General features: G+C 48.0%; 51 protein-coding genes and 1 tRNA gene (1 of these 52 running past the window's edge). 28 read left to right on the forward strand and 24 right to left on the reverse strand.

The genetic code is table 11. From position 1 onward, the window contains the following. Nucleotides 1-265: 265 nt before the first annotated feature. The 4 genes from F1593_RS08015 (at nucleotide 266) to F1593_RS08030 (ending at nucleotide 2,748) form a co-directional block, all read left to right on the forward strand. Nucleotides 266-364, forward strand: a tRNA-Sec gene (locus F1593_RS08015). A 139-nt stretch (nucleotides 365-503) separates the two neighbouring features. Continuing rightward, nucleotides 504-1,037, forward strand: coding sequence for a hypothetical protein (locus F1593_RS08020; RefSeq protein ID WP_149401036.1), 534 nt, complete (start codon nucleotides 504-506; stop codon nucleotides 1,035-1,037). A 208-nt stretch (nucleotides 1,038-1,245) separates the two neighbouring features. Continuing rightward, entirely contained in the window at nucleotides 1,246-2,106 is an 861-nt protein-coding gene (purU, locus tag F1593_RS08025; protein ID WP_149401037.1) for a formyltetrahydrofolate deformylase, read from the forward strand. 327 nt (nucleotides 2,107-2,433) lie between these two features. Further along, nucleotides 2,434-2,748, forward strand: a complete 315-nt coding sequence (locus F1593_RS08030; protein WP_149401038.1) for a DUF3307 domain-containing protein — start codon at nucleotides 2,434-2,436, stop codon at nucleotides 2,746-2,748. Between the two features lie 96 nt (nucleotides 2,749-2,844). On the opposite strand, the gene F1593_RS08035 is transcribed toward F1593_RS08030, so the two are convergent. From F1593_RS08035 to F1593_RS08050, 5 genes are all read right to left on the reverse strand, one after another. After that, the gene (locus F1593_RS08035) at nucleotides 2,845-3,630 is read right to left on the reverse strand and encodes a PadR family transcriptional regulator (RefSeq protein WP_172631954.1); all 786 of its coding nucleotides are present in this window, start codon (nucleotides 3,628-3,630) and stop codon (nucleotides 2,845-2,847) included. 670 nt (nucleotides 3,631-4,300) lie between these two features. Beyond that, nucleotides 4,301-4,711 carry a hypothetical protein gene (locus tag F1593_RS08040; protein ID WP_149401039.1) on the reverse strand — a complete coding sequence of 137 codons (411 nt, stop codon included), beginning with the start codon at nucleotides 4,709-4,711 and terminating at the stop codon, nucleotides 4,301-4,303. Further along, nucleotides 4,708-4,857, reverse strand: a complete 150-nt coding sequence (locus F1593_RS28225; protein ID WP_172631955.1) for a hypothetical protein — start codon at nucleotides 4,855-4,857, stop codon at nucleotides 4,708-4,710. The genes F1593_RS08040 and F1593_RS28225 overlap by 4 nt, the downstream gene beginning before the upstream one ends. Nucleotides 4,858-5,259: 402 nt before the next feature. Next, nucleotides 5,260-6,978, reverse strand: a complete 1,719-nt coding sequence (locus tag F1593_RS08045; RefSeq protein ID WP_172631956.1) for an O-antigen ligase family protein — start codon at nucleotides 6,976-6,978, stop codon at nucleotides 5,260-5,262. A 210-nt stretch (nucleotides 6,979-7,188) separates the two neighbouring features. Then, nucleotides 7,189-7,938, reverse strand: coding sequence for a metal-dependent transcriptional regulator (locus F1593_RS08050; RefSeq protein WP_172631957.1), 750 nt, complete (start codon nucleotides 7,936-7,938; stop codon nucleotides 7,189-7,191). A 416-nt stretch (nucleotides 7,939-8,354) separates the two neighbouring features. Between F1593_RS08050 and F1593_RS08055 the strand changes: the two genes are divergently transcribed. The 10 genes from F1593_RS08055 (at nucleotide 8,355) to aroF (ending at nucleotide 19,781) form a co-directional block, all read left to right on the forward strand. Beyond that, on the forward strand, nucleotides 8,355-9,173 hold the full coding sequence (locus F1593_RS08055; RefSeq protein WP_172631958.1) for a transglycosylase SLT domain-containing protein: 819 nt from the start codon (nucleotides 8,355-8,357) through the stop codon (nucleotides 9,171-9,173). Between the two features lie 809 nt (nucleotides 9,174-9,982). After that, nucleotides 9,983-10,981: a tryptophan--tRNA ligase gene (trpS, locus tag F1593_RS08060; RefSeq protein ID WP_149401118.1), complete on the forward strand. Its 999-nt coding sequence runs from the start codon at nucleotides 9,983-9,985 to the stop codon at nucleotides 10,979-10,981. 122 nt (nucleotides 10,982-11,103) lie between these two features. Continuing rightward, nucleotides 11,104-12,708: an anthranilate synthase component I gene (trpE, locus tag F1593_RS08065; protein WP_149401043.1), complete on the forward strand. Its 1,605-nt coding sequence runs from the start codon at nucleotides 11,104-11,106 to the stop codon at nucleotides 12,706-12,708. A gap of 16 nt (nucleotides 12,709-12,724) precedes the next feature. Then, nucleotides 12,725-13,288: an anthranilate synthase component II gene (locus F1593_RS08070; protein WP_149401044.1), complete on the forward strand. Its 564-nt coding sequence runs from the start codon at nucleotides 12,725-12,727 to the stop codon at nucleotides 13,286-13,288. 59 nt (nucleotides 13,289-13,347) lie between these two features. Beyond that, nucleotides 13,348-14,391, forward strand: a complete 1,044-nt coding sequence (trpD, locus tag F1593_RS08075; protein WP_149401045.1) for an anthranilate phosphoribosyltransferase — start codon at nucleotides 13,348-13,350, stop codon at nucleotides 14,389-14,391. Between the two features lie 8 nt (nucleotides 14,392-14,399). Continuing rightward, the gene (gene trpCF, locus F1593_RS08080; RefSeq protein ID WP_172631959.1) at nucleotides 14,400-15,842 is read left to right on the forward strand and encodes a bifunctional indole-3-glycerol-phosphate synthase TrpC/phosphoribosylanthranilate isomerase TrpF; all 1,443 of its coding nucleotides are present in this window, start codon (nucleotides 14,400-14,402) and stop codon (nucleotides 15,840-15,842) included. A 53-nt stretch (nucleotides 15,843-15,895) separates the two neighbouring features. Then, a complete protein-coding gene (gene trpB / locus F1593_RS08085; RefSeq protein ID WP_149401047.1) occupies nucleotides 15,896-17,131 on the forward strand; it encodes a tryptophan synthase subunit beta in 1,236 nt (411 codons plus the stop codon). Between the two features lie 34 nt (nucleotides 17,132-17,165). Continuing rightward, nucleotides 17,166-18,023, forward strand: a complete 858-nt coding sequence (gene trpA / locus F1593_RS08090) for a tryptophan synthase subunit alpha (protein ID WP_149401048.1) — start codon at nucleotides 17,166-17,168, stop codon at nucleotides 18,021-18,023. A gap of 145 nt (nucleotides 18,024-18,168) precedes the next feature. Further along, the gene (aroH, locus tag F1593_RS08095) at nucleotides 18,169-18,543 is read left to right on the forward strand and encodes a chorismate mutase (protein WP_149401119.1); all 375 of its coding nucleotides are present in this window, start codon (nucleotides 18,169-18,171) and stop codon (nucleotides 18,541-18,543) included. Nucleotides 18,544-18,701: 158 nt separating this feature from the next. After that, nucleotides 18,702-19,781, forward strand: a complete 1,080-nt coding sequence (gene aroF / locus F1593_RS08100; protein ID WP_149401049.1) for a 3-deoxy-7-phosphoheptulonate synthase — start codon at nucleotides 18,702-18,704, stop codon at nucleotides 19,779-19,781. Between the two features lie 86 nt (nucleotides 19,782-19,867). Here the strand turns inward: aroF and F1593_RS08105 are convergent, their stop codons facing one another. Beyond that, complete coding sequence (locus F1593_RS08105) at nucleotides 19,868-20,371, reverse strand: 6-pyruvoyl trahydropterin synthase family protein (protein WP_172631960.1); 504 nt, start codon at nucleotides 20,369-20,371, stop codon at nucleotides 19,868-19,870. 260 nt (nucleotides 20,372-20,631) lie between these two features. Between F1593_RS08105 and F1593_RS08110 the strand changes: the two genes are divergently transcribed. The 7 genes from F1593_RS08110 (at nucleotide 20,632) to F1593_RS08140 (ending at nucleotide 28,029) form a co-directional block, all read left to right on the forward strand. After that, complete coding sequence (locus tag F1593_RS08110; RefSeq protein WP_149401051.1) at nucleotides 20,632-20,952, forward strand: SCP2 sterol-binding domain-containing protein; 321 nt, start codon at nucleotides 20,632-20,634, stop codon at nucleotides 20,950-20,952. Between the two features lie 202 nt (nucleotides 20,953-21,154). Next, complete coding sequence (locus tag F1593_RS08115) at nucleotides 21,155-21,652, forward strand: helix-turn-helix domain-containing protein (protein WP_149401052.1); 498 nt, start codon at nucleotides 21,155-21,157, stop codon at nucleotides 21,650-21,652. A gap of 321 nt (nucleotides 21,653-21,973) precedes the next feature. Then, the gene (locus tag F1593_RS08120; protein WP_149401053.1) at nucleotides 21,974-23,836 is read left to right on the forward strand and encodes a glycoside hydrolase family 15 protein; all 1,863 of its coding nucleotides are present in this window, start codon (nucleotides 21,974-21,976) and stop codon (nucleotides 23,834-23,836) included. A gap of 690 nt (nucleotides 23,837-24,526) precedes the next feature. Next, nucleotides 24,527-26,392: a translational GTPase TypA gene (typA, locus tag F1593_RS08125; protein ID WP_149401054.1), complete on the forward strand. Its 1,866-nt coding sequence runs from the start codon at nucleotides 24,527-24,529 to the stop codon at nucleotides 26,390-26,392. A gap of 331 nt (nucleotides 26,393-26,723) precedes the next feature. After that, nucleotides 26,724-26,933, forward strand: coding sequence for a hypothetical protein (locus tag F1593_RS08130; RefSeq protein WP_149401055.1), 210 nt, complete (start codon nucleotides 26,724-26,726; stop codon nucleotides 26,931-26,933). Nucleotides 26,934-27,127: 194 nt separating this feature from the next. Next, nucleotides 27,128-27,394: a glutaredoxin family protein gene (locus F1593_RS08135; protein WP_172631961.1), complete on the forward strand. Its 267-nt coding sequence runs from the start codon at nucleotides 27,128-27,130 to the stop codon at nucleotides 27,392-27,394. Between the two features lie 44 nt (nucleotides 27,395-27,438). After that, complete coding sequence (locus F1593_RS08140; protein WP_149401057.1) at nucleotides 27,439-28,029, forward strand: DUF2085 domain-containing protein; 591 nt, start codon at nucleotides 27,439-27,441, stop codon at nucleotides 28,027-28,029. Between the two features lie 29 nt (nucleotides 28,030-28,058). On the opposite strand, the gene F1593_RS08145 is transcribed toward F1593_RS08140, so the two are convergent. The 5 genes from F1593_RS08145 to F1593_RS08165 form a co-directional block, all read right to left on the reverse strand. Continuing rightward, nucleotides 28,059-29,177, reverse strand: coding sequence for a Vgb family protein (locus F1593_RS08145; protein ID WP_149401058.1), 1,119 nt, complete (start codon nucleotides 29,175-29,177; stop codon nucleotides 28,059-28,061). 33 nt (nucleotides 29,178-29,210) lie between these two features. Continuing rightward, nucleotides 29,211-30,716 carry a tRNA (N(6)-L-threonylcarbamoyladenosine(37)-C(2))-methylthiotransferase MtaB gene (gene mtaB / locus F1593_RS08150; RefSeq protein WP_149401059.1) on the reverse strand — a complete coding sequence of 502 codons (1,506 nt, stop codon included), beginning with the start codon at nucleotides 30,714-30,716 and terminating at the stop codon, nucleotides 29,211-29,213. A gap of 138 nt (nucleotides 30,717-30,854) precedes the next feature. Then, on the reverse strand, nucleotides 30,855-32,882 hold the full coding sequence (locus F1593_RS08155; protein ID WP_149401060.1) for a S9 family peptidase: 2,028 nt from the start codon (nucleotides 32,880-32,882) through the stop codon (nucleotides 30,855-30,857). Between the two features lie 215 nt (nucleotides 32,883-33,097). Further along, nucleotides 33,098-33,955 (reverse strand): hypothetical protein, encoded by an 858-nt coding sequence (locus tag F1593_RS08160; RefSeq protein ID WP_149401061.1) that lies wholly within the window; start codon nucleotides 33,953-33,955, stop codon nucleotides 33,098-33,100. A 562-nt stretch (nucleotides 33,956-34,517) separates the two neighbouring features. Beyond that, nucleotides 34,518-34,721 carry a hypothetical protein gene (locus F1593_RS08165; protein WP_149401062.1) on the reverse strand — a complete coding sequence of 68 codons (204 nt, stop codon included), beginning with the start codon at nucleotides 34,719-34,721 and terminating at the stop codon, nucleotides 34,518-34,520. A 125-nt stretch (nucleotides 34,722-34,846) separates the two neighbouring features. Here F1593_RS08165 and F1593_RS28230 point away from each other — a divergent pair, with 125 nt between their 5' ends. The 3 genes from F1593_RS28230 to F1593_RS08175 all read left to right on the forward strand — a co-directional run bounded on the left by F1593_RS28230 (nucleotide 34,847) and on the right by F1593_RS08175 (nucleotide 39,055). Then, the gene (locus F1593_RS28230; RefSeq protein WP_172631962.1) at nucleotides 34,847-34,987 is read left to right on the forward strand and encodes a hypothetical protein; all 141 of its coding nucleotides are present in this window, start codon (nucleotides 34,847-34,849) and stop codon (nucleotides 34,985-34,987) included. A gap of 502 nt (nucleotides 34,988-35,489) precedes the next feature. Continuing rightward, nucleotides 35,490-37,235: an ABC transporter ATP-binding protein gene (locus F1593_RS08170; protein WP_149401063.1), complete on the forward strand. Its 1,746-nt coding sequence runs from the start codon at nucleotides 35,490-35,492 to the stop codon at nucleotides 37,233-37,235. Next, nucleotides 37,232-39,055, forward strand: a complete 1,824-nt coding sequence (locus F1593_RS08175) for an ABC transporter ATP-binding protein (protein ID WP_149401064.1) — start codon at nucleotides 37,232-37,234, stop codon at nucleotides 39,053-39,055. Before F1593_RS08170 ends, F1593_RS08175 begins: the two co-directional genes overlap by 4 nt. A gap of 91 nt (nucleotides 39,056-39,146) precedes the next feature. Here F1593_RS08175 and F1593_RS08180 read toward each other — a convergent pair whose 3' ends face one another. Next, a complete protein-coding gene (locus F1593_RS08180; protein ID WP_149401065.1) occupies nucleotides 39,147-39,791 on the reverse strand; it encodes a TetR-type transcription factor C-terminal domain-containing protein in 645 nt (214 codons plus the stop codon). Between the two features lie 187 nt (nucleotides 39,792-39,978). Between F1593_RS08180 and F1593_RS08185 the strand changes: the two genes are divergently transcribed. Then, the gene (locus tag F1593_RS08185; protein WP_149401066.1) at nucleotides 39,979-40,521 is read left to right on the forward strand and encodes an acyl-CoA thioesterase; all 543 of its coding nucleotides are present in this window, start codon (nucleotides 39,979-39,981) and stop codon (nucleotides 40,519-40,521) included. Between the two features lie 236 nt (nucleotides 40,522-40,757). Here F1593_RS08185 and bcp read toward each other — a convergent pair whose 3' ends face one another. From bcp to F1593_RS08215, 6 genes are all read right to left on the reverse strand, one after another. Continuing rightward, nucleotides 40,758-41,258 (reverse strand): thioredoxin-dependent thiol peroxidase, encoded by a 501-nt coding sequence (gene bcp / locus F1593_RS08190; protein ID WP_149401067.1) that lies wholly within the window; start codon nucleotides 41,256-41,258, stop codon nucleotides 40,758-40,760. Between the two features lie 389 nt (nucleotides 41,259-41,647). Continuing rightward, nucleotides 41,648-43,021 carry an ABC transporter ATP-binding protein gene (locus F1593_RS08195; RefSeq protein WP_235932523.1) on the reverse strand — a complete coding sequence of 458 codons (1,374 nt, stop codon included), beginning with the start codon at nucleotides 43,019-43,021 and terminating at the stop codon, nucleotides 41,648-41,650. Between the two features lie 20 nt (nucleotides 43,022-43,041). Beyond that, the gene (locus F1593_RS08200) at nucleotides 43,042-44,871 is read right to left on the reverse strand and encodes an ABC transporter permease (RefSeq protein ID WP_149401068.1); all 1,830 of its coding nucleotides are present in this window, start codon (nucleotides 44,869-44,871) and stop codon (nucleotides 43,042-43,044) included. A 610-nt stretch (nucleotides 44,872-45,481) separates the two neighbouring features. Beyond that, a complete protein-coding gene (locus F1593_RS08205) occupies nucleotides 45,482-46,312 on the reverse strand; it encodes an energy-coupling factor transporter transmembrane component T family protein (RefSeq protein ID WP_149401069.1) in 831 nt (276 codons plus the stop codon). A gap of 71 nt (nucleotides 46,313-46,383) precedes the next feature. Continuing rightward, nucleotides 46,384-48,177, reverse strand: coding sequence for an ABC transporter ATP-binding protein (locus F1593_RS29260; RefSeq protein WP_235932524.1), 1,794 nt, complete (start codon nucleotides 48,175-48,177; stop codon nucleotides 46,384-46,386). Then, nucleotides 48,158-48,763: an ECF transporter S component gene (locus F1593_RS08215; RefSeq protein ID WP_216368814.1), complete on the reverse strand. Its 606-nt coding sequence runs from the start codon at nucleotides 48,761-48,763 to the stop codon at nucleotides 48,158-48,160. The genes F1593_RS29260 and F1593_RS08215 overlap by 20 nt, the downstream gene beginning before the upstream one ends. Before the next feature lie 439 nt (nucleotides 48,764-49,202). Between F1593_RS08215 and F1593_RS08220 the strand changes: the two genes are divergently transcribed. Beyond that, nucleotides 49,203-50,132: an alpha/beta fold hydrolase gene (locus F1593_RS08220; RefSeq protein WP_172631963.1), complete on the forward strand. Its 930-nt coding sequence runs from the start codon at nucleotides 49,203-49,205 to the stop codon at nucleotides 50,130-50,132. A 14-nt stretch (nucleotides 50,133-50,146) separates the two neighbouring features. Continuing rightward, the gene (locus tag F1593_RS08225) at nucleotides 50,147-51,478 is read left to right on the forward strand and encodes a glycoside hydrolase family 18 protein (protein WP_149401071.1); all 1,332 of its coding nucleotides are present in this window, start codon (nucleotides 50,147-50,149) and stop codon (nucleotides 51,476-51,478) included. Between the two features lie 101 nt (nucleotides 51,479-51,579). Here F1593_RS08225 and F1593_RS08230 read toward each other — a convergent pair whose 3' ends face one another. The 4 genes from F1593_RS08230 to nadB form a co-directional block, all read right to left on the reverse strand. Next, nucleotides 51,580-52,284, reverse strand: coding sequence for a DsbA family oxidoreductase (locus tag F1593_RS08230; RefSeq protein WP_149401072.1), 705 nt, complete (start codon nucleotides 52,282-52,284; stop codon nucleotides 51,580-51,582). A gap of 225 nt (nucleotides 52,285-52,509) precedes the next feature. After that, on the reverse strand, nucleotides 52,510-53,691 hold the full coding sequence (gene nadA / locus F1593_RS08235; protein ID WP_149401073.1) for a quinolinate synthase NadA: 1,182 nt from the start codon (nucleotides 53,689-53,691) through the stop codon (nucleotides 52,510-52,512). A 23-nt stretch (nucleotides 53,692-53,714) separates the two neighbouring features. Continuing rightward, entirely contained in the window at nucleotides 53,715-54,557 is an 843-nt protein-coding gene (nadC, locus tag F1593_RS08240; protein WP_149401074.1) for a carboxylating nicotinate-nucleotide diphosphorylase, read from the reverse strand. Next, on the reverse strand, nucleotides 54,550-56,226 hold the full coding sequence (gene nadB, locus F1593_RS08245; RefSeq protein ID WP_149401075.1) for an L-aspartate oxidase: 1,677 nt from the start codon (nucleotides 56,224-56,226) through the stop codon (nucleotides 54,550-54,552). The genes nadC and nadB overlap by 8 nt, the downstream gene beginning before the upstream one ends. Before the next feature lie 381 nt (nucleotides 56,227-56,607). On the opposite strand from nadB, the gene F1593_RS08250 reads away from it, so the two are divergent. After that, a complete protein-coding gene (locus F1593_RS08250) occupies nucleotides 56,608-56,955 on the forward strand; it encodes a hypothetical protein (protein WP_149401076.1) in 348 nt (115 codons plus the stop codon). A gap of 64 nt (nucleotides 56,956-57,019) precedes the next feature. On the opposite strand, the gene F1593_RS08255 is transcribed toward F1593_RS08250, so the two are convergent. Further along, on the reverse strand, nucleotides 57,020-57,364 hold the full coding sequence (locus tag F1593_RS08255; protein WP_149401077.1) for a hypothetical protein: 345 nt from the start codon (nucleotides 57,362-57,364) through the stop codon (nucleotides 57,020-57,022). Nucleotides 57,365-57,369: 5 nt separating this feature from the next. Continuing rightward, a protein-coding gene (locus F1593_RS08260) for a hypothetical protein (protein WP_149401078.1) crosses the window boundary here: on the reverse strand, nucleotides 57,370-57,671 show its 3' portion. The gene runs 562 nt beyond the window's last position; 302 of the gene's 864 nt are visible here — the last part of the coding sequence; its start codon lies off the right edge, out of view; it ends in the stop codon at nucleotides 57,370-57,372.

Consider the following 57,671-nt stretch of genomic DNA (forward strand, 5'->3'; position numbering starts at 1 on the left):
AAGAATGCACCACAAGCACTTGCAGCTCTGAACGGAGGGATCTTAGCTCTCATGGATTGGCTTGCTGTTCGTAACGTTGCTTCACAAATGCGGCATTTTTGTGCTCACCCCCAAGAAGCAATTGAATTGCTTCTTGGGAAGCTTTCGCGGTAAAATGGGTACACCAAAAAGCCCTGACAATCCGCACCCTGGCTTGACAAGCCCCCTGAGGCATGGCATGATGTTCATCACATACCCATAATTTCCTACTTCACGATCATATTATGGAGGTGTAGAGGCCCCGGTGGGTCTCACCGTCTTCAAAACGGCTGGGGGGTCGCTCTGCGCGGTCCCCGGTGGGTTCGACTCCCATACGCCTCTGCCATGCATATCAATACACCTCGTCTTTAGCAAAACTCAAGCATCTCTTGCCATTACCGGGAGGAGCTCTGGGATTCCTGGTTTTGCCTTTGCTATAATACGATACAGATGAAAAGGTAACGATCAGGAGCCAAAGATATCTTATGGAACACATTACAAAAAACACTAAAAAGCGCTCTTTTATCTCACGCCGCTGGGGTACCATCCTGGGCCTTATTGTGATTGCGATTGCTGTCGTGTCAGTGCTTCTTTCAGGGCCACATGAGGTTGAACACGATTCACTTTTCGCACCGCCTGCAGCAGCGACAATCGTTGTCACAAATCAAGTTGCAGATACGGCGCTTCATCAAACATACGTGTATCAGGATGTCCATCTCTCATTTACCAGAGCGACGCTGGCAAGCAAGTTCTCTGACGACTTTAAATTGCACAGCAAGTATGTAGTACGTGTCTATCTTGATACAACCAACACTTTGAAGGATGCCATTGGAGTGGATTATGTCTCGTTAACAAGTCTGATTTTGCCCAACGGCACGAAGGTTGGGGGAAAACTGGCCTCGATCAATGCTGCCGTCTATCCAGGAGAGAAACAAAGTGGTTACATCGACTTTCCATTGAACGAGAAAATCGATCTCACCAGGATCCAAATACAATTCAACAATACTGTGCTAGCCTGAGGAGTCGCGATCCATTTCGGTCGACATAGAGATACATCTCGGCTGAAATGGATCAAGGCTCAATCGGCATTAAGGCACCCTTCAATAGAGATTGACAGCACCGTAATCACAGCGTAACATAAGCACCTGAAGCATATATTTCCTGGCAGCACAGGGAACAAAAACGTATTGATAAGCAGATGAAATTATCAGGTGGGAGGGCCTTACGGTGTCAACACACGAAAATACAATCACACTCCTTATATCCTGTCCGGATAAACCAGGCATTGTCTCCGCTGTTTCCAGTTTTATTCATCAGCATAATGGAAATATTCTCGAATCGGATCAATATTCAACCAACCATGATGACAGTACGTTTTTCATGCGCATCAGTTTCGCTGAAGATAGCTTTAAACTGACCCCCTCCGAACTGACAAGCGCCTTTCAACGTGTCGCGGTACAGTTTCAAATGCATTGGAATGTCAACTACTCGCGTATTCGTAAACGGGTCGGTATCCTGGTATCAAAATACGACCACTGCCTCGTAGACCTGCTCTGGCGCTGGAAAATGGGAGAATTGGAGATGGACATCCCTTTTATTATCAGTAACCATCCAGATCTGGAATCCATCGCTAATATGTATACTATTCCCTTTTATCATTTTCCGGTCAAACGCGCTACCCGCCAGGAAGATGAAAGGCGCATGCTTGACTTTATTGGAGATCAGGTAGATTTCCTCATTCTGGCACGCTACATGCAAATCCTCGAGCAGTTTTTTGTAGAGGCATTTCCCAGACGCATCATCAACATTCATCACAGTTTCTTACCTGCCTTCATAGGTGCCAGTCCTTACAACCAGGCTTTTCAACGCGGCGTCAAATTGATCGGTGCCACCGCGCACTATGTAACAAATAATCTGGATGAGGGACCAATCATCGAGCAGGATGTTATTCACTGCAATCATCGCGATTCCGTCGAGGATCTCATACGCAAAGGACGTGATGTCGAACGCCGTGTCCTCGCTGAAGCAGTAAGGCTCCATACCAGTAATCGTGTCCTGGTTTATGAAAACAAAACAATTGTATTTTAATAGAGGTAGTATTCACCGCGTAAGCTCGACCGAAATGGATCAGGCAACGCGGTGGATAGATCAAAGTTATACGCTCTGTGCAATGCCTTGTATGGCCTGTGTATTAATTCACAATAGCAGAGCGACATAGTTCACTGCGCGCCTACTCATTCACCTCATATACTGGTGAAGTATGAGAGTTCCTGATGCTATAACTTCTGTTTTGCATCTGCTGTATTCTCAAAGCAATATTTTTGGGTACATGTAGCAATCACAACGGGATGATCCGTTACCGTGAAAAATGTCAAAACAGTTGATTGAGCTATTAATAGCATCAGGAGAATATTTATGTTCGTTACTTTTCCAACCAATACCTTGCTGGTCTGGCTGGCCTGCCATTTCATTGGCGATTTTGCTTTTCAAAGTGCCTGGATGAGTATGGAGAAGGGAAAGAGTTGGGAAATCAATTTTTATCATTCCGCTACCTATACGGCCACCTTTGTACTGTTTGCTCATTCTTCAGTAGCAGCAACGGCAGTGCTATTTGGAACGCATTTTGTGATAGATCCATTAAAAGCACGCTATAAGCTTATTGGTCCCATCTGGATAGATCAAGCGCTCCATGTGATAACGATTCTACTCATTTTACTCTTGAATCTGTAGCATTGTGAAGACAAAACAAGCCTCCAGATCCGCTCAAGGCTGCGAGATTGGAGACTTGTTTTGTAATATGGCTCTATCTGAGAGTAACAACATACCTTATGCTTGTGTTTCCGGTCCTGGAGCACTATCAGGCCCGCCGGTTGCTTTGTCTGGATTGGGATAGATGAAGTCGGTCAGGTCTTTGTGTGTGCGTTCCAAAATGGAGCGCAGTAGCGCTAATTTGTTGGGATCACGGAACGATGAGCGTCCCGCAATAGCAAAGAGTCGCGCGACTTCCATGGCCTCTGTACGAATTGCCTGAATCTCTGGCTCATTCCAGAAACGTCCTGGACCCTGATGGCGTTCGCCATGTCCACGTTCCCAGGGAAATGAGAAATTTTCTTCTTCCTTCTGGCGTTCAGCCAGAAAGGCCTTACCAGCCTCGGTAATACTGTATACTTTTTTGCCTTCAGCCTCATTGACAGCGACCAGACCACGGTCCTCAAGCAATTGAAGGGTGGGATAGATGGTGCCCGGGCTGGGAACATAAAAGCCACCAGAACGCTCTTCCAGGGATTTCATCATTTCATAGCCATGCATTGGACGTTCCTGGAGTAATTCCAGCAGGGCATATTTGACATCCCCACGTCCGAAGAAGCGACGACCTCCGCGGAATGGTCCAGCAGGCTGGCCTTCAGCATCACCAGGGCCAAAAGGGCCAAAGGGACCGAATGGTCCACGTCGCCCACGCATCTCAAAGAAACGCGGCCCATGCTCATGATTATGTCCGTGATGGTGGTGTTCGTGATGCTCTCGGCGTAGCCAGGGAGGCGTCCAGCCCGCCCAGTCCTCTGCATCACCCTGATATTGATAGGCAAAACGTTTATTGAAGTGGTTAAACATAAAAACTCAATCCTTCCTATTATCTTATGAATACGATATATCGTTATCGCTATCTTTATAGTAACCGATATATCGTATTCTTGTCAAGAGTTTAAATGCCCAAAAAAAGAGATCAGTGGTTGTCTCATTAAAATTCATTCTCGCCATTTTAAGGGATTATTACAAAGCTCCTTTACACTATACTTATACGCACGACCTGGAGAGGCGTTGTTTAACAGCTAAATAGCTATTATGCAAGTACCCATCTTTTACAAGCAAGGAGAAAAGGAATAAAGGATGCCAGTGCATCAGTGCCTGCCTGCCAGCGGACAACAAAATTCTGAGGGAAGAAGCGAGCAAATATTTTGAAAGAAGGAGGATCTCTTGAAAAGCGAAATAAAATCCTGAGGGCAAAGTTGCTTTTGCAAGAGATAGTAACTAAGAACGATTTATCGTATCCAATACACGAAGAATGCTTATCATTCATATTCACATGGTTATAGCATTCTTCGTGCTTGCTTCTTGCTTATACATCTTTTTGCGATTCTCATCAAAATACTGCCATCAAGCTTACAAAACGCTGTCATGTTGATCTTCATCGATCTCCGATGCTCCCAGGTAATAAATAAGAATGTTGAACAATGATGCTGTGCCCGATGGGCATAAGCAAGGGTGAAAATAAAAAGGAGTATCAGGCTAACTGACTGTGTTGCCAGCGCTGTGCCAGGATAGCATAGTAACTATGATTGACGAGGGTCCATAACGCCTGAAAGAAAGCAGGGTCCCGATACTCTAAGTGCCGTAACAAACTCTGCTGCTTTTCAGTACTGGCAAGGCAGAAATTTCCACCTGCGGACAAGTTCAGTTCAATCAATGCGGTACGAAGTCGTTTCTCACTCAACATCAGCGTGCTTTTTCGCCCGGTTCTGGGCAGGAGATGCAGTAATAGCTCATCAATTAAATGTAGACTAGACGGAGGAGGAAAATCCTGGTCAGACGGAATAAGCAGATCAATAATCACGTTTAATTGAGTTCGTTCATCAATACTTAAATCAATTTTCTGTTTGCGGAACGTTGTTGTGAGCCGAAGCATATCGCTCATTTGAACTCCTCTTTTGGATATTGGATCGCCGTTTTTACCTCGCATAATAGTATCATATCCTTCATAGGTAATTCAACCGCTGTTCCAAGAATTATATTTCTTATCATGTGAAGTTTTTTTACTTTTGTTTGCTCATCTAAATCCATATTTAGCTCATCAATTTCATATCTTCTTTAGAGCTATCGAGTAAGCGGCAAAGCGTGCTGAGGAACCTGAAGAGGACGAATATGTCACGCTTCTTGATTCAAATAAATTCGCTGCTCCACCTCTAAAAAATGCGACATTCTACTCTGCTGTGCGCAAACCATCTACGGATACCCCAAAATTATGGATAAAACACATATAATATCTTCACATAAATCCTTATTTATATCTCGATATACATATATGGTCTTTTAGTCATATCATGGAGATGATGTTAAAAGCATAATCTTATTCATATAATAGATACGTGAAACCCATGCGCCGTAGTAGAATCAGAACAGAAAGTGATCGGAGGAAAGGATGAACACAGAAGAATGAATTCAGGTTCACCCTTTTATTTGATGTTATAGTTGTGTACGTCTGAGCGGTAGGAGATCTTGCCAGGACATGCCTATCTGGCTGCGAATAACAAAGATGGTTGCCATTAAAAGCCAGAAACAGAAAGAGAGATCTTGTGCCAAAAAGGAACTATCAACCACTCCTTGCACCAGAGCGGCCAACAGGGCAGCAGCAGCAGCGATTGCCATCCAGCGCCAGTGTTCACTATCAACAATCTGATGCTTTGCAAGGTAGCGTAGGATAGCCCCAAAACTCCAGAAGAAGAGAACCAGAAACGCGATAAAGGCAAGCAGGCCAAAGATACCGACACTCACCCAGACATGTAAGAAGATATTATGTGGATGTGATAAGTCAGCCTGATCATACATGTGCGTCGTTTTCCCATTGACCTCACCGACTATGTAGTAATGAGGGGCAGCTGGACATGACTGTACCCACGCAAATTGAGGATCATTGGGTTTATATCGGGTATCATCGGTAGTGTCGCTAACGGTAACATGTGGATCTGCATAATGACAGAGCCAGTTATCTAATCCATAACCCAACCAGGGCTGATCATGAATCATAGCAGTCGCACTCTGCCATAAATAGAGACGACGTGTGAGTGTACTAATTCCTTTTTTATCAGCATGTCCATTGATGATAGTATTCATAACAAAGTTGTTCACTTTATTATGGAAAACACCATAGCCCCCGGCTGCTAAAACAAGCGCAAGCATACTACTCACCAGTAGCACTTTGCGATTTCGAAACGCCAGGATGACCACAAAAATGACGGCTATTGGAAAGGCAGCGATAACTGATCCACGCGAGTTATTATGCACTAAGGCATAAATAAATGGTATACAAAGGAGTAAAACAAACAACCGTACTTTCCATGAGATACGAGCCAATACGATAGCTAAACCTACAGGTAACGTGTAATCGAACAACAGTCCAACACTTGGATCACTGCCGTAGACAGCATACGTATCCTGAAACAAGTAAAATTGAACAATCGAGAAGAAAGCCACAACTAAACCTGTGGCAAAAAGCGCACCGAGCAGACGTCCCAGATCCTGTCGTGTACGGAAACACAGCAAAATCAAGCCAACATAAATGAGAGGATCAAAGATCTCTTCACGAAAGGCGCGTAGCGCGACGTTGTGCTCGCTGGCAATGACAATCGAAATGAGAGAGACCAACACAAAAAGCAGAATTGGCCAGAAAAAGGGACCGAGCTGCGTCCGTATTTCTGGCAGTGAGCGCCGATAAGACCATTTGTGCCGGAACATCGCAAGTTGAAGGCAGGCTACCGCAACACAAATCCATAAAACAATCTCAGCTGGACTAAAGCTAGCAGAGCGGACAACCACTTTCGGCATGAGATAATAAGGAAGCGCCAGTGGGAGTAATCCAAGCGCAAAAGGCAGGCGATACCAACAGACTGCGATAAAAATACAGAGAAATGGCAGGCCCAGTAATGGATTCCAGGCAGCCAGATTTCCAATAGGATATTTGACACTCTGGTTCCCGATCAAATAAAAGAGGGCCATCGAGAGGATTAAAAGACATTCAAACAGACGATTACGCCAAAAAAATGAATGAGCCTCTACCGCTTCATGTATATTATGGCTGGGAGGAACAGGTATAGCTCGCTGAGAAGAAGCAACCCGTCCTTCGGGAATATCAGGTTCATGGCTATTTGCCACTTCTGATGCACTATGGTTCTTTGATAAAGACATGTGTGAATCGCTCATTGTTCCATTGTACCAATCCGCACCTCGCTGTGCATTCTTTCAAGATTTCCGGGCGTAAGAATATTTACGGAATCAAGGAGAAAGTATAGCAGAATCATACCTATAGAGTCCATTGATACTCATATAAATAGGACACGCGTATGGTTGATTATGTCTATACTTTCTATCGAATGCCATTGCTCCTTAAAAGAATCCTCACGAGAGGGAGACCACCCAGAGCTTTGACGCGGCAAGGGCGCTAATCAAAATAACCTGCTCATTGACCAGTAATTTTACCTCTTCTATTCCAGCGGGAACATCTTTTTCAGTCAAATCATCAGTCACAGGGCTAGTATCTGCTACAGGTCTGGCCTGTGCCAGCATAACAACCTCTGTCCCAGGGGTCAAACCTTTTTCATGCATGTACATAATCAAAGCCTCCTCATCCTCCACCACCTCGGATATCAACAAGACTTTTACCCTTGTTCCATTGCCAATTGTTGAAAGTCGTACTGCATGCATGTCCTTGAGATACGTTCGAGCATTGGAAATCAAACCAGGAATAGGATTGCCATGAGGACAGGTTGTTGGATTGTTGAGGTTACTCGTGACGCGCGCTTCAACTGCGCCAGAAATGAAATGCTCTAAGCGGCAGGCTTCTTCATGTACCTCATGCCATTGCATACCTAACATATCCACCAGGAAACGTTCGGTTAAACGATGGCGACGTAATACCGCCTCAGCAGCCTGGTAGCCTGCTTCGGTTAATGTGACATGGCGCTTACTATTCATTTCAATATAACCGCCCTTCACCAGACGTTTTAACATCTCAGTGACGGTAGGAGCGGAGACTTGAAAGCGTTCTGCCAGACGCGCCCCAATCACCACCTCATCCTCCATGCTCATATTGTAAATTGTTTCCAGGTATTCTTCAACGGTTGCACTCAGCAGCTCATCTGTTTTCATAACATGTGTCCTGTTTTCTTCGACTATCATAATGAGTACTCAGACATATACGGAGAGGAAAATAAAAAATCAGGAGGGGAGAGGATTACATGTCCATTTCCTTTCCGCCATTAGTGTATCATGTGACGCCACTACCCAACAATCACAGGCACCACCAACAAAACTAGCGGCTATTCAGCTCAGCTAATATTCAAAGAGAACACAATGGAGTTAAAGATAATTCTACTATGAGTGTAGCATTGTTTGTAACCAGGATCTTATATCTGGTACAGACAACGCATCATGAATAGCAAAAAACATCTTTATACGTACAGTGCTATTTCCATTTTAATAACATGAATAATCTACAAAAAAAACTCATGCATTCGTGTTTAACAATTGGAGCGGGGACTATAGTGGATGGGAAAGGAGAACTCATGGAGCAGACACCACCGCAAAAGGTCGTTGTCGTAAAGCATATTTCGTGGTCTAAACCGACCAACTCTCGACATAGCCTTTTACAATCCACAGTCACAAGGCAAGCATTGCTACTTTTATGCACGACGCTTTTGTTACTCGGATCATTGGTGACATCTCAACACCATCATGATGCCTATGCACAATTTAACACTCCCAATAGCAATATCAGTTGTGCCTGGCATCGTATAATTCCAGGGGATACCCTGATCGAGATTTCCCACTACTACCGGGCAAATCTCTGGGCAATCGTTCACATTAACGGCATCCGCAACATCAACCTTATCTATACGGGACAAAGCCTGTGCATCCCGCATCCCTCTTACAGAGGTGCAAGCGGACTTCTACCCGGCGGACAAATTCGCTGGTATGCTTACAATGCCCTGGAGAGATCAAGTCAGCAACAGGTTATTTTTTTGCTTCGTCGGGCTGCCGCTCGACATAGACTCCCTGCACGCCTCCTGCTCGCTGTCGCCTGGCAAGAAAGTGGCTGGACCCAACATGTGATTGCTCATGATGGCGGTATTGGAGCCATGCAACTCATGCCCTATACGGTTCAGGCACTCAATCAACAGGTGCATGGACACTATGATCCCTACAAACTTGCCGATAACATTGAGCTCGGAACTATTTATTTGCATAACCTCTGGCACGGCTTCCATGGTAACCTGACCAGAATCATTAGTGCCTACAACGAAGGTGGCTGGAATGTTCAACACCGCGGCATCTTTAACTGGTCCTACGTCAATAATGTCCGTGCACTCATGAGCCACTATTAGACAAGAGGACACTTCTTATTAAAGGACCACTCTCCGAACATCCTGCGTGACACGTACTATAAACCCTTTGCTTGCCAGAGTACATGTCACGTAGCCTTACCAATGAGAAAAAGTCTTTAACTGTGAAGGGAAAGTTGCCGGGCCCGGGCAAGATCAGTGGCTCCGCTTATCTTTCTGGTTAAAAGTCGATTCTTGAATGGTCCATCATCAGGGTAAGTTTTGATAGAAGATGAACTTTTTAAAAGCCTTGACAGTCACTGCGATCCGACCTATACTGTTGATAGTAACATCATAATACAATAAAGAAGCGATGAACAGGAAAAGTACATAGCCTTGCATGGGCACAGAGAATCGGGATGGTGGAAACCGATACCAGTCTAACTATGGAATGGGCCTGGAAGCTAAAGAGCAAACGTTCACTCTGTCTGTCGGTCAGATAAACAGTAGAGAACTAGTAGGACTCTTTCGGAATGTCCCCCGTTATCGAGGACAGGATATACGTGAATATCTTTGTGGTGTGCTCTCCTTTTATGGATGTGAGCCCTCAAAGTAACGCCGTATCCGGCAGAAGGGATGATCTGGCTCCTGTATCTCTAGAATAAATGATGCAAGAGGATATGATAATCTGAATCAGGGTGGTACCACGAAAGCGCTCACAACACGCTTCTCGTCCTTGTAATCAAGGATGGGGGCGTTTTTTATTGGTCTTTTTGAGTTTACAGCCTATCAATTACTTGCGTAATGCGGGAAGGAACAATATGTCAGTTGAAACAAATGCAGAGATTCAACCACAAGTGGGTACACAAAGCATGAAGCCTGCTGTGAAAAAACGTGTCTTTTCGGGTATCCAACCAACCGGCAATATTCATCTGGGCAATTATCTGGGAGCGATTCGCAACTGGGTTGAGACGCAAGATCAATATGACAATATCTTTTGTATTGTAGATTTGCATGCAATCACGCTGCCAATCGATCCAAAAGAATTGCACGCTAATGTGCGAAAGCTCGCAGCCCTTTATCTGGCCTGTGGTCTCGATCTAAAAAGCTGTAAGCTCTTCGTGCAGTCCCAGGTACACCAGCATGCTGAACTGGATTGGATTTTAAACTGCTTTACTCCTATGGGCTGGTTGAACCGCATGACGCAGTTTAAAACAAAGGCTGGTAGTGAGATGGATACCGTTGGAGCCGGACTCTACTGCTATCCAGTTCTCATGGCATGCGATATTCTGCTTTATCAAACCCATTATGTACCCGTGGGTGATGATCAACGCCAGCATGTTGAGCTCACACGTGACCTCGCACAACGTTTCAATAACATCTATAACAAGTCCATTTTCACTCTTCCAGAAGCACAGATTCGTGACGCTGGTGCTCGTATCATGTCTCTGGAAGATCCCACAAAAAAAATGAGTAAGAGCGATCCCAATCCCAGTGCATACATCACACTGCTGGATGATCCTAAAATGATCAAAAAGAAAATTGCTCGCGCAACGACCGATTCCGAACGCGTAGTGGCTTTCGATCCTGCTCGTCCCGGCATCACCAATCTGCTGTCAATTTATCAAATCTTGACAGGGCAATCCCAGCAGGAAATTGAGGCTGATTTTGAGGGGAAGGGCTATGGGGATTTTAAAGCGGCACTGACTGATCGTTTAGTTGAGACGCTCAGCCCAATTCAGCAGCGCTATAACGAGATTATTAACGATATGGCCGCCCTGGAAAATTTGCTGAAGCAGGGCGCTGATGATGTGCGTCCGATAGCTGAACGGACCGTTCAAAAAGTGAAAAAGGCCGTTGGTCTGGGCTAACACCACAAAATAGCGGCTGATTCTAGAAACGGGATCAACTGGACAGATGATCGTTGCCAGGTTGTTTAAATGGCTACGTTGTTGAAAAATTTCTATAGCAAGGGAGATGGAGCAGTTACTATATGTACTATCCAACCTTAGACGAAGTACAACAGATGCGTGATGCGGAGGCGCGTCAGGCCGCCAATGGCAGTAGCATACAAGATTCCCGCCAACCACTTATGCCATTGTATAGCGATGTTCTAGCGGATATGGAAACACCAGTTTCTGCCTACTGCAAAACTGCCCAAAAGCCCTATAGTTTTCTATTGGAGAGCGTGACCGGCGGAGAACATATCGCGCGCTATTCTTTTATCGGGATTGATCCTTATCTGGTAATGATCCAGCGTGAAGAGAGGGTACGGCTACGTAAAATGCAGGATACACAGGGGACTTATACAGATGAAGAAGTTACCTGTCATGATCCCTTGCAATTGCTGGAAGCCGAATTGGGCCAATATCGGCTCGTGATTCCACCACAATTATCGAAGGCTCATGATCAGCTCCCCAAATTCTTCGGTGGGGCGGTTGGTTATCTGTCCTATGATGCTGCGGCCCGCTTTGAAAAGTTACCGCTTCCTCCCGCGAATGAACTAGATGTGCCACTGGCAGTTTTTATGCTAACAGAAACGGTACTGGTCTTTGACCATGTACGCAGCAAAGTGCGTGTCGTCACCCATTTACATCTGGATGCACCCGATATTGAAGCTGAATATCGCCGTGGGCAAGCGATCATTGATGATGTTCAACAACGCCTGCAACAGCCTGTACGTTTGCCACAAGAACCAGAACCACTGAACGATCCGACTGCCTTGCGTGTTACCTCTAATCGAACCAAAGCAGAATATGAAGGAATGGTAAGTCGCGCCATTGAGTATATTAAGGCTGGCGATATCTTCCAGGTGGTACCCTCACAACGCTTGAGTCGCCATGTCAATGCAACTCCATTCACAGTCTATCGCGCTCTACGCGGCATTAATCCTTCTCCACATATGTTCTTCCTGGATCTAGAAGATTTCCATGTGGTCGGTGCTTCTCCTGAGTTACTGGTACGCTATGAAGATAATGAGATTACCATTCGTCCGATAGCCGGGACGCGACCACGCGGTGCGGATCGCCAGAACGATGAGCAATTGGCCCTGGAACTCCAACAAGATCCCAAAGAACGCGCTGAACATATTATGTTGCTTGATCTGGCACGCAATGATGTCGGTCGGGTCAGTAAGCCAGGTACGATTCAGATTGATGATTTCATGACCATTGAGCGCTATTCGCATGTGATGCATCTGGTTACCAATGTCACAGGACAACTCCGTTCCGAAGTTTCACCTTTCGATGCGCTACGTTCTGGTTTCCCGGCTGGTACGGTTTCGGGTGCACCAAAAATTCGGGCAATGGAAATCATTAGCGAAATGGAAGGCGAACAGCGAGGCATTTACGCAGGCGCAGTCGGCTATTTCAGCCATTCCGGCGACCAGGAAACTGCGATTGCTCTCCGAACACTGGTGATCAAACAGGGACGCGCCTATGTGCAGGCCGGCGCTGGTATTGTTGCGGACTCCCAGCCTGAGACGGAATACCAGGAAAGTTTAAATAAGGCGGGAGCGCTCCTGCGTGCTCTCGATGAGGCTGAGCGCATTGCACAGATCAACCGACAGGCCGCACAGGAATCCCAGACGACCGTATAAGGGAGGAGAAAATAAGATGCTCTTGTTACTCGATAATTATGATAGCTTTACCTATAACCTGTACCAATATCTGGCAGAACTTGGGGCAGAGGTTGTGGTACGGCGCAATGATCAAATCAGCCTGGCTGAGATTGAGCAGATGAAACCGGAATATATTGTAATTTCGCCCGGTCCCTGCACACCCAATGAAGCAGGCTTATCCTGCGCAGTCATTGATACCTTTGGTCCACATATCCCTATTCTGGGCGTCTGCCTGGGACACCAATCGATTGGACAGGTCTATGGAGGACAGGTAATCCGTGCACCAGAACCAATCCATGGAAAAACCTCGCGCATGCATCATCAGGGTGAGGGCCTCTTTAAAGGATTGCCTGAACCGTTCGAGGCCATTCGTTACCATAGCTTAATTGTTGAGGAGAGCACACTTCCCTCAGAACTTACAGTAACGGCCAGAACCGAAGATGGCTTGATCATGGGTCTAAAACACCGTAGCTATCCAGTTCAGGGAGTTCAATTTCATCCCGAATCGATTATGACAATGGTCGGCAAAGATTTATTGCGGAATTTTTTAGAGCAGTAGAACCACTGGTCGAATATGCTGGACGCGTTCCAGAGCCATGTTTAGAGAGGATTAGTTAGATAATGATTCGTGAAGCTATTGCCCATCTCGCGGCGGGCGCAACCCTGAGTACGGAAGAGGCTGCCGCATCTATGGAAGAGATTATGACAGGAACAGCGACCCCCTCACAGGTGGGAGCGTTCCTGATGGCTCTGCGCATGCGTCCAGGTGCAGAGACGGTTGAGGAGGTAGCCGGTCTGGCCCAAGTGATGCGCGCTAAAGCGGTTCAGGTTCACCTCAATGAGTCAACAGCGGCCCGGGCAATGGATACCTGCGGCACTGGCGGCGATGGCTCAGGTTCTCTGAATATTTCAACCGCTGCAGGCATTATTGCCGCAGCGGCAGGCGCGACAATTGCTAAACATGGTAACCGCTCCGCGAGCAGCAAATGTGGAAGTGCAGATGTTCTGGAGGCACTGGGGGTCAAAATCGATCTCGGTCCCGAAGCACTGGCACAGAGTATCGAGGAATGCGGCTTCGGCTTTATGTTTGCCCAGACCTATCATCCAGCCATGAGATATGTCGGCCCAACGCGCCGTGAGATTGGGGTTCGTACCGTCTTTAATATTTTAGGTCCACTGACTAATCCTGCCAATATACCCTATCAAGTGCTGGGAGTGCCAGATAGGAGTCTGTTGCGAAAGATGGGTGAAGCACTCCTCTTGCTTGGTTGCCGCCATGCACTGGTAATCCATAGCGAAGATGGCCTGGATGAGTGCTCCCTTGGTGCTCCTACGTATATCTGTGAAGTCACACGTGGTCAGGAGCTACGCGAATATAGCATTACCCCGGAAGAGGTAGGGCTGACACGGACCAGCGATACAACCTATTTTCAAGGTGGCAACCCGGCACACAACGCACAGGTACTCCGCGAAGTACTGGCAAGCTATATAGTTACCCCGGTAACCGAGATGATTTGTCTCAATACTGCCGCTGCATTAATGGCAAATGAACAGGTAGCAAGCTTTAAGGATGGGGTTAAGCTGGCCCGCGCTACCCTTCAAGAGGGAAAAGCAAAACGCAAACTGGCAGAAATTATTGAATGTTCCCAAACATACAAGTAGGTAAACACATGTTTCTGGATAAAATTGTCAATCAAACCCGTCTCGATTTAGCGCAACGCAAAATCGAGCATCCCATAGAAGAGTTGCAACGGCTGGCCTTTGAGCAGTCCTCACCACGCGATGTTCTTGAAGCGTTCGAACCACGCGATCAGGTGCATTTGATCGCCGAGGTAAAACGCGCCTCGCCATCAAAAGGATTATTGGCACCGGATCTTGATCCAGTCGCGACAGCACTGCTTTATGAGCAACATGGCGCAGCAATGATTTCGGTCCTGACGGAGCCACATTTCTTTCTTGGCTCGCCAGAGTATCTCACAGCCATCAAACATGCGGTTAGCATACCAGTGCTGCGCAAAGATTTTATTATTGATGACTATCAGGTATACGAGGCGCGTGCCTGGGGTGCAGATGCGATTCTGCTCATCTGCGCCATCCTGGATGACGAACAGTTACGCCATCTCCTTCATCTGGCCCATTCACTGCGCATGCGGGCGCTGGTTGAAGTTCATAGCCGGGCCGAAGCCCAACGTGCCGTGGATGCGGGAGCCATGATAATCGGCGTCAATAGTCGGGACCTGGTTACCTTTAAGATGAATCCCTACCTCATTCGTGAGATCCGTCAAATGCTACCTGCGAACCGGATTATTGTTGCGGAAAGCGGTATTCATAGTCCAGCGGATGTACGGCGTCTGGCTCGCTATGACGTTCAAGCGATGCTTGTCGGCGAATCACTGGTTGTCTCTCCTGACATGCCGGGACAGATTCGTATGCTGCTGCATGGAGCAAACCGTACCACACAGGTTAAGATTTGTGGATTGCGCGATGCTGAACATATCGATGCTGCCATCGAGGCAGGCGCGGATATGCTCGGCTTTATCTTCCACGCTCCCAGCCAGCGCTATATCGCCCCGGAACGGATACCCTCCCTATTGGCAGCCAGCAATCACTATGCGCACATAGACGAAGGACAGGTGCTCCCTGATCTGGTTGGTGTCTTCGTCAACAAAGAGGCCGCGTATATCAATGACGTTGCCGAACAGGCAGGCTTACATTATATCCAGCTACACGGTACAGAAACACCGGAATTCTGTCAGCAAATCAAACGACCAGTGATCAAAGCGCTCTCGTTGACAGACAAAGCAGACCTCCATCAACTGGCTGACTACCAGGCAGTGACCTGGCGCTTATTGATCGATACACCCACACCAGAGTGGGGTGGATCTGGTCGCACCAGCGATTGGGACCTGGCATATCGGGCAGCGCAACAAGAAAAAATCTTGCTCGCGGGTGGACTCACGGTCGGCAACGTCGCAGATGCCATACAACAGGTTCATCCCTGGGGTCTGGATGTCAGTAGTGGCGTCGAAACTGACAAGCGAAAGGATGTCCAGAAGATACACGCATTTTTACAGCAGGTCAGACAGAGCGAAAAAGACGTAGCTCTTAAGTAGGGTAGATAGGCATTCAGCATGTGCGAACATGCTTCGTTAAAGGAAAATATACGATGCAACAAACCAACATAAAAAACGCGTATGAGCACAATCACTATCCCGACGAGCGTGGACACTTTGGAGACTACGGCGGCAAATTTGTTCCTGAAAATTTGATGGCTGTACTGGCAGAGTTGGAGGCAGCCTATAAGGATGCACAACAAGATCCGGCATTCCAGGAAGAGCTAAAGCGCGAGCTATCCAGCTACGTTGGCCGACCTACCACGCTCCATTATGTCCCTCGCTTCTCCGAGAGAGTTGGAAAAAACGTCAAAATATATCTCAAACGTGAGGACCTGGCCCATACAGGTGCGCACAAAATCAATAATGCATTGGGACAGGGTATGCTGGCGAAGCGCATGGGCAAAAAGCGTATTATCGCTGAAACAGGAGCAGGCCAACATGGTGTCGCGACCGCAACTATCTGCGCGAAGCTGGGACTCGACTGCATCATTTATATGGGCGAGGTTGATATTCAGCGCCAATCACTCAATGTATTTCGTATGAAGTTACTGGGAGCCGAGGTGCGCTCGGTGAATAGCGGCACAAAGACGTTGAAAGATGCGATTAATGAGGCAATTCGTGACTGGGTAACGAATGTCGAAACCACCTTCTATATGTTTGGAACTGCTGCTGGCCCTGCTCCCTATCCACGCATTGTACGCGACTTCCAGGCGGTCATCGGTATTGAGGCGCGCCAACAGATCATGCAACAAGAAGGACGCTTGCCAGATAGCATCTATGCCTGTATCGGGGGTGGCAGTAACGCGATAGGTATCTTCTATCCATTTGCTGATGCGCCAGAGGTCAAGCTGATCGGAGTGGAAGCAGGTGGCTCAAGTATGGAAGAAGGCCAACATGCTTCAACCCTGGTAGCTGGTCGTCCAGGCGTTTTACACGGTGCCATGAGCTATCTCCTACAGAGCGATGACGGTCAAATTCTCGACACGCATAGTATTTCGGCTGGCCTGGACTATCCGGGTGTTGGCCCTGAACATAGCTATATGAAAGACACAGGGCGTGCAACCTATGTTTCGGCCAATGACGCCACAGCCCTCAAAGGACTCGAAGTCCTCAGCCGAACTGAAGGTATCATTCCCGCCCTGGAATCGGCACATGCGATTGGCTATGTGCTTGAACAGGGTGAGCAGGGCAATATTCCTGAAGGCTCACTGATCGTAATCAATCTTTCTGGTCGGGGGGATAAAGATATGATGACGGTTGCTAAAGCATTCAACGTACAGTTATAAATAACCAGCGATGTGAGATAAAAAGGAGCGAGCAATGGAGACGATCAGTAGTGGTGTGATTACGCCCGAAAACCAGCAATATCCAGTAGGAAAAATCACGCAGACCTTTGAACGCGCCCACAGTGAGCAGCGTGGAGTAATTATTCCCTATTTTATGTGTGGCTATCCTAACATCAAAGATACGGTTGATATCGTGCTGGCGGCAGCCGAGGGCGGGGCAGATATCATTGAACTGGGAATGCCATTTAGTGACCCCCTTGCAGATGGTGCTACAATTCAACATGCAGGACAGGTCGCCCTTGAACAGGGAATGACTATTCAGGGATGTATGGACATTGCCAAACAAGTTTCCGCCAAAAGCGATGTGACGTTGTTAATGATGGGATATTATAATCCGATCCTCTCCTATGGATTGGAGCGTTTTTGTGCTACAGCCAGCGCGAACGGCGTTAGCGGCTTGATTATTCCAGATTTACCAGTCGAAGAGGCTGATCCACTGCAAGAGATAGCTTATCGCCACGGACTCGCTTTAATCTATCTGGTACCTCCAACCGCCCCTGATGAGCGCATTGTTACCGCAGCAAAGCGTACTGCCACTGGTCCTGGTGGCTTCATCTATTGTGTTGCCTTAAGCGGCGTCACTGGTTCACGTCTCGAATTGCCAGCACATTTGCAGGATTTTATTGCCCGCATTCGTGCCGCAACTCAGGAGCAAAAGCTTCCTCTTGCGGTTGGCTTTGGTCTTTCGACCCCCGCACATATCGCAACTGTAACAAGTTATGCAGAGGGAGCAGTAATTGGTAGTGCCCTTGTAAAATTGATTGACCAGCATAAGGATGACCAACCAGCGGAAGCAGTAAAAATGTACATTCAAAGCTTGAGGCAGAAATAAGTCCCACAAGCATACTATCTGTACATAGGAACGGTCACACTAACAGTTAGATGATACAGATGAAAAATTGCTGTCATCCTTTACAATAAAGGAGAAATCCGTTGGCTTTTCTATCACACAACTGGTATAGCCATTGAAAGGGATGATGAGGATGTATTGTCGAGGAATTCGTGGTGCGACCACTGTAGAAAACAATACCCGGGAAGAGATTCTTGCAGCAACCAGAGAATTATTACAGCTACTCATTGAAAAAAATGAGATACAACCAGAGAATATTGCCAGTGCCATCTTTTCGCTCACGGCAGATCTGGACGCTGAATTCCCGGCTGTAGAAGCGCGTAAACTGGGATGGACCGATACGGCACTGATGTGCACGCGTGAAATTCCGGTGCCCGGTAGTTTGCAAAAATGTATTCGTGTCTTGATCCATTACAATACCACGCGCAGTATCCAAGAAATACAGCATGTATACATCCACGGGGCGGTTAGCTTACGCCCTTCCTTTGGGATGAACCTTTGAAGTGTGATTATAGCTATCGAACGTATATCTAGGTAGCACAAACAAAGCACCGGCAATCATGACAAAGAGGTCACGATACGCCGTGAACGCCATTCCTACCTACATTGTAGATAAGAGAGTCTCGACCTCTACTATTTGATCTTAAGGAGTATTTATTCATGATTGTCGTAATGAAATCGACCAGTAGCGATGCTGATGTCCAACACGTATTGTCCTTTTTACAAAACCATGGCTTGAGCGGTCACCTTTCACAAGGTGTCGAACGCACAGTTATTGGTGTACTGGGAGCTGTTGGTCCTTCAGGCGCTCCAGGTAGCCTGGGTGGCATTAATCCTTCAATTGGTGAGGCCCTTGAGGGATTGCCGAATGTAGAGGACGTTGTCCGCGTCTCTAAACCCTATAAACTTGCCAGTCGTGAGTTCCATCCCGAAGATACGATTGTTGAGGTCCCTTCTGCCTGTGTAGAGGGCGGTATCGTGCGTATCGGTGGCAAAGAGGTCGTGATGATGGCAGGCCCCTGTACCGTTGAGACAGAGAAACAACTGATGACAACAGCCGCTGCGGTACGCAAAGAAGGTGCGGTTATCTTACGTGGTGGAGCGTTCAAGCCTTCTACATCTCCTTATGGCTTCCGTGGCCTGGGCGAAGAGGGATTGAAGCTCTTAGCCAAGGCTCGTGATGAGTTTGGCATGGCAATCATCACTGAGGTTATGACCCCATCCGATGTCGCAATGGTCTGCGAGTATGCTGATATCCTGCAAATCGGAACCCGCAATATGCAGAACTACATGTTGCTGGATGAAGTTGGTCGCACCCGCAAACCGGTTGTCATCAAACGTGGTATGTCGGCGACCTTCGAAGAATGGTTACTGGCTGCCGAATATATTCTCTCACAGGGCAACCGCAATGTCATTCTGTGTGAACGCGGTATCCGTACCTTTGAGAAGGCTACCCGTAATACAATGGACATCAGTGCCTTCCCATTACTCAAGCGTCTCTCACACTTACCAGTGCTCTCAGATCCCAGTCAGGGTACTGGACGCCGTGATATCGTCGGACCTCTGTCTCTGGCCTCTGTCGCCGCTGGTGCAGACGCATTGCTCGTCGAGGTACATCCCAATCCTGATGAGGCACTCAAAGATGGCGCACAGTCCATCACTATTCCACAGTTCCGTGAACTCATGCCTCAACTCCATGCCGTCGCCGGTGCCATTGGTCGCTCAGTGATTACGAAATAAGAGTTACGGCTATAAGCAACAAAAAAAGAACCTCTGAGCATTGTCTCGAAGGTTCTTTTTTGTTGCCCGAATGGTAAAAATACTCTCTAGCGATTGAATTCTTGCTTGTAGTAAGCCATCTGTGTAGGAGCCTCTTCAACACCAACCATAATTGTATGTAAGTTAGCGCTGGAATATTCGTTAATGATCAATTGATAGAGCTCATTACAAATATACTCAGCCAACAACTCGGCGCTAGAGTTGGCAATCGGCAATGCGACAACATCTGCTCTTGGAAAGATATAATGCTTCTCATGAAATTTGATTTCCCAGGCTTCCGCATGTTGCGTCAGTTCCAGATGAGGATTATGTAAGGGCAATAGGAAACGATGATCCAGGCGTTGACAAATTTCTTTCGTACGCTTTTTGAGTATCGTAAAATCAAAAACGACGTTATCAGCACCCAAATCACCTTCCACCTCAATCAATACCCCATAATTATGTCCATGCAAACGTTCGCATTTACCACTATAGGTGATGAAATGCGCCGAATTAAAATTCAGGTAACCACCCTCTACCTTCACCTTACGCATAATCCTCGTACCAGCCATTCCGGGGCCCTCGTTTTCTCTAGAATCTTTTTGATGCATTTGTACTCTATCACATGCCAGTCCATGGATTTACTAGCTCCACCATCTGATCACGCTTCTGATGACATAAGAATAGCATACCAGCAACAAAAATGACACACAAGAAACCTGGCACCATACTCCGCCTGCCACCGTGCCCAGGCTTCAATGAAACCATATGGTATACTTAAAAAAATTGCGTGGGTACTTCCTGCGTTTGTAAAAAAGGAGATACGCGAAAGATGAAAGTTGTAGATACCTTCCCGGCTCTGCAAAATCTCTTTAATCCAGGTGCGGCGGCAGGCTTAAATAAATCGATACAGCTCCATGTAACGGGCAGTGATGCGGGCGATTATGCCATCCATATCCACGATCAGAAATGCGAACTGGTTCCTCCGGCTTCAGTGAAACCGGATCTGACATTGTCAGTAAGTGATCAGGATTGGATCGCTGTGACGCAGGGACAGTTGGATCCCATGAAGGCATTCCTCTCGGGAAAAATTAAAGCCACTGGCGATATGATGCTGGCAATGAAAATTCCGGCTCTCTTTAAATTACAATAAGCCAGGCCATCTCCAACCAGCAACTTCAACCATGAAAGGTAAATGCTGTTATTCATCAGTATTTATCTTTTTGCTTTCTTTTGCAGCCGCAAAACTGATCAACCTTGCAGTCCAGGAAGGACCTATGGTATACTCCTCTTGACTAAGTAATGTCTTTGCCAGGCACTTCTAGTATACGGCAAACCGTAGAAAGGCGTCCGACATGGTTCTTAGGGGTAGTGAGTTACAACATCATAATCTACAATATCTCAATGGTATGCTAACTACGCATGAGGCAGCCAAACATTTAGATCTCAGTTATTGGCATTTTATGCATCTGGTAGAGGCAGGCCGAATCCCCGGTGTACGGGTTGTTGATCGCTGGCTCTTTTCACCTGACGATTTAAATGATTATAAACGGAGCAAATTTGGGGTGCTGGAAGATCTCGCAAGAGCAGCGCTTGAAAACCCGGATATTGGGCTGACCGATAAACAAGCTGTCATCTGCCATTATCTCCTCGCGAACGAGCGGCCATCTGAAATTGCTCGTAAGCTACAACAATCGCGTCAAGCTGTCCATTCACAAATATCGCTCATACGCGAGAAAGTAACCCGCCAAAAAACCACTTCTTTTTTACCACCTGAAACCACCACAGTAAGGAATATAACGCCACCCATAAAACGCGCCGTACGTAGTAAACGTGCACAAGCCTCACTCTAATTATCTCTATTTTGAGACAATGAAAGCGGCGACATCTCACACTATCAGACAAAATAAGCGCATCCTAAAACTGTATCTCTATTCAAGAACATCTCATGGCTGAATTGCTTAGCAAACAGAATGAGTAAATCCAATATAGATATTTTTAGATGTGCGTGCAAAAGTGGGTAAGAAAAACAGACACCCTCAACTTCCGATGGATGAATACATTCGTGTGGAGTGAACATATACACTCTATTACTAGCCAGATCAGTTGCAGTTCAACTAATTTGAAGAACGGCACGTATCTATACTAAGATCAATCTAGTAATGAGGGGATTTATGGTGCAAGAACGCGCGGCGGCTTTGCCTCAAAAAAATAACACCTATCAACCAATTGAGGATTATGGGGTTATTGGAGATTTGCATACAGTAGCACTGGTAGGGAAAGATGGGGCTATCGACTGGTGCTGCATTCCACGTTTTGATGCTCCAAGTGTGTTTGGTGCATTGCTCGACGTTAACAAAGGTGGTACATTTCGCATTAGTCCAACCTTCGAGCAAACAACTAGCGTTGGACGCCGTCAAATGTATTTGCCTGAAACAAATATTTTGATCACACGCTTTCTAACGGTCGATGGTGTAGGCGAAATTACCGATTTCATGCCGATCAAACAACCAGGATCCAAGGTACTTCAACATCATATTATTCGTGAGGTAAAGGTTGTCCGAGGTTCCCTCCCCTTTGAAGTAGTCTGCACACCAGCTTTTAACTATGCCCGTGACACTCATACCGTCACGCTCTCAGAACATGGCGCGATCTTTCATAGCCAGTCACTTAGTCTGGGTCTGGCCTCAACGCTTCCATTGGAGGAGGATGGCAGGGGCGGTGTACGAGCCAACTTTACCTTGCATCAGAATCAAAGCGCCTATTTTGTTCTGGAAAGCGCCAGGGATCATGATCTGGAACCCCAACCTATTAGCGCACGACGCTATCAGGCTGCCTTTGAGGAAACAATGACATATTGGCAGAACTGGCTCTCACAATGCCAGTATCAAGGCCGCTGGCGTGAAATGGTTCAACGTTCTGCACTCGTCCTTAAACTCCTCACCTATGCGCCTACTGGAGCAATTGTCGCTGCCCCCACAACAAGTCTGCCAGAAACACTGGGGGGAGCACGAAACTGGGATTACCGCTATACCTGGCTGAGAGATGCATCCTTTACGATCTATAGCCTGCTTATCCTGGGTTTCTATCAGGAGGCTGAAGCGTTTATGGGATGGCTGGATGCTCGCTGTCATGAACTCAAAGATAATGGCTCACTCCAACCAATGTATACAATTACTGGTGGACATGATCTCCAGGAATTCACGCTGGATCATCTGGAAGGCTATCGCAAAAGCTCACCGGTACGCATTGGTAACGGAGCATACAAACAGAAGCAATTGGATATCTATGGTGAACTGATGGATTCTATCTTTATCTTTGATCGCCATCAGGATATCTCATATGACCTCTGGCGTAACCTGCGCCGTCTGCTTGATTGGCTGGGTGAACACTGGCAGGAACCAGATGAAGGAATCTGGGAAGTTCGCGGTGGTCAAAAAGATTTTGTTCATTCACGTGTCATGAGTTGGGTCGCCTTTGATCGGGCCGCACGCATCTCACACCACCGTGGCCTGCCAGCGCCCCTCGACCGCTGGAATCAGATTAGTGCCCAGATCTATGAAGAGATTATGGAAAAAGGCTGGGATGCTAAGACTAACAGCTTTATTCAATATTATGGAAGTGATGCCATCGACGCCAGTTCGCTCCTTATGGTGCTCACCAAATTCACTGGACCCACCGACCCTCGCATGCACAGAACCATTAATCGTATCCAGCAAGAGCTCACCAGTGACTCGCATGTCTATCGCTACATTCCCTCCAAAGCTGCCAGTGATGGGCTAGGAAGCACAGAAGGGACCTTTAGTCCCTGTAGTTTCTGGCTCGCTGAAACGCTGGCTCGCTCAGGACGGCTCAATGAAGCACGCCTGGTACTTGAAAAGATGTTGACTTATTCGAACCATCTCGGCCTTTATGCTGAAGAAATCGGCCCAACCGGTGAGGCGCTTGGAAACTTCCCGCAAGCCTTCACTCATCTTGCGCTCATCAGCACCTGTTATAACATGGATAGAGCACTTAACGGCACACTGCTTCGCTAAGAAGGTGTCGGACTTCCATGCTCTCCACGGTCTCTGTGCATGCGTTTTCGCACCTACGGTGCTCAAACATTTTTTAATGTGTGATGGAGAAAAAGTTCTTCGAACTTTTTCTCCATCACACATTAAAAAGGGCGCAGGCGCGCAAGTGCCTGCCTACAAGTCAGTAGCAAGATCCCGCTGGGACTGGAAGTCCGACACCTTCTAACATACTTTTTCGCAGGCAGATATATTCATGCCTACCTGCGAACGAGCCGCAAATTGCTGCGGGAAAGCGGGAATAAAGCGACCGTGACCTTTGTTCTCTTAAGTAGGATACCTTCTCAGGTTTTGATTGAGAACTTTTTGAGAGTTTATCTCAAGCAATTTGTTGCATAGTGTGCGATAATTGACACAGAGGGACCACACAACAGCTATCGCGTTATGTACCGCTCACAGCAGGCGTAATGCACCTTGTCCCCATACATCCTATCTTCATAAAGCATCGATATGCATCGTCTGGATCATATCTTCCATCGCTGTGGATATCTGGTAGTATTCGCGCTCATGCCATAAACGATTGAAAACAAACTTGACGCGAAGCACTAAAACAGGTACAATCCTTCATGGAAGTGTCGGTAAAACCAACTGATCCACCGGGCGACGAAGGCCGTCCGGTTTTCTTAATGCCCTCTAGGAGTAATTGCCAGGAATATGCAAACTATCGAAAACACGAATAACGAGATCCACGAAAACTTAATAGAACGCACCGACATCCGCAACGTCGCGATCATTGCTCACGTTGACCATGGGAAAACCACCCTGGTTGATGGATTGCTAAAACAAAGTCATATCTTTCGTGATAATCAGCAAATGGGTGAGCTGATTATGGACTCCAATGATCAAGAGCGCGAGCGGGGAATTACGATCCTGGCGAAAAATACTGCCATCAGGTATCGTGATGTAAAGATTAATATTATCGACACTCCCGGACACGCCGACTTCGGTGGTGAAGTAGAGCGCGTGCTAAATATGGCTGATGGTTGTATCCTTCTTGTCGATGCCGCTGAAGGTCCCATGCCTCAAACACGCTTTGTATTGCAAAAAGCGTTAGAATTAAACCTCAAACCCATTGTGGTTATTAACAAAATCGATCGTAAAGATGCTCGTATCGATTATGTGATTGAGAAAACACAGGATTTATTCCTGGAGCTGGCTACCGATGATAGCCACCTTGATTTCCCCATTCTCTATGCTATCGGTCGCAATGGCGTGGCAATGTATAAGCCAGATGATGAGCAAAAAGATTTACAGCCACTGTTCGATACTATCGTGAATCATGTGCCCGCTCCTAAAGTGGATGCCGATGCACCGTTCCAGTTATTGGTCACCGCCCTTGATTACGATGACTATAAAGGAAAATATGCTATCGGGCGTATTATCCGTGGTCGCATCAGTCCTAATACTGCGATTGCACGTATTGATCGCTCAGGCGAAGTTTCTCGTCAGAAGGTCAGTCTTGTTTTTAGCTATATTGGTTTGCAGCGTGGTGAGGTTGCAGAGGCCCTGGCTGGCGATATTATTGCGCTGACAGGTGTCGCCGATGTAAATATCGGTGAGACACTGGCCGATATCGATTATCCTGAGGCTCTGCCTTTGATTGAGATTTCTGAGCCGACCCTGAAGATGACTTTTGGTGTAAACACCAGTCCTCTCTCTGGTCGCGAAGGCAAATTCTCAACCTCCCGTCAGATCCGCGCTCGTCTCTATCGCGAACTTGAGACTAACGTCAGTCTGCGCGTCGTGGATGGCAATACACCTGATGAATTTGTCGTATCGGGTCGTGGTGAGTTGCACCTATCGGTCCTGATTGAGACATTACGTCGTGAAGGCTACGAGATCCAGGTTTCCCGCCCAGAAGTGATTACCCGTGAAAGCGAAGACGGCCACTTAGAGGAGCCTGTTGAGCATCTGGTCATCGATACGAAAGATATCTATATGGGTGTCTTGACCGAGGCACTGGCCGCTCGTAAAGCTCAATTGACCAATATGATCAATGACGGCAATGACAATATTCGTATTGAATACGATATTCCTACCCGTGGCTTGATCGGCTTTCGTAATGCCTTCCTGACCCTGACCAAGGGTAATGGCGCAATGAATAGTCTGCTAAAGGGCTTCGTGCCCTGGATGGGTAAGATCAATAGCTCCCGTATGGGTGCAATGATCGCTTCTGAGCAAGGAACTGCCGTCATTTACGGACTGAACAATGCTCAGGTACGTGGTGATACATTCATTGAACCAGGTACACCTGTCTACGAAGGTATGATTATTGGCCTGAATGCCCGTCCCGATGATCTGGTCGTCAATGTCTGTAAAGAAAAGCAGAAAACCAATATTCGCTCTTCTACCTCGGACATTTCAGTACGACTGACACCACCCATTCTGATGAGCCTGGAGCAGTCTCTGGACTTCATCAACAATGATGAACTGGTAGAAGTCACACCAAAGACGATTCGCCTGCGCAAACGCTACCTGACACAGCACGAGCGCTCCCGCATGCGTCCTCATAACGACTAACACCAATCACAAACTAATAAATAACGATCCCATCATTTTCCTCCCTGAAGAGGAAAATGATGGGATCGTTATTTATCCACACACGATGTATCCACTGCTGTCCAGCAATCCTGATAGACATCAGACGCCAGTAGCTGTACGTTTCTGTCTTATCTTCAACCGATTAAAAATAAGACAGAGTTACCAGTATACCAATAAATATGTTTATATATATAGATATATGCCCCGATTAGTAAGGTACACATGACGAACTAGCGCCCACGCCCAGGAACATTGACGTTTCTTTCTAGCGATAAGTACATTGATTACAATGACGGTAATGGGAGGCACTATGGCTAAATCCATACGGGAAGCAGTTTTCGTCCTATCTATTGCGTTACTGGTTACAAGCAGTCCAACCCTCTGGATCAAACCGGCAATAGAGCATACAGCCATACAGGCACAGATTCAGGTCACGCAGGGGGCCAATCAATCCCAGCAGTTTAATAAAGGTGATAGCCGAGGAGTAACCTGTCCACCACCTCCACGTGGTTGCTGGTAAAGTCCAATATCCTATTACACACATGCCCCTTGTCACGCTCAATAAAAATCCTCCTCATTGCCTCAGACAAGGGGCACAACCAATACCTGTTCTTTTATCTACCCTGATAGCCCCAAAAGTATCTTCTGTTTGGCCTTCCATATGCAATATGATATGATATCCATGAAAACTATCACTTGATGGAGCATACAACCGTGGAAGAACAAATTGAGGATCGCCCACTGGTAACATTTTATACCAAAGCAGGCTGCCACCTCTGTGACATGGCTCGTGACGCACTCGATGAGATCGCTTCCCACCTGGAGTATGATCTCGACGAAATTGATATTCGGCGTGACATGGATCTTTTTGAACGCTATCGCTATCGCATCCCTGTAGTGATGCTCAATGAAACCATTATCGCCGAGGGACGTATAGAGTATAGTGATCTGGCAGAAGCATTCGCACTTGAAGATGTGTAAGTAATGAAGCAATAGTCGTAGAGAGAACACACAAGGAAGTCGCAATGGCAACACGATCAATCTTCAAACAAACATACAACGGCTACGCGCCACCGCAAGCACGCCCTATACGCCCTAAATCGCACTTCGAGCGCATCATTGACCGTGGCGGTGACTTCTTAATCGCCTACTGGGCACACATCGTCACCACAGTGCTAGGCATCCTGGTAGGGATCGCCATCGCCATCCCATTCCTCTCTTACATGGGACTCCAAAGTATTTCGAGTCCGCTCTTCTACGTGCTTCATTACGTCTGTGCACAAATCCCCTCACACTCATTCTACATCTGGGGGCATCAGCTAGGACTATGTGCACGCAACTTCTCCATCTATACCTCAATGTTTCTGGGCAGCCTGATCTTTGTGCTGAGCAAGAAACGCCTTCCCGGCATCCCATGGTGGCTCTGGATCATCATGATCCTGCCAATGGCCTGGGATGGTACCTCTCAGATGTTCGGTCTGCGCGAAAGCGACTGGATATTGCGCATGGTCACCGGCACGCTCTTTGGACTGGGAAACATCTGGTTTGCCCTGCCACTGATGCATAAAAGCATCATGGAAACAATCCCACCCACTCCAATGCATCAACAGGTATAACCCAGACGCCCACAACATACTTCAGAATTTCATGATGGTTGAAGCGTCCCAAGCTGGTTAGCGGCGGATTCAGTGAACCAGAGGGCATGGTCTGGAGCTATGGCAATACCAAGTGGAGTGCTATTGGGCGTAGGAATGGGGTAGGAGGTGAAGCTTTTGCTGCTGATATCAAAGCGCATAATGGCGTTAGCGGCGGATACGGTAGCCCATAGTTCGTTGTTTGAGGGTCCTGCCACCAGACCATAGATTCCATTAATCCCCTTTCCGGTAGCCGGCGCTGGATAGATGGCGAAATTAGCTGTGTGTGGATTGAACTGAATGAGGTTTGAGGTGTTGAAGGTTGTAATCCACAGTGATCCATCGGGGCCACTGATGATTTCCATCGGGGACATGGCGATGGATTGTGCATCAGCTGGCAGATTGTAGGTGTGAAGTGCGCCAGTCTGAGAATCTAAACTGCCAATTTTGCCAGTTCCCGATTCGGTGAACCAGATAAGACCTTGCTTGTCGATGGTGAGGCTATATGGGCTAAGCGTCTGGGTGGTGCGCGGCATTGTCAATGGATAGTGAGTAAAGGTGCCAGTTTTACTATTGAGCATTCCCAATGCATCAGCATTCATTTCAGTAAACCAGATATTGCCCTTGTGGTCAGCAATCAGTTCATTGGGGGCAACGGGCAAGCTGAGTGTATGAGCTTTGTTGTTTTGATCAGTGGTTGTGATCTGAGGCAACTGATAGGTTGTGAAGTGCTTGCGCACGGGATCATAACATCCAATATAGTTGGCACTTTGTTCAACATACCAGATACTGCTATCGGACGCTACCAGCACCCCCATGAGTCCACCCTGAGCATGCGGAGGATGAATCTGGCTGAACGCTTTGCTACGTGGATCAAAGCTGGTCAGATAGTTCTGGCCCATTTCACTGAACCAGACCCGCCCCTGCTGATCGATCGCTGGACGCATCAAGCCACTTTTATCCTGCGGAAGAGGATATTCGCTGAATCTTCCACTGCCGCTTTCTAAATTGGCAGCCTGATTGCTCTGGACACTATGCGCTACCGGTTGGCTGAGCGTGGCTGCGGTGTCACGGCAAGCCAGCAGTAGTAGCGCGATTGCCAACAGGCAAATGGATAGATATCCATGCATAAGAATGCGTTTTTTGTTGGGGCTATCCAATAGTTATCCAATATAGGTTCCATGAACGCCATCGTCAACCAGATAGTCGAGACGAGCGTTAACAAGAGTATGTTGCCAGCCATCCGCATTTTCCGGCAGACCATTGACTTCAACCCGAATATAATTGTCGGTTAAACCTTCCCATTTGCCACGCTTGAATTGCTCAATCAAAACGGGAATAGTTTGTCCTAAGAATTGTTCGCGAAACTGACGGCTATGAATCTCATGTAAATCGAGCAAACGTTGGCTGCGCGCCTTCTTATCAACATCCTTAATCTGACCACGCATACGCGCTGCTGGTGTTCCCTGCCGGGCCGAGAAGCGGAAAACATGGGATTTCGCAAATGCTAGCTCCTGAGCCAACTGATAGGTTAATTCAAAATCTTCATCCGTCTCACCAGGGAAGCCTGTAATAATATCCGTGCTGATCGCAATCCCAGGGACCATTTGCTTGGCAGTCATAATAATGGTGCGATAGCGCTCGCTATTATAGCGACGTGCCATCCGACGTAGAATCACATCCGAGCCACTTTGCATAGGCAGGTGCAGATGACGGCACATACGTGGATCAGCCCACATCTCCAGCCACTCTAACTGAAAATCTTCCGGCTCAAGCGAAGAGACACGAATACGAGGAATCTCGGTCTCGCGTAACAGGGTCGCAATCAAATCACCAAGATCCAGTTTCTCATTCTCATCAGGATGATAGTCTCCCAGATGGATGCCAGTTAATACGATTTCCTGGTAGCCCGCCCGCGCTTTGCGCTGTACATTTTCAACTACAGACGCAATACTGCGGCTGCGGGATTTACCACGTACATAGGGCACGATACAATATGTGCAGCGATTATCACAGCCATCCTGAACTTTCATTTGTACACGTGTGCGTGAAAAGATGCGGCTGTTTGCCTGTTCGGTCATCTGTGCGCTATCGGTAAATGGAGACAATTGAGCGGGATTATCGGGTAGAGGCTCATCCTCTTGAACCTGGAAGCTCAATACATTATCACTTCCGATATGTTGTGTATCCAACGCTAAAACAGGTAAAGCTGTCCGTCGTGGAGCTTTTTCCGCGTCTGTTATGGCTGAAGGCTCCATCACCCCTTCCGTAAGGGAAGGCGCGGCTACCTCCTCCTGACCCAACGTATTCATCTTCTCGCGAATAGTCGTAATTAAATCATCCTTGCCAGTATTGCCCACAACCAGCTTTACACCTGGCAAAGCCGCTACCCCCTGCGGATTTAATTCGGCATAACAGCCAGTGACCACGAGAAGGGCGTCAGGTTTGCGACGATAAGCCTGAGCAATCAACTGGCGTGAACTCCTATCACCCAGATGAGTCACAGTGCAGGTGTTCACAATATAAATATCCGCAGACTCCTCGAAGTCGCGTTGTGCGAAGCCAGCAGCACTCATCTGATCGCTGATGGACTCACTATCTGCCTGGTTGACCTTGCAACCCAGGGTTGTAACGGCAAACGTCGTTTCCTGTGCTAATTTCTCGGACATACTCACTCTACTAGTTTCTGGCTTATCTATGAACGCATCATAGCTCTATAACACAATCCCTTATCATATATGGCCTGATTATAACGCATCATGCCCCACTTGGGTAGGCCCTCAGGCTTACCCAGGTGAGTCTTCAATTTATCGCAGGTAGTTTGCGAACCAGTCGAGAATGTGCTGCAAACGGATCTGACGCAGTTTCGGATGTCCTCCACGCGAGAGGCCATGGCTCTGCCCTTCGAAGCGGACAAATTTGACTTCACGTCCCATCCATTTAAGGGCCGCGAAGAGTTGTTCAGCCTGCTCAATATTACAGCGCAGGTCTTGCTCACTATGCATAATCAGTAGAGGAGTATGAATGTTCTGAACGTACGATATAGGCGACATGTGCATATATTTGTCCAGTCCTTCCCAGGGAGTGGTATCAAGATTGTTTTCAGATAGATCCCAACCCACGTCACTGCTCCCAAACATAGTTGCCATATTGCTGACACAACGGTCAGTAATCGCGACTTTGAAGCGATCATAATGACCAACCAGCCAGTTGGTCATGAAGCCACCGTAGCTGCCTCCAGTGACTGCCAACCGTTGCTCATCGATATATCCCTGGCGAATAACAGCATCCATACCCAGCATGATATCAATGGAGTCTTTCTCACCCCAGGCCCCCAGAACAGCGGCCGCAAAATCATAACCATAACCCAGGCTCCCACGTGGATTACAGTAAAAGACAACATACCCCTGTGCGGCTAATAACTGCATTTCATGGAAGAAGCCATAGCCATATTGTGTATTAGGTCCGCCATGAATCTCGACAACCAGCGGATATTTTTGGCTGGGATCAAATTGAGCAGGCTTCATGATCCAACCTTCAATCTCCCAATCATCAACGCTGGCATAGGTGATACGCTCGGGCGACGACAATGCCAGCTTGTCAAACAGGCGATCATTGGCATGCGAGACACGTTGCAATTCACCATTTACCTGTACCGGGCGCACAAAGATTTCTTGCGCATGGGTCGGATCACCAATTAACAGGACCAATTTTTGTGTCGCCCGATCAATGCTGAAGTCGCGTACATGAATGTCTCCTGGTGTCAGGACCTGTGGCTGCACATTCTCGCCATGGCTGGAAAGACCAAAAACCTGGGTAGCCCCCCGATAAGAGGCCAGTACATAGAGGTTTTCTCCGTCCAATGACCAGGCCGGAGGCGGAGCCAGATGCTCATCACCGATATCTGAATTGGTAAAGTCTACACAGGCTCCAGCGAAGTCACCTGATAAACAGGTTGGTGTCACGCGTTGTGCATCGGCAGCTACACGGTAGACATATGCCTGTCCCGCCGAGTGTAGCTTAGCTTCAGCGAGGAAGGCAAGCGAACGACCATCTGGGGACCAGGACGGCGAGAAACAGGAAAGCTGGCTATCAGTCAAACAGCGCAACTCAGCATTTTGTAGAGTCAACACGTAGACATCATTGCCCAAATGCACCCAACGATCATCACTACGATTGGAGGTGAAGGCAATACGCGTTCCCTCGGGAGACCAGCACGCTTCGCCATCATCCCAATCCCCATCAGTTAATTGTTTTGGCTCACCGCCGGCACGATCAATCAAAAAAAGATGGGATCGGCGCTCATTGATAAACCCCACACCATCAAGGCGATACCAGAGGTTCTCTATGACGCGTACTTTCGGTAGAGGTTTTCCATCAATTGTTTCTTCGTCTTCAGGACCAACTGCTGCATTAAAAACCAGTTGCTGACTATCGGGTGACCAGGCAGGAGCGGATGCGCCATGCTGCATAAAGGTCAACTGCTGCGCCTCACCACCATCAGTCGGGAGGAGCCAGATCTGAGGCTTCCCTTTGCTCCGCTTCTTCTCACCGCTGGACTCTTTCCCCTGGGCATCGCCAGCACGCTCGGATACAAAGGCCAGCCAGCGCCCATCAGGCGACCAGACAGGACTATGTGCATTGGCGGGACCACTTGTAAATTGTCGACTGGCACCATCCGTCAGCGAAGCCATCCAGAGCACTGAATGATACTCATGTTTTTGCGCATCAATCTGCGTCTCAACATAAGCGACGCGCTGTCCATCAGGCGAGATACGTGGACGGCTCAGGAACTTCAAGGCATAAAGATCATCAACAGTAATGGCTCTTCCCATGTGTAATCCCCTTTGTTAGAAGTTTTTTTAATGTTATCCACTGGCACCCGGGCAAAGCTTCCACCTATCCCCACACCACAAAAAAAGCCCGCAGTCTACATGCACATTAGCGGCATATATACTACGGGTATATTAACATAGCCTATCAATAAACATGCTTTCGACGATAGCGCTTTACTGACCTGGCAAACAATTCCCTCTTCTAAAAACAAGGATCACGTACGGCGACGACGGCTGCTACGACGATCACGCTCCAAAGCAAGATCAAGCGTCTCATGCAAACGTTCAAAATCATCCACATCCAACTGAAGCTCCACCGCAGGGAGATCCTCAGGACGAGAGCGTCCCTCCTCGAACAACTGCAATACCATCACCAGCTCAACCTCACTCAGTGTCAGCAAGCCATCCTCAGTAGGAATTTCCAGGGCCTGCTCAAGCGTATCATCCTCGTCGTCATCTTCATCAGCATCAGTGCTGGCACGTGGAATAAACTCGATATTTGTCCGCGCGCACTTCAAACGGCTCGAAATCTTCAGTGCATCGGTTGACATCTCCTCAGCCAGCTCCCGTACAACCTCCATCATCTGCACAAAAGCATCCTGCAGTTGCTCCAAAGCATCTTCATCGCTATCGGCATCCAACTCATGCGTTAATTCGGAGCTATTAGGACTGCCTATTGTCGCATCAGGGAGGCGCTGTCGAGCCAACTCATTTAACTGCTTCAGTGCTTGAGCAAAGGCTGGAGAAAAAGCACTGCTATCGCGTTCCGCAGGCTTGGCATCTGCCTCATGATTATGATCAGTATGAAGCGCGGCAGACAGATCATCATCTCCATCATCATCGTCGTCATCTTCATCATCATCGTCATCAGCATCCAACCCCAGTGCAGCCTCAATTGTGATAATCTGCTGGTGGAGGAGCTCCGCCACTTCGCGTGAGAAGTAAGTGATAACCCGTGCCTGGCGTGATGCTGCGAGTAATTGAAACTGCGGCCAGTCTCGATAGCGTTCACGGCCACGCAGATAGCGAACTTCAACGATACCTAGCGTGTCCAGCCGCAACGAAATTTCCATGACTTCCTCCTCATAGACCGAACGAACCGGCTATTTCATCTCTTTGTAAAGCGCCCACCAGATAATTTTCCTTCTGTATATGCTGTAGCATCTCATAGGGGCACAGGCGAGTGCGCATCGCAGCAAAAGATATAGATATCATCTATGTGAAATATCACCTCAACAAGTAGTACCAGGATATTCTCAACAATGCTATACGTCTGCTTATTATCCATCTCATTTCACTTTTCGTACACCCTGCACGCTACCCAGAGAATGAACAGGGTGAAGCACCACCTATGCGATCAATAGAACCGCAGAGCACTGGCATCAGGCGAGGCCAGATACGAAGAGAAAGTGAAAAGAATACAGCCTGAACATAGCTTGCTTCAGAATATACGACAACATCATATCACAATGGGCATGAATTGATACAATTCTTATCTTCAGTTTCTTTTATTCAGCTCCAAATACGGTTGAGGAAAATTCCAGAGTGGAGAGCCGACTCCATGGCTGGCAGCAAGCTGATAAATCAGTGGGGGAATTTTACTATCTTGTCGTAGTTAAGTGTGCAAAGTCATCTCTATATATATCTTCTTAACAGAAAACTCCTTCTCGATGCGCTATCAACGCCATGCAACAATCCATTCAAGAAGCACAGCAAGGCCAATAGCAGAAGCGCGATAACACCAGATTGTGCCAGCCAGCCCCCTTCAGCGGTGATGCTCCCCGCAAAGACTGCGATGCCCACTACCACTAGCTGTCCCAACAGTGCCACAACGCGCATGAGCCGTTGCGCCTTTGTTCTCTGTGCCTCAGGAATAAGAAACTTCCAGATGAACTGCGCCAGAAAGATGCTGATAAACAGGACACTCCCCAATCACGCCACTGTCCCCACAGTGGCACAGTGGCGTGATTGATCGCCCAATACGCCAGGAGGATCGCCAGCAAAATCAAGATTGGCTGACGCTCTATCAGCATCACCAGGAAAGTCAGCAGGACAAAGAGTACGAGAAAGGAGATCCAGGAGGGATATGGCAGCCGTGTGGATAGAATAATCCCTTGTAGACAGGTGAGGGATATGGCAGTTAGCGCAACAGTATAGAATAGCAGTGTCAAACGCCCCATTTATATATAAATTTGAAATTATAAAATGATGTGCTTCTTGACAAAAAACACATCGCCACTTATACTCTTAAGAGCGCATCAAGCGTTCAAAAGCAGAAAGAAGGAATCGTCAGTATATGAACAGTAAAGCATTAAATGGCTGGATGCAGTGTTATGACCGTCGTATCCCCGGTGGTCTCATCTGTGCCCATAGCCATGCCATGCCCTGTTTACGGAGGCTCCTGAGCATCCTCTAGCCCCGACAAATAACAGCAGCACGTTTGACTGTGGACACCCTCAAAGACTGGTCCACGGTTTTTTTATGCCCTCTTTATGACCTTAACCGACCAAATCTTCTAACGACCGTGGCCCCCGTCACATTTCTTTGTATTGTCCGAAAGCCCTGGCTTTCCATCTACGAAATTGACATGACAGGAAAGGAATACTCATGCGCATCCCGTTTAGAGAATACAAGGATCTTCTCTTACGCTATCTGTCACCGCAACGCATGCAGGTCCTATTATTAGGGAGCCTTCTCTGTGCAGAGATTGCCTTGCAACTCATCGATCCCCAATTCTTACGTATCTTTATCGATACGATTACATCCGTCGGTCCTCAACCATCGTTGATGGGCATCGCGGCACTCTTTATTGGCATCGCCATTGCACAACAACTGGTCACGGTCGGAGCAACATATATCAGTGAGCGCGTTGGCTGGAAGGCTACAAATGCCCTGCGTGCCGATCTGGCCCTTCATCTCATACGTATGGATATGTCCTTTCACAAAGTTCATACACCAGGAGAGTTGATCGAACGGGTCGATGGAGATGTCAATGAACTGGCAAACTTCTTCGCTCGTTTCGTCACCAAAATTCTCGGCGGAACGCTCCTGCTCCTTGGTATCCTGATCATCCTCTGGTCAATCGAATGGCATGTCGGCCTGGCCCTGACCATCTTCGCCTTGATCACGCTATTCGGCATCACCAGTACACGCGGCCTCGCCACGCAGCCCTGGAAAGTATATCGGCAGGTCACGGCTGATCTGTTTGGTTTCCTTGAAGAACGCCTGCGTGGCACCGAAGATATTCGTGCTAATGGGGCCCGGTCCTATGTGCTGCGGCGTCTGTTTATGCTAACACGTCAACGTCTAGAAACAGGCAAGCGTGCGCGTCTCATCTCATCGATTCCCTGGAGCCTGCCGACCTTCTTCTTTGCTATGGCCTATATCATCGCCTTTGTCTTGATCGCCTGGCTCTATCCAGCCAGAATCATCAGTATCGGGACAGCTTTTCTCATCTATTACTATACGCAACTCCTGGCACAGCCTATTATGTTGATCTCCCATCAGCTCGATGATTTTCAGAAGGCGACTGCCAGCATCGCGCGTATCGGTGAACTTCTCAATACGCCCAGATACATAACTGACGGACCGGGGGCAATCTTGCCCGCCGGGCCACTCTCAGTATCCTTTGAGGGGGTAGAGTTTGGCTATGGCGAAACTGACATGATACTCAAGAATATTAGCTTTGAGATGAAGCCCGGTGAGGTCATGGGAATATTAGGCAGGACGGGTAGTGGCAAAACAACACTCACGCGTCTCCTCTTCCGCCTCTATGATCCCGCTGCTGGCTGTATCTATCTGGGAGGGCAACCAATCAAACAGGCAGGTGTTGCTGATCTGAGGCGCCATATAGGTATTGTGACGCAGGAAGTACAACTATTCCATGCTACAGTACGCGATAATCTCACCCTCTTCGATCATTCTATTGCTGACAGCCTCATTCACCAGGCACTCGCAGATATGGGACTCACCGGGTGGTATGAAAAGCTCGAGCAGGGGCTGGATACGATGCTGGCAGCCAATGGGGGAGGACTCTCAGCGGGCGAGGCTCAACTGCTGGCCTTTACGCGCGTCTTCCTGCGTGATCCAGGGCTGATCATACTGGATGAAGCTTCATCCCGCCTCGATCCAGCGACCGAGCATCTGATCGAGACAGCAATGGATAAGCTCCTCAGTAACCGAACTGGCATCATTATTGCCCATCGTCTGGGGACCATCAAACGCGTTGATACCATCCTGATCATGGAAAACGGTGAGATCAGCGAATACGGCCCACAACAAGAACTGCTGGCGAAGCAACACTCACGCTATGCAGCGCTACTCCGTACAGCCAATGAGGAGGTACTGGCATGAAAGCCTGGCAATTTTTTAGCAGCCTGATCCGCTTCCGGCCCTGGTATTATCTGCTCAACTGCGTCGCCATTATTGGCGTACTGCTCTTCGAAATGGTTTCGGGACTGGTCGGACAATCCTTTTTTGATAGCTTGAGCGCACGCCATCTGGGATCGCAAGAACTCTGGTGGCTCTTCGCGCTCTTAATCGGGTCAGTCGTGGGACGTATAACCTGTCTCGTCGGTTGCCAGCTTACGAATATTCCCTTTATTCTGACAAATGCTGCCTTACTACAAAAGAATATCCTCACCCGCATCCTGCAATTACCAGGAGCGCAGGCGCTACCAGCGTCTTCAGGAGAAGCTATTAGCCGTTTACGCGATGACGTGGATGAGAATGCTGACTTTTTGATTGGCTTCAATGATCTGATTGCGACTACGGTCTTTGTATTATGCGCACTTGTGATCATGTTACGCATCAACACCTTTATCACGCTGGCCGTCTTTCTTCCGCTGGCCGCCATCACAACAATCACCAACATTGCAAGCGCCCAGATCAAAAAGCGTCGCAAAGACATGCGCCTGGCGACCGGTGATGTGACAGGGTTTCTCGGTGAACTCTTTGGCTCAGTCCAGGCGATCCAGGTTGCCAATGCGGAAGAACAGGCCATTGACTATTTCCGTGTGTTGAATGAAAAACGCCTGACTGTCACTATTCGTGATCGTATCTTTGACCAGACCCTGCAATCTATTTTCGCCAACACCGTTAGCCTGGGGACGGGAGTGATTTTATTGCTGGCGGGTCAATCAATGCATAATGGTACCTTCACCATCGGCAACTTCGCACTGTTCATCTACTATTTGAACTGGATCTCTGAAGCGATGACCCTGTTCGGCGCTGTACTGACCAAGTATGCCCAGGCTGATGTCTCGATTACACGACTCATCACACTTCTGAGAGGCGCTCCGGCACGCTCGCTCGTACAACATGGTCCGGTCTATACCAGAGGACCATTGCCCGAAGTAGAGCCCTTGCCAGATAGCGCGAAGAACCGGCTCACCACGCTGGAAGTGAAAGATCTGACCTATCACTATGCGGAGAGTGGACGCGGCATCAAATCCATTCATCTCTCTTTACGCCAGGGATCATTCACTATCATCACAGGAAGGATTGGCTCTGGCAAGACGACCTTACTGCGTACATTGCTGGGGCTGCTTCCCAGGGAACAGGGAGAAATTTTCTGGAATGGAGTCCTTGTTGATGAGCCTGCCGATTTCTTTGTCCCGCCGTATAGCGCTTATATCTCACAGGTACCACAACTCTTTAGTGAAAGTTTACGCGACAATATTCAACTTGGCCTTCCCCTGAATGAACAAAAGCTTAACGCAGCCCTTCATCTGGCGGTACTCGAAGGCGATATCGCAACACTCGATCAAGGACTGGATACGCTGGTAGGACCACGTGGTGTACGCCTCTCAGGAGGCCAAATTCAGCGTGCTGCCGCCGCACGTATGTTTATTCGGCCAGCCGAGCTATTCGTGGTTGATGATCTTTCTAGTGCCCTGGATGTCGAGACAGAAGCATTACTCTGGCAGCGGATCTTCGAACAATCCAATAAAACAGTACTGGCCATATCACATCGTCACACCGCCTTACAGCGAGCAGATCACATTATTGTCCTCAAAGATGGTTCTATCGAAGCGCAAGGTACCCTGGACGAACTCATGATGAGTAGTTCAGAAATGCGCTATCTCTGGCATGGAGGCGACGGCCCGACAAACGACACAGGATTTTTTGCTGGCTCTGAAGAAAGGACGTTCATAGCTCATGAAAACAACTGACAATTAGTCACTCAATAATAGCACACAGTCAAACTGAATGAATCCTGACTGTGTGCTATGACTTCCAGCCCAACGGATAGCCCCCCTGCTATTACTCAGATATCCCTTCCGTATCTTCCTGAATGTCATGGTTATAGAGATAGGCCAATGCACCCTGTAATGGAACATTTTGATCAGAACAGAGGGCACGCAAAAGAAGCAGGCTGTAGCGATCAGCGAGTTGGACAAATGCCAGCGCATCACTGGCTTGAAACCATTGATGTGTCCAGTGTAATGCGGAAAGCACGAACAGATAAGCAAGCGAGGGATCGGGAACTTGAAACATGTGTGTGCGCGCACCTGCATCAATCACACGATAGAAGTAAGAATCAAATGTCTCACGCATAGATTGAAGTTCATTCCGGCGCTTGCCCTCCAGAAAAATCCAGTCCCGTAAAAACACAGCCACTGCAATACGATCCTGGGCCACGACTTCCAGATAGCGATGTATCAAAAGATGTAGCTGCTCAGCTGGGGACACGGTACGCGGAACCGAACGAGCCTGATCCAGAAACAAACGTCCAATACGCGAAACAATCGCCCAGAGCATATCATCCCGAGATCCCAGCAAAGCATGAACATGAGACTCACGCAGATGCAATGTCTGTGCAATGTCCTGCATCGTCGTCACGCCATAACCGCTACCATAAAAAAGCTCAGTCACAACTAACAACATATCCTCAGTATTACGTGTCATTGCCACAGCACCTCCCGAACCTTCCAACAACCATTAAAGAGGTCACACATATACAATACTGTGTGAACCACGAAAAATGGAAAGAATCAACAGCAGGCCAAACAAACTCAGGTAATCTTGTTGCAAGGGTACGGAATAGAGTATAGTAATGGCAAACAACCTTCTATACAAGATTTGAGAGATAGCTATGAATCCATTTGACCGCATATTTACACGTTATAAGAATTTCCCTGAAGTAGATCTGTCGCAAGGCCGCAGTATCGCCTATTCGCGCAGCTCGACACGTCGAATGATGGAATTGATTGATGCCAATGGACATGGCAATGTTCATGGAGGGGTTATTATGCGAATGGTAGATGAATCTGCAGCAATTGTCGCCATCAAACATAGCCAGAGCCCGACCGTCGTCACAGCACGCGTGGAACGCTTTGACTTCCTGGCACCAGCCTTCATTGGCGATGTCGTAACCGTCCACTGCACAATGAATTATGTTGGAAGGACCAGCATGGAGGTGGGTGTTGAAGTCACGGCAGAGGATTTAATTGCCAGAGAGACACGTAAGATCGCCAGCAGTTACGTTATCTATGTGGCCCTGGACGAAGATCGCAAACCACGTCAGGTTCCACCTCTTGTCCCTGCAGACGAAGAAGAAGCCAAAGTCATTGAGCTGGCTCGCCAGCGTCGCGAACGCCGCAAGAAGATTGATGAAGAATTCAAGCACCTTCTATAATGGATAGACAATATAGAAGGTGTCAGGCTCCCCTGCGCTCTACCATCTCTGTGCATGAGATTTCGCACCTGCGGTGCTCAAAACAATTTTAGTGTGTTGTGCAGGAAAGGTGCACGACACCTTTCCTGCACAACACACTAAAAAAGGGTGCAGGCTCTACCTGCCAGCGAGCAACACGATCCCGCTGGGGATGGGAGTCTGACACTTTGTAAATGTTCAGGCTCTAACAGAAAAAATCAAGAGAGATGCAGCGCATCAACAACTTCGAGCACTTCGGTCGCATGCTCATCAGGCTTCACTTTATGCCAGATCTTGCGCACCACGCCCTCTTTATCAATTAAAAATGTCTGGCGATCCACGCCCATATATGTCTTCCCGTACATGCTCTTCTCTTTCCAGACATTATACTGCTGTACGACCTTCTTCTCGGTATCTGCTAAGAGCGGGAAGGGTAGCGAAAACTTATCAATGAACTTCTGATGCGACTTCAAATCATCAATGCTAATCCCCAACACTACCACACCACGCTGCTGTAGCACATGGTTCGCGTCCCGGAAACTACAAGCTTCTTTGGTACAACCCGGGGTATCATCTTTAGGATAGAAATAGAGTACGACGGGATGACCCTTCAAATCGCTCAAATGGACCTCACCATTTTTCACGATATCTTCGCTTCCCAGAGCAGGAAGAGTAAAATCAGGAGCAGGCTGCTGTTCAGCCACGAGGGTATCACTCATAAAAAGCCTCCTTTACGAGAGTGTCAGCCCCCCATTCCCATCAGGATCTTACTGTTTGATCTGCTGGCAGGCGCGCATGCGCCTGTGCCTTTTTTAGTATGTGGTGCAGGAAAGGTGCTATGCACTTTCCTGCACCACATACTAAAACTGTTTTGAGCACCGCAGGTGCGAAAACTCATGCACAGAGATGGTGGAGAGCATGAGAGTGACACTCTCTAAGACAAATGTATACACATCTAAAATCAAATTGTCAGAACCAGAATTCTTCATGCACAATTCAGGCCCCTTACACGCATAGGAACAGAACAGGATGACTATTTATTCCTGTTCTGTGCATCCAGTCCTATGCTGAAGAATATCAACATCAATACAGGCGCAAGGTCTTTTCGTTACGCAGCCCCATGATTGGCAGTTTCGGGTTCCTCAAGACGGAAAACGCCACGCTCTTCCTGATAAGAAAAAAGCTCGGCATAGCGTCCCCAGTTGATCGCTGTTTCCAGTTGAGACCAGGCTTCGCTCTCGCTGAAATGTTCCTGTAGTTCACTTAAGAAGTGTTCTTCAGGGAGGGTATGGCTGAGCTCATGCTGTAAATCTCGCACGATATGTCTGATCATCGTGGCATGGGCCAGGGCTTGCAAACGGAAGATTTCCTTTTCCTCCAATACACCAGCCTCAGCAAAGCGCTTGCCGATCTCGGTCAGCACAAGATCGCCTTCCTGCGTTTCGGCAAAACCCAGAATATTAGCGGCATCGACCATGGGCAAGAGATCATCAACCTCGAGTTGTAGATCGCGACCCAGTTGATACAGATCATCCCGGTCACCTTTAGAATGGACCAATTCAAGCAGGCCCGTGACATCACCAATCGAGACATGCGGTAATGCCTGGTAGGGACGCGGCTTCGCTGGAGCATGCTTATTTGGATGGGGCTGCTCCTGTGGCATCAAAGTAGGAATATCCACATGAGGGCTGGTCATAATACGATAGATCAGATCAACGGTCTTTGTATAATTCTCATTGGTGGACTCACGCTGATGCAATGGCAAACCGGCGATCTCCACACGAATCTGCCCTGGATTGGCACCCAACACGACAATCCGATCCGCCATCAGTACAGCATCATCAATATTATGGGTAACCATGACAATAGCACGTGTTGGCATTTTACGCTCACGCCACAAACCTAACAACTCCTTGCGCAAATTAGCGGCAGTCAACACGTCCAGGGCACTAAATGGCTCATCCATAAACAGCAGTTCAGGCTCAACGACCAGAGCGCGAGCAAAGCCAACACGCTGCCGCATGCCACCCGATAACTCTTTGGGATAGGCATCCTCAAAACCATCCAGACCAATCGTATCGATGGCGGCTAGAGAACGACGCATACGCTGGGTGGGAGGAACTTCCTGCGCCGCCAAACCTAATTCTACGTTTTGTAGTACGGTCAACCAGGGGAACAATGCAAACGACTGAAAGACAATCGATAAATGCGGATTAGTGCCATATTGTGGCACATCCTTGAATAATATCTCACCTTCAGTTGGGCGCAATAGGCCAGCAAGCAGACGCAACAGCGTTGATTTGCCTGATCCCGATGGTCCCAGCAAAGCGACGAACTCGCCAGCATAGATACGTAGATTAATATCGTCCAACACCACCGGAGGATTTGTGCCGCGCGCACGCTTGCCGTCCTTATCGTAGACCTTCTTCACATGGCGTGCCTCCAACAGCACATCCCCGGTCTGCATATCAAAATTGGTCATTGCTTCTCACTATCCTTCCGTTAGCTCAATGTATAGCGACGCTCAGCCAGATCATAGAGACGCTTCCACAACACGCGATTCAGCAACACTACCACAAACGCCATCAAAAGCGTGCCCGCCAGGAGTACTGAAAAATTGCCTGCCGCACCTGCAGACGCAATAGCGGCACCCAATCCCTGGGTACTGACGGTTCTATTATTGAATGTGACATATTCAGAAACAATGCTGGCGTTCCAGGCACCACCGCTCGCGGTCAACAAGCCCGTCACCAGATAAGGAAAAATAGCAGGCAAAATCAAAGTTCGCCAGCGTCGCCAGCGCGTCACATGATAAATTGTGCTGGCTTCCTTCAAATCAGAAGGAATAGACATCGCACCGGCAATCACATTAAAAAGGATATACCACTGTGTGCCCAGTAACATTAAGAGAATCGCCGCCAGCGACAAGCCACCGGGCAGATCAATCAGAGCAACCAGAAGAATGGGAAAGAGAGCGGTAGCGGGTATCGAAGCTATCACCTGCACAACAGGCTGCAAACGCTTCGACCACTTAGGCGAGGTACCAATCATCACACCGACAGGAACAGTCCAGACCACGCCAATTAATAAAGCGACCAGCGTACGCAATAAAGTTGCCCCTGCCGCCAGCACTAATTGTCCCCACGTTGCGAGAGAAACGCCCCCCAGCAAGCGCACCATATACCATAGCCCAAACACAAGCAGCACCAGCACCAACAATCCAAAAACACTACTGACAATTCTTCGGAGCGAAAACCAGCTTGTATGCTGAGATTGTCCTTTATGTGCAGCGACCAGATGCGCCTCACCAGGCAGAGGTTGCATGCGATTAAGTAAAAACGCAATCGAAGCACCAATCGGGCGGAAGATACGAGTGGTCATAGCTGCAATCAACGCAGAACGGCGTATAATATTGAGAACAGGAGATGAAGGAGCATCCCCTTCGCTATTCATCTCCAGCTTGAATTTATCCGCCCAGGCAACCAATGGACGCCAGAAGAAGAAATCGAGCAGAATGATCAAAGCAATCAACGTTGCCAGACCTAATACCAAAGCACTGGCATTCCCTTTGTTAGCCGCCGCCTGAAGATAGGAACCCAGACCTGGCAGTTGGAAAGAGCGTGAACCCAGTACAAACTGTTCTGATGCCATGAGAAAAAACCAACCACCAGCCCAACTCATCATACTATTCCAGATCAGGCCAATCATGGAAGCAGGAATTTCCAGTTTAAACAGGTGCTGCCAGGGGCGCAATCTCGCGACTGTAGAAAATTCTTGTAAATCTTGAGGCACACTACGAGCAGAATGATAATAGCTAAAAGTCATATTCCAGGCCTGACTGGTAAAGATAAGGATAACGCTCGATAATTCCAGGCCAACATTTGAATGGGGGAAAGCAGCCACTAAAGCCAGCACCACACCTGGTAAAAATGAAAGGATAGGAATACTCTGCAAGATGTCTAGTAGCGGCACCATCACCACACTGGCACGACGACTCGTAGCTGCAACGTGACCATAGACCAGTGTAAAGATCAAAGACAAGAGATACGCTAGCAACATGCGTAGCAAAGAATAGCCAGCATAAACAGGCAAAGCCGTCGGCGCAAGATCAATCTTAATTGACGATGTCAGAGGGGCAGTCCAACGTGAAGCGGCTACCACCACCAATGAAATGAGTGCGATAACAACCAGGGCAATAACCAGATCAATCAAACCCAGGCGTCGCCTCTGCGAAGGTTCGCTGTGCGGCGAACGATTTTCATTTGGGGAATGAGATCCCCCCTGGAGCTGCTCACGCTCCTGCACATTCTCAGGAATAAATATCTGAGCCATCTTAATACCTCCATCATGCATCCCTGTTCGCCCGGACAGCATGGAGGAGCAACGTAGAACACTACCCATCAAGAGGCGGTGTGCACCCTAATAAAAGATCTTACAGGTTCGTCGCACAAACTGTCCAGAGAAACGCTAAAGAAAACAACCATACAACGTTGTTCAGAATCGGCATTCATGCCAGAGAACCTTCTCTTTCCATCATTGGTATAAAGTATAGAGAATAAAAATTAACTGAAACTGCTCTGCAAAAAGGCATAAAAAAACCACCTCTCAAGGTGGCGCAACCTAAATAAACGGAAGTAAGCAATAGTAGCGAGAGATGTACTAACTATTCCTTCCGTTGCAAGTCAGCCACAGAACCAGAGAAAACACCACTGTTTTCCCCACCGAGAATATTCTCATTTCTGTCCAAACAACCACATTGATAAGGACTGGCAGGGCCATCGTCCATAGGGAACAAACCTACTTTCATAACTCAAAATACACACACCGACAAAATCTTTTTCCACTATACTGTTGTTGTCTTGCCTTTGTCAAGCATGCAAACAAAGCAAGCGTAAGAAGGATCAAACGGCACCTTACCTACGCTTGCTATTCAATAAATAGATTATGCGGTGAGGATATTGACTGTGATGAGAAGAATGCATACAACAATAGTCAAAGCGAGCGCAAAGAGATCGAAGCGTTTATAGTGAAGGGCACGCAATTTTGTACGGTGCCAGCCTCGATGGCTCCCATAACAACGGGCTTCCATCGCAACGTTGAGCACTTTTACTTTTTGAAAACCACTGACAAAGAGCGGAATGAGCAAGAGCGCCATCTTAGAGATGCGTTGCAAAAGGTTGCCCTGATCAAAATGAAGCCCACGAGCCGCCTGAGCTTTCATCAAGCGCTCAACTTCATTGACAAAAATAGGAACAAATTTCAAGGCAATGACCAATACCATTACTAGCGCATTAACAGGAATGCCAAGCTTCTGCAAAGGAGAAACCAGCGACTCCAGGCCATCAGTCAGATCGACTAATGAGGTTGTAAAAGTAAGCATGGTGGCTAGATAATACAGAAATATTACGCGTATCATCGTCAACAGGCTGGCAGTGATACCCGCCCAGGAAAGCCCCAGGAACCACCAATGCCAGATCCAGTGTGGAGCTCTGGCAGGCGCATAGAATAAGACCTCAAAAATGAAGGCAATAATAAGAAAGAGAAAAAAAGGCTTTAAACTACGCAGGATATACCCAATCGAGATGCGCGAGGCCAGATGCAAAATAGTACAAAAGATCAGGCATAGAAAGAACACGGGGAAAGTATTCAGAAAAGATACCAGCACGATTAAAAGTATCGCACATACTAATTTGGCCCGTGGGTCCATACGCGCCAGAATAGAATCATTATTTACGTATTGCCCAAAGGTAACATAACGGGAAAGTTCAAACATAGTGGTGCTCCCTGGCAAGCATGCGTCTTGATATGATAACAGGATACACAGACAGAGATCCCTTTCAGCATTTAAAGCGTCACAGAATGCACTTTCAGCAATGCTGTTTCGAGTTCGGCTAGATCCAATACATCAGTACGCAGGGATGGAATAGCGTGGCGTAAAGACAGAGCAAGTTGGGAGGCTTCGGGCAAGGCGATATCTAATTCAGCCAGTTGTTGAGCATGGGTCAGAATCTCACGTGGTGTGCCACTTAATACAATACGTCCTTTATCAAGGATATGCACCGTATCTACCAGTTCACTGACCTCTTTCAGGCTACTGGAGGCATAGCAGATCGTCAAGCCCTCGCGCTGCCGCAAAGCGCGAATCAAAGCGAATAGCTCGGCCCGGCCGCGTGGATCTAAACCTGCCATCGGCTCATCAAAGATGATTACTTTCGGCTCTAAAGCCAGTACGCCCGCAATCGCAACCCGGCGCTTCTGTCCACCACTCAAGGCATAGGTATAACGCGAACGGAAATCTTCATAGGGTAAGCCAACCGCCTCCAGTGAAGACTGGACCAGACGGCGTGACTCATGCAGCGGAAGCTTTTGTTGACGTGGGCCAAACGAAACATCCTTCCCGACGGTCTCCTCAAAAATCTGAGACTCGGGAGACTGAAAAACCACCCCAACACACGCACGTAGACGCGTCATCTTAAATGTATTCACGCCCGTGTTCTCGCCCCCAAAATAAAAACGTCCTGACGCCGGTTTAATCAAGCCTGCCAACAAGTCGATCAAGGTAGATTTTCCAGAACCCGTAGCACCCACCAGAGCAACAGCTTCGCCAGTGCGCACAGATAACGTAAAATCATGCAATGCTTCCTGTGCAAACGGCGTATTGTTACGATGAATATAGGAAATGGCGCGCAGGTCAAAAAGAGGTGTACTGTCTTCTGAATGTATTTCTGACGAAGGAAGGTTGGATAAAGCATCCAGGCCAGGCTCTGCAGAAGTCGTTTGATCGCTCTGGAAAGCTGCCACCAATTGTTCTGATGACAGTACGATAGGCGGAATTTGCGTCCAACCCTGCTGAGATAAATCATGCCCCAACTGCGTCACTACGGGCACATCTAAGCCAACTGCGCGTAACTCATCAGCGCGTGCAAACACGGTAGCGGGCGAGCCATCCATCAAGACATGACCACCATCCATGGCGATCACACGTTCAAAATCAGCAATCTCCTGCATGAAGTGGGTAATATAGATAATTGCCATGCCGCGTTCGCGTGCCAGACGGTGCAAGGTAGCAAGAAGTTGACGCACTGTCTGACCAGAGATCATCGTTGTAGGCTCATCCAGTACCAGATAGCGAGGGCGCATCGCCAGAACACCAGCAATCGCAACACGTTGCTTCATACTCACTGAGAGCTCGCTGAGCGACAACTGTGCAGCATCAAGCAGATCCATGGTAGCCATCGCTTCGTGAACACGTTCTGCAATCTCGGACCGTGGTAGGCCCAGATTTTCAGGACCAAATGCCACCTCGTCAATGACGGTGCCGGCGATTAACTGATCATCGGGATTTTGAAAGACCACGCCAACACGCTCACGAATAGACCAGAGATCCTTTCCCCCGGCCTCTACCCGCAATCCGTCAATTGTAATGCTACCCGATTGTGGAAAGACAATTGCGGAAATCAATTTCGTCAGGGTACTTTTACCAGAGCCATTATGCCCGATGATGGCTACGGTCTGACCTTCAGGAATACGCAAAGAGATATCCTGTAACGCAGGGGCAACATTCCGTTCCCCCTGCGCGCTATAGTTAAAAGTAACGTTTTGCAGTTCTATCATAATATTAATACGGGAGTTGCTCACGAGGCTTCTTGTCAGGAGCATGAACGACACGTTCTTCTAAAACATAGAAAATACGTACCAGGATAACGGTTAGGATAGCAGCAATCACCGCCTCGAAGATCGCTTGTACGATGACTGTGGGAATAATCACGGCTGCCGGAAAATACCCGCGAATAATTAAAGCACTCACCACCAGAATGGTGTTGGTCGCAGCACCAGCAAAACCAGCGACGGCAGCGGCCAGATCACGATTGATGCGCACTAGCCCTGCAAATACAGCCCATGAAACCAGCCCGATAAATAGACGCGGCACAATAGAGACCGTAGGATCTTTAAAAAAGGGATCGGTAGCACGAAAAAAGGCAAGGACACCAAAGATCAAACCAGAAATGATGCCGATGATTGGGCCTGCCACAATACCACTCACAATGGTCGGAATATGCTCAATAGTGGCATTACCAACCGCATTGGGAAGCGGGATAAAGCCAAGGTTGGGTACAATCCCTAAAATAATAGTAATCGCGGCCAGAACGCCTGCAATGATGATGCGTTCTGTTGTCAATGTCCAGGGGCGTATCCTGGGAGTCTCAATACTATCGTTGCTCACCCTCAAACTCCTTCTTATTCCTTCGCGAAGAAATCAGTCCATCCATAAGGAACTCTACAATTACTAATAGTAATACAAGATCAAGCCAATTACAATCATAAAAGTCCGTTTGATGCATCAACTGAGACCAATACAGCCTGCTACAAAAAGAACAATGGGGAAAATAACTTTCTGTATCGTAACTGTTGTTACAACAATACACAACCAATAAAGCCTTGTCAATGGTTGTTGACAAAATTGACAAACTTAGTCAATAATAAGGCTACATGAGAGAGTTTCAATGATCGCGAGAGTGGTTGCAGCACATATGAGAGAAAACAGCGAGCACATTGGAAAAGGAGCTTTCCTGCATACGATCAGAATATTTTCAATTGTGTTTCGGTCTTCTATATTTATCAGGTAACATGCGTTACTCTAGCTAATGGGAGAGATAATTACAATGCCAACAAATAAGACACGCATAGGTCCAAAGCTGAAACAGGAAGATGATTTGCTGATACGTGAAACACTTTTGCGCGTAGAGCCCAGGGTTGATCTCTATTTGTGTGAAAAGTGGCTTGAACAAGCAAGTATACCCGCTACAACCCTACCAGTAATCCTACTGCATGGCGCGGGTATGGACAGCACTGGCTTTGATGTACCGGTCGGAAACACCTCTCTGGCTGATGCTCTGGCCCGCCAGGGTTCCCATACATTTGCCTTTGATTTCCGTGGACATGGACGCTCCAGTCGCGCGGCCAATGGTCTTGATGTCACAATCGAGAGTAGTATTACAGATACTCTCGCGGTCCTCGATTACGTGCAGGAGATTACAGGAGCTCGTCAATTTATTCTGGTAGGCGTAAGCTATGGCAGTATCGTCTCTTCAGTGGTAGCAGAACGCTATCCTGAGCGCATCGCTGGTATCGTCCTGCTAGGCTTTATTTATAAAACAACAGGCACACCGCTGGAAGATTCTTTTGCAGAAGCTGCTCTGGCCCCGGCAGGCTATGCGTTTACAACCGAGGAAGAATGGCCGGAACTCTTCATTCCCACTGCCTCCCCCGAAGTTACTGCCTGGCATCAAGCACAATTTGGGACCGCTTATGCGTATCCAGTTGGTCCCTATCTCCAGGTTAAAGGGCTTCCTCATGCACGACATCCAGAACGCTATCAGGGCCGTGTGCTGGTTGTTACTGGAGAGTTAGATCCACTGGCAACTGCCTCTGATGTGGCGGATTATTTACAGGCGGTCGGCACGCCAGAGGCAAAGAAGCAGCATCTCAGGCAAAATAACGTTGGTCATATGCCTTATGTGGAGGCTCAGGCACAACAAGTACAGCAAGCCATCAACGAATTCATCGCTATTACCAATGCTGAAGTGCAATAAGGAGATGAGGTTTCATGAGCCAGGAAGAATTTAATCACAACCAATCGAAGGCAGATCACGAAGAGAAAGCCCTGCAGGATTTATTGCGCTTTCCCTTTGTGGATGCCTTATTCGGCCGGCGCTCACGGCGCTTCTTGCTAGGGGCCGAGATCCCTGATGGTCCAGTAGCCTTTAAATCGAAACATGATCCAGTGCCATTGACTGAGTTAGAGAAATTATTGATTCTCACCGCAGTAGGAGGCGATACAGGCTGGCACCACGCCATCACGCGCCACGACCGTTACGCGCCACATCTCTCAAACTATGCTGGGTCTGCCAGTGGACGTACCTTTCCCTCAGCGGCTGGCTTCCATACCAGCGAGATATTTTTTACCGACGATAGCGGCACATATATCTATAAGACACGTGATACCCCACCACCGGTACAACACGCGGATGATGGCTCAATCTCAGCACTAGAGCTTGTTAAAGCACAGCATTCGCAGATCCACAAGCTATCGGATCAGCGCATCTATTTGCCCACGCAAGAGCCATATATGGAAGGACATAACACCTGGGTTGCCAACCGTCCGGGCTCACTACTCGTAATCCCTACCGGTGATCTGGCACAACACACTATTGCCAATCTCTGCTTCTATGTCCAAAATGGTTTTAGCATCTACGACGATATTAATCATCGACGCATTCCTGGGATTGAAAATTTCGCCGACATCGTCGATATCGAAAATCCCTATCCCCTCACCTTCCTGGATCAATACTCGCTCACCGAGTTAACTGCTGAACTATCCACAGCAGCCTATGCAGGCGCATTAATGCAGCAGGCACTCGGGCTGGGAGGCTGGATGTTTGATGGCATTGATCGTCTGAGCATCCTGGGGGCCAGTGGAGATCCAAATGTACCCGGCTTAGGCTTCCGCTATGATACTGATGCACGCTGGCCCCTTCCCAATCCTACTGGCCTGGAAGGCATCTTCGAAGCCTTTACCATTCCTCACTATCCCACTATGCGTGCCGCCGTAGATGCATTCTGCGAGCGCAAATTTGGATCTGGTGGTCCCTTCAATGCCGAGACACCTGGAGCCTGGAAGAACACCCCCAGAGTCCGTGCTAGCGCCCAGGTTCACGACGAACGCTTCCGGGAGGTTGTTGCGTTACAAGCACAATACATGTATGACACATTTGGGAAATTCCCAGCCACCGTCCCATCAATCCAGATCTTAATGTATCTTCAAACACACCATCTCGACCTGGAATACTACGATACCCTGTTCAAGCCAGGAGCTTATCTAAAAACGCATGCGGAACACTTCACCAAATGGCATCAGCCAGAGCAAGCACAGCACTAAACACAGGCGTATAAACAGATAGACCAGACCATAAAGGGAGGAAGCGCTCTCTGTGAGCAGTTCACAAAGAGCGCTTCCTCCCTTTATTCATTCACGCGTAGTTAAATGGCGCAGGAATCATCGGTACAGGTACCAGCACCTACTGAGACGTCACCAAAGGCGACCAGCGGATGCGACTCAGTCCAGGACTGCTTCAACGCGCGCGAGAATACATCGGTCGGCTGCGCGCCAGAAATGCCATATTTCTCATCAATCGCAAAGAAAGGAACACCAGTGATGCCAAAGACATGAGCACGCTCCTCATCGGTGCGCACCGCATCGGCATAGGTATCACTACTGAGTGCAGTACGAGCCTCTTCAGCATCCAAACCGATCTCAGAGGCAAGCTGAACGAGTGTATCGATCTCACCGACATTCCGAGCCTCGACAAAATAGGCTTTCAACAAGCGCTCCTTCGCCACATCCTGTAAACCATGGTGGGCAGCCAGATGGATTAAACGATGGGCATCAAAGGTATTGGTCATCTGAATCTGATCGAGATGGTACTCCAATCCCTCCTTAGCAGCCAACTGAGTAATAGTGCGGTTCGACTCGGCTGCCTGCTCTCGTGAGAGACCATATTTTTTCGCCACCACTTCTTCCATTGAGCCCTCTGTCTTTAACGCCGCATCAGGAGCGAGCTCAAAGCTGCGCCAGATGATCTCAACCTGATCACGATGCTCAAATTGAGCCAGGGCAGACTCAAAACGGCGCTTACCAATATAGCACCAGGGGCAAGCTATGTCAGACCAAATTTCAATTTTCATTTATCTATCACTTTCTTTCTTATTCGATTCATGAATTGCAATTACATCAAGGAAGGCATAGTTTCACCACCATCAATGAATGTTCATTGCTTTATATAGAAACAGTAACGCGATGCTCAGTATTCCCACAGTGCAGCATAATAGAAGCCAGCCTGGCTGCTAAAAAATGGGATAACATTTAGCAGCCAGACTGGCTTGTGGCGATAAGCGTTTCTGGTTAAAAGCTTAAAGGGATAACATGCGTTCGAGCGCGACCCGTGCCCAATGCGTTGTCTCTTCGTCGACGCTGATCTGATTAAGTACCTGCCCATCTAAGAGGGCATCCAGTATCCAGGCAACATAGGCAGGATGAATACGATACATCGTCGAGCAGGGACAGACAATCGGATCGAGGCAAAAGATGAATTTGTCAGGATTCTCCTGGGCGAGGCGATGGACAAGATTAATTTCGGTCGCTACCCCCCACTGGCTGCCGGCTGGTGCCTTCTCGATCTGCTCAATAATGTATTCGGTTGAACCATAGAGATCAGCGGCCTCAACGACTTCCTGGCGGCACTCAGGATGCACGATAATGTTGATGCCGGGATAGTCCTGACGCGCCTTCTCGATCTGCGGCACAGAAAAACGCATATGGGTTGAACAATGACCTTTCCAGAGGATAATCCTGGAATTTTCTAAGACCGTCTCTGCATCATCAAAGGCCATCGGATCTTTCGGGTCCCAGACCACCATTTGATCGGCATGAATACCATAATGGGAGGCGGTATTGCGGCCAAGATGCTGATCAGGGAAGAAGAGCACACGTTTGCCTTGCGTAAAGGCCCAGTCAATCACTTTAGGAGCATTGGAAGAGGTGCAAACAATGCCACCATGTTCGCCACAAAATGCTTTCAGGTTAGCTGCCGAATTCATATAGGTGACTGGAATAATTCCAGCATCCTCACCCAATGTCTCATGCAGTAACTCCCAGCACTCCTCAACCTCGGCAATATTTGCCATATCCGCCATAGAACAGCCAGCAGCAGGATTAGGCAGGATCACCTTTTGGTGCGGCTCGCTCAGGACATCAGCACTCTCAGCCATAAAGTGAACACCACAGAAGACGATATAATCAGCATTTTTACGCTTCGAGGCTAATTGGGCCAGTTTAAATGAATCACCGCGATAATCAGCATACTTGATAATCTCATCGCGCTGATAATGATGTCCCAGAATAACCAGACGCTCACCCAGGGCGGCTCTGGCAGCCGTAATACGACGATCCAATTCTTCGCCATCCATCTCTGCATAGAACAGAGGAATCCCATCAATACGCTTCGATACATCGCGTTTGGCGCGCGTCTGGGGATTGAGCAATGGCAAGATGTGGGTTTCCTGGCTCACAGCACACTCGGTTTTAACGGCCATGACTTCGCTCCTTCTATTGTGCTTTATGCAAACTCGAGAGAGACATTAAAATTAGGTGCAGAATGAGTCAGAGCTCCAATTGATATAAAATCTACACCTGTCCCGGCCACCATACGCAGGCGCTCAACATTATTGCCCATATCGCCCGATGCCTCGATCAAGACGCTGGGAGCCTGCTGGTGAATAAACTCAACCGCTTGTTGCATCATCTCTACATCCATGTTGTCAAGCAACAAAACATCTGCATTGGCGGAAAGTGCCTCTTGTACCTCATCCAGAGTTTCGCACTCAACCTCAATCTTAAGCAGATGTGGGGCAAAACGGCGTGCAGCAGTAACCGCCTGCGCAATCCCTCCTGCCGCTTTAATATGATTATCTTTGATCAATACTCCATCGTTCAAACCAAAGCGATGGTTCTGGCCGCCTCCCGCCTGGACCGCCAATTTCTCCAGGGCACGCAAGCCAGGAGTCGTTTTACGGGTATCCAGTATCCGTGTGTGCGTCCCCTCGATAGCCTGCACGCACTGCGCGGTGAGGGTTGCAATCCCTGAAAGCCGCCCCAGGAAGTTCAGGGCGACCCGTTCAGCACTCAACAGAGAACGGGATGGGCCAGACAGAAGTAGCAAATTCTCATTAGCCTGCACATGAGCGCTATCCTGAACTAATTGCTCGATCTGAATCCGCTCATCCACCAGACGGAACGTCTCGACAGCCATACTCAGGCCAGCGATAACCCCCGGCTTACGCGCCAGAATACGTCCCTTAGACCATTGATCCTCAGGCACAGTGCTCAGGGTGGTAATATCTGCAAATGCACCATCCTCTTCCAGCGCTTGCTTAACCAGATCAATGGCAGGTCTATACATGGACATGAACTTCCTCCAGTGGCAACATTGATCCCATTGGATCAGTATATAAGGGTTCAAAAACAAGATGGTGAGCTGTCTGATCAACCGCAACAGTTTGATAATCCGCACGCCAGTGGCTACCGCGGCTTTCACGTCGTTCCAGAGCCGCAGTTACAACCAACTCAGACACACGTAACATATTTTCGGTCTCGCGCCATTGTGGATCTTGATCTGCTTGCTGCAACAGAGCCACACGCATCGTACGTATTTGTCGACGAGCGGTCAATAAGCCATCCTGATCGCGGCGGAGAGAGACATACTGCCACATCAACTGGCGTACCTCTTGACGCACCTGAGCTACCGACGGAAGCTCCCCAACATTGCTTAAGAACGAAGCCTTTGTATCCAGTGTATCGTCATAGTGCAGATAGGAAACTGCTTTTTGTGTGTTAGCAACGTCTCGACTATCGGCCATAAGTACGCCACCCAGCACATCAGCAATGCGAATTCCATAGACCAGACCTTCTAACAGAGAATTGCTGGCCAGACGATTCGCCCCATGGACACCGGTACAGGAAACCTCACCAACAGCATATAGATGAGGAATCGAACTACGTCCGTAGGTATCTACCTTCACACCGCCCATACAATAATGAGCCGCTGGAGCGATAGGCAGAAGATCAGCAGCCAGATCCAGGCCATACTGCTGACAACAGGCTGAAATAGTAGGGAAACGTGCGTGCATCTTCTCAGCTGAAAGATGGCGCAGATCCAGGTATTGGCAATCCGTCTGTTCAGCCAACATCTCGCTCAAAATCGCACGTGCGACGATATCACGAGGAGCCAGTTCAGCTTGCTCGCTATAGCGAGGCATAAAGCGCTCACCGGCATGATTGCGCAGATACGCGCCCTCACCACGGACCGCTTCAGAGATCAAATGCGAAGAACCATTCAACGCCAACACCGTTGGATGAAATTGCATAAATTCTAGATCGGTTAATGCTGCACCGGCATCCCAGGCCAGAGCCAGTCCATCAGCCGTCGCGCCCTGTGGATTAGATGTATGGAGCCAGAGACCTCCAGCGCCACCATTTGCCAGCACTACCGCGCCAGCTTCCACTTCAAGCGCCTCACCAGTGCGTCGTGTCGCCTGCAAACCCACGCAACGACCATCGCGCATCATCAACTTATAAACAAACGTCTCTTCATATAATGCAATTGAAGGCCGTTTCTGTACGGCAGTCATCAATGCACGCTCAATCTCAGCCCCGGTCGCATCGCCACCTGCATGTAACACACGCCAGCGACAATGAGCACCCTCACGGCCTAACAGCAGCCCATCGGGTGTCGCATGGGTATCAATCCCAGCTTGCGCACGATCAAACTGAACTCCTACCTCGATCAACCAGCGTACGGCAGCAGGAGCCTGTTCTACCAGGATGCGCACAGCATCCTCATCACAGAGCCCTGCCCCGGCCGCCAGAGTATCCTGCAAATGCAGCTCGGGATTGTCATCTGCCCCCAGCGCCACTGCTAAGCCACCCTGGGCATAGCGTGTATTACTCTCGCCGAGTTGCCCTTTCGTGAACAGTGCGACCCGCACATGTTCAGGCAAACGGAGCGCCACCGAGAGGCCCGCGATGCCGCCACCTATTATTGCGACATCAAACGGTTGGCTGTGAGTCATGCCTTCTTCTCCTTCGAGAAAGTGTACATTGTACACTTACGACTCAGACAAAAAAGAAAAGGTGTTTTCTGTACACTATTACAACCTTTCCACAGAGTGTAACAGATTTTTTTGCCTTTGTCCATGCTAAATTGCGGAATTTATCTCTGCTCGCTTGATTCTTTTCGCTCGTGTTTTTGTTCAGTTTTGTCTAACAAAATCTAACTCCTATGATGTCAGAAATGATGTCAAAGTTCGTGGTCTTTAGTGCAGAGATCTGTTGCATTGTTGTCCTTGCTTTTTCGTAAGAGTTTAACCGTCGTTCTTGCTATGGTATAATTGCAGACATATGGATCTGTGATTATCTGTCTTTATTCTCAATTGAAAGGGGTCGTTTATTCTATGACAACACAAGAAGATAGATTGGCTGCGCTTGAACAGAAGGTGGCCGATATAGAGTTAGAACGTCTCTATGAGAAGAATCAGGCGTCGCGTGGTCTTGCTTCTGATCAATTATATGATGCCAAACAAGTTAATTATCGTCTTACAATGCTCCTCGGTATTGCATCGGGTCAAGAACAAAGTATTAAGACAATAGTGCAAGATGTGTCTGAGGTGAAGCAGAACATTAATGATTTGCATATGAGGTTTGCATCCCTGGAACAAACAATAAATGATCGTTTCAAAGCACAGGATGAACGGTTTGATCGCTTAGAAAAATTGCTCCTTGATCGCCTTCCTCCTGCCTAGATTTTTTTGATACAAAGATAAGCGCCTAAGCTATTTGCTCCAGGTGCTTATTTTTGTGTTACTACTATTCGATTGAGAGAAAGGCAATTGCGGCAACTCCTAGTACAAGACCGATGATTTGGTAAGTTGATACTTTTTCGTGATAAATGAGCACAGCTACTATAACTGCGCCAATAGCCGAGAGAACAGAAAAAAGGACTGCACCTTTTCCTAATTCTGCGCCAGTTCTCAGACTTATCAACCATGCAGTGTTAGCTGCAATGAATCCGACAATTGAAAGCAGAGCAAAGACATACTTACCGCTAATGGCAAATTGTTTAGCCAGGATATCTGCAACTAATTCAAAAGCTACTAAGATCAGTAAAAAGTAAAGCCATTTAGGAATAGATGTAAAGAATTGTTGTAGCATCTTGCTTAAACCTCTTCACTTGTTTCCTTTAATCTCTTTTGGAATGTTTGAATGATTGGAGATGGATTATAGTAACTTAAGTTCAGTTCCCAAGCATTTTTATCTATGTCATATCTGGGACTGAAGAATAACTTTTTTACTAATCTCATTCCATCATTTATTTCAGACATGTCTTCTGTTGTTCCTGATGCAAAACCATATAGTTTACTGATTTTTATTTCAGGATGGTTTATCCAATGTTCTAGCACACTATTCAAAAGCAAATTGAATGAGTTGCTTTTGTCTGGTCTAATAACGCAAGAAGATA

It is taken from the genome of Dictyobacter arantiisoli (assembly GCF_008326305.1).
In the GTDB taxonomy this organism is placed as follows: domain Bacteria; phylum Chloroflexota; class Ktedonobacteria; order Ktedonobacterales; family Ktedonobacteraceae; genus Dictyobacter; species Dictyobacter arantiisoli.

Bases quoted from the DNA above. Each gene is read 5' to 3' on its own strand.
- F1593_RS08055 (WP_172631958.1), top strand. From the start codon at position 8,355: ATGGAGCAGACACCACCGCAAAAGGTCGTTGTCGTAAAGCATATTTCG.
- mtaB (WP_149401059.1), bottom strand. From the start codon at position 30,716: ATGTCCGAGAAATTAGCACAGGAAACGACGTTTGCCGTTACAACCCTG.
- trpE (WP_149401043.1), top strand. From the start codon at position 11,104: ATGTACTATCCAACCTTAGACGAAGTACAACAGATGCGTGATGCGGAG.
- F1593_RS08160 (WP_149401061.1), bottom strand. From the start codon at position 33,955: ATGGAAATTTCGTTGCGGCTGGACACGCTAGGTATCGTTGAAGTTCGC.
- typA (WP_149401054.1), top strand. From the start codon at position 24,527: ATGCAAACTATCGAAAACACGAATAACGAGATCCACGAAAACTTAATA.
- F1593_RS08045 (WP_172631956.1), bottom strand. From the start codon at position 6,978: ATGTCTTTATCAAAGAACCATAGTGCATCAGAAGTGGCAAATAGCCAT.
- trpS (WP_149401118.1), top strand. From the start codon at position 9,983: ATGAAGCCTGCTGTGAAAAAACGTGTCTTTTCGGGTATCCAACCAACC.
- F1593_RS08120 (WP_149401053.1), top strand. From the start codon at position 21,974: ATGGTGCAAGAACGCGCGGCGGCTTTGCCTCAAAAAAATAACACCTAT.
- nadB (WP_149401075.1), bottom strand. From the start codon at position 56,226: ATGACTCACAGCCAACCGTTTGATGTCGCAATAATAGGTGGCGGCATC.
- F1593_RS08050 (WP_172631957.1), bottom strand. From the start codon at position 7,938: ATGAAAACAGATGAGCTGCTGAGTGCAACCGTTGAAGAATACCTGGAA.
- F1593_RS08175 (WP_149401064.1), top strand. From the start codon at position 37,232: ATGAAAGCCTGGCAATTTTTTAGCAGCCTGATCCGCTTCCGGCCCTGG.
- F1593_RS08035 (WP_172631954.1), bottom strand. From the start codon at position 3,630: ATGTTTAACCACTTCAATAAACGTTTTGCCTATCAATATCAGGGTGAT.
- F1593_RS08200 (WP_149401068.1), bottom strand. From the start codon at position 44,871: ATGGCTCAGATATTTATTCCTGAGAATGTGCAGGAGCGTGAGCAGCTC.
- trpCF (WP_172631959.1), top strand. From the start codon at position 14,400: ATGTTTCTGGATAAAATTGTCAATCAAACCCGTCTCGATTTAGCGCAA.
- bcp (WP_149401067.1), bottom strand. From the start codon at position 41,258: ATGAGTGATACCCTCGTGGCTGAACAGCAGCCTGCTCCTGATTTTACT.
- F1593_RS08115 (WP_149401052.1), top strand. From the start codon at position 21,155: ATGGTTCTTAGGGGTAGTGAGTTACAACATCATAATCTACAATATCTC.
- F1593_RS08185 (WP_149401066.1), top strand. From the start codon at position 39,979: ATGAATCCATTTGACCGCATATTTACACGTTATAAGAATTTCCCTGAA.
- F1593_RS08070 (WP_149401044.1), top strand. From the start codon at position 12,725: ATGCTCTTGTTACTCGATAATTATGATAGCTTTACCTATAACCTGTAC.
- nadA (WP_149401073.1), bottom strand. From the start codon at position 53,691: ATGGCCGTTAAAACCGAGTGTGCTGTGAGCCAGGAAACCCACATCTTG.
- F1593_RS08030 (WP_149401038.1), top strand. From the start codon at position 2,434: ATGTTCGTTACTTTTCCAACCAATACCTTGCTGGTCTGGCTGGCCTGC.
- F1593_RS08180 (WP_149401065.1), bottom strand. From the start codon at position 39,791: ATGACACGTAATACTGAGGATATGTTGTTAGTTGTGACTGAGCTTTTT.
- F1593_RS08195 (WP_235932523.1), bottom strand. From the start codon at position 43,021: ATGACCAATTTTGATATGCAGACCGGGGATGTGCTGTTGGAGGCACGC.
- F1593_RS08140 (WP_149401057.1), top strand. From the start codon at position 27,439: ATGGCAACACGATCAATCTTCAAACAAACATACAACGGCTACGCGCCA.
- F1593_RS08225 (WP_149401071.1), top strand. From the start codon at position 50,147: ATGAGCCAGGAAGAATTTAATCACAACCAATCGAAGGCAGATCACGAA.
- F1593_RS08020 (WP_149401036.1), top strand. From the start codon at position 504: ATGGAACACATTACAAAAAACACTAAAAAGCGCTCTTTTATCTCACGC.
- aroH (WP_149401119.1), top strand. From the start codon at position 18,169: ATGAGGATGTATTGTCGAGGAATTCGTGGTGCGACCACTGTAGAAAAC.
- F1593_RS08105 (WP_172631960.1), bottom strand. From the start codon at position 20,371: ATGGCTGGTACGAGGATTATGCGTAAGGTGAAGGTAGAGGGTGGTTAC.
- F1593_RS08205 (WP_149401069.1), bottom strand. From the start codon at position 46,312: ATGTTTGAACTTTCCCGTTATGTTACCTTTGGGCAATACGTAAATAAT.
- F1593_RS08040 (WP_149401039.1), bottom strand. From the start codon at position 4,711: ATGAGCGATATGCTTCGGCTCACAACAACGTTCCGCAAACAGAAAATT.
- F1593_RS08250 (WP_149401076.1), top strand. From the start codon at position 56,608: ATGACAACACAAGAAGATAGATTGGCTGCGCTTGAACAGAAGGTGGCC.
- F1593_RS08130 (WP_149401055.1), top strand. From the start codon at position 26,724: ATGGCTAAATCCATACGGGAAGCAGTTTTCGTCCTATCTATTGCGTTA.
- F1593_RS28225 (WP_172631955.1), bottom strand. From the start codon at position 4,857: ATGGATTTAGATGAGCAAACAAAAGTAAAAAAACTTCACATGATAAGA.
- nadC (WP_149401074.1), bottom strand. From the start codon at position 54,557: ATGTATAGACCTGCCATTGATCTGGTTAAGCAAGCGCTGGAAGAGGAT.
- trpA (WP_149401048.1), top strand. From the start codon at position 17,166: ATGGAGACGATCAGTAGTGGTGTGATTACGCCCGAAAACCAGCAATAT.
- trpB (WP_149401047.1), top strand. From the start codon at position 15,896: ATGCAACAAACCAACATAAAAAACGCGTATGAGCACAATCACTATCCC.
- F1593_RS08170 (WP_149401063.1), top strand. From the start codon at position 35,490: ATGCGCATCCCGTTTAGAGAATACAAGGATCTTCTCTTACGCTATCTG.
- F1593_RS08255 (WP_149401077.1), bottom strand. From the start codon at position 57,364: ATGCTACAACAATTCTTTACATCTATTCCTAAATGGCTTTACTTTTTA.
- F1593_RS08220 (WP_172631963.1), top strand. From the start codon at position 49,203: ATGCCAACAAATAAGACACGCATAGGTCCAAAGCTGAAACAGGAAGAT.
- F1593_RS08145 (WP_149401058.1), bottom strand. From the start codon at position 29,177: ATGCATGGATATCTATCCATTTGCCTGTTGGCAATCGCGCTACTACTG.
- F1593_RS08110 (WP_149401051.1), top strand. From the start codon at position 20,632: ATGAAAGTTGTAGATACCTTCCCGGCTCTGCAAAATCTCTTTAATCCA.
- F1593_RS08155 (WP_149401060.1), bottom strand. From the start codon at position 32,882: ATGGGAAGAGCCATTACTGTTGATGATCTTTATGCCTTGAAGTTCCTG.
- aroF (WP_149401049.1), top strand. From the start codon at position 18,702: ATGATTGTCGTAATGAAATCGACCAGTAGCGATGCTGATGTCCAACAC.
- F1593_RS08165 (WP_149401062.1), bottom strand. From the start codon at position 34,721: ATGCGCGTTGTGGCACTGTTGGGACAGCTAGTGGTAGTGGGCATCGCA.
- F1593_RS08230 (WP_149401072.1), bottom strand. From the start codon at position 52,284: ATGAAAATTGAAATTTGGTCTGACATAGCTTGCCCCTGGTGCTATATT.